We start from the raw sequence: 57671 nt of genomic DNA on the forward strand, positions 1-57671 counted from the left end.
TCGATCCTGAACAAATGAAGCTGATGAAGATGGGTGTTTCCGGCGTTCCGACTATACTTGAATATCTCACAGAGCATCTCAGTGAGGGCGATGTCCTCAGCTTAAACGGCCGTATGATCAATACCGCTTACGGAAGAAAACTGTCCAGGCTGGCCGCTTCAAAAAAAGCAGTCCTGGAAACAAATCATACTCTCGCAGAGGATCTCTGGACCGGCCGCCCGGATGCCGCAGCATCCCCGATTTTTATCCATGAAGATATTTATGCCGGGGAATCTGTGCCGTCGAAGCTCAAAAGAATCCGCAGCTGTATGGAGACAGTTTCCGCAAGGGCCCATTTTATCGCCTCCCTGCTTGATATCGCATGGATCTTCAATCTGCGCGGCAATGACATGCCCTGCACGCCTCTGTTTTACAGCTATGCGTGGATCACACAGGAAAGCTGCTGCCTATTTGTGAGGGAAACCTGTCTTTCAGAAGAAGTAAGACGCCGTCTGGAACAGGATAAGATAACGATTCTGCCTTATGAACAGATCGATTCTTTCTTAAAAAAACAGGAGGGAAGCATACTGATAGATCCGGATACCGTAAACTACAAGCTTTACCTGGAACTCGAAAAAAACCAGATCATTTTTGGCGAAAACCCTTCTTCCGGCATGAAAGCGGTGAAAAATGAGACACAGATCAAGGGGCTTAAAGAATGTCACTTGTCTGACGGCATTGCCATGACCAGGTTCATGTTTTGGCTGAAGCAAAACATCGGTTCTGTTCCTATGACTGAACGTTCCGTCCAGGACCGTCTGGAAGAGGAGCGCAGAAAGCTGCCTCTGTATCAGGGACCAAGCTTTGATACCATCTGCGCCTACAAAGACCACGCGGCTATGATGCACTACTCTTCCACTGAAGAATCCGATGTCTGCCTGGAACCGGAAGGAATGCTTCTGATCGACTCGGGCGGCCAGTATCTGACCGGAACGACGGATGTCACCCGCACTTTTATCTTAGGTGATATCTCCGAAGAAGAGAGACGGAACTTTACGCTCGTATTAAAAAGTATGCTGTCCCTCTCCGATGCCAAATTTCTTCTTGGATGCCGGGGAAGCAGCCTGGACATCTTGGCCAGAGGCCCCCTCTGGGAAGAAGGAATCGACTACCGGTGCGGAACCGGACACGGTGTCGGACATTTTCTCGGAGTCCACGAAGGCCCCAACGCCTTCCGCTGGCAGGTCAGAGATAATCAGCTGGATGCAGTCCTGGTGCCCGGCATGGTTACAACCGATGAGCCGGGAGTGTATATCCCGGGAAAATACGGAATCCGTACAGAAAACATGCTCCTGTGCAGAAAGCAGCGGCAGAATGAATACGGCAGCTTTTTAGAATTCGAGCACCTGACGTTGGTTCCTATTGATATGGACGGGGTTGATGAGGCGCTGCTCAATGATAAAGAAATCCGTCTCCTCTATGCCTATCACCGGCTTGTCTTCGACAGTCTCTCTCCTCATCTCACTGATGAAGAGGCCAGCTGGCTGTATCATTTTCTGAAAATCCAAAACAGCTGATTTTTATGCCGAATTCAAAAATCCCATGGTTCTTTTGACAGAATGAACCATGGGATTTTCTATTTTAAGGGGTTAGGGAGATGAGGTGTGGGCTTGCCCACTTTGTCCTTTATGAAAAGAATTTTTCTCCGAGGGAGATCATGAACGGCAGCGTGGCAACCGCTGCGATGGTGGAAACTGCAAATAATTCTGCCGCGTAACCCACATCCTTCTTAAACTTCACCGCAAACATGGTCGTGATCGCCGCAGTCGATGCGGATGAGGCAAGCAGCGACAATATTTTAAGATCCTTGGATACCGGTACGAAAAGAAGGATCAAAAACATGACCATAGGCACGAGAAGGAGCCTCAATGCCGTCATAACATAAATCCTCGGTCTTGTCAGTGTCTTCAAAAGATTTGTCTGCGCGATGGCAGTTCCGGATATGATCATCGCCAGGGGTGTATTCATATCAGCGATAGCCTTCAGCGGATTGTAGACCAGAACAGGGAATTGAATCTGAAGAAGGTAACAGAAAAGTCCTGCAAATGTTGCGATCATAACAGGTGCTTTGAATAATTCTTTGACCGATCCCAGGTTAAATGTCCCCTGCATACTGGCAGCTCCGTGGGACCAGATAAACAGATTCTGTGCGGCAATAAACGCTGTTATGTAAATAACCCCCTTCGGACCCAGCACCGCCTGGGCCAGAGGTATCCCCATAAAACCACAGTTCGGGTACACAATGCTGAACCGTTCCAGAACTGTCCGATCATTATCCTTTCCTCGGATCAGCAGATAGGACAAAACGATCGCTGCCGCATGTGCCGCAATTCCTAAAACAAAGGTAACCAGAATTCCATGAAATATGTCTGCATCAAACTCAATCTGAAAAGAAGTGAGCACCACAAATGGAATGACTAAGTAAAGGGTGATATTGGAAAGATCCGTGCTTCCCCGTTCGGTTATGAGGCCCGCCTTATAGGCGGCTGCCCCCACAGCCATCATACAAAACATCATGACGATCTGTCCGAATACAATTGAAACAATATTCATGAATTTCCCTCTTAATCTTCGTCTTCCGATCCAATCCACTCGTTCTTAATGTTTTGGTAGGTGCCCTCTGTGTTCAATACCTGAAGCGTCACATTAAACTTGCCGATAGAAGGATCTTTCTTCCGGAACATAATCCCATAGTTGCTCTCTGCTGAGTTAAGCTTCTCATCGAGGGCGGAGATTTTGTCTCCTTTATAATTTGCCATAAAATAATCCACGCCTGTTGCATCATAGACCGTAGCATCGATCTTTCCTTTTTCAAGATCTTTGAATACCTTGTCCATGGATGGATAAACCTTAATCTTATTCTCCTCAGAAAGGTTAGTCTGTGCATATTCTTCGTTAGAGGTTCCCTCCTCCACCCCTATGGCTTTTCCGACCAGTTCTTTTCTGTCTGTTATATTTTTATCTGTATTGACCATAACTTTTAATGTATTTTCAAAATAGACATCGGAGAACTGAAACTCCTTTTGGCGGCTGTCCGTAATACAAATGCCGGAGATAGCAAGATCGATCTTCTTCTCCCTGAGCAGATCCGTAAGCTTCCTCATCGGAGCGACGCGAAGCTTGTACTCAAAGCCCAGATACTGGCTGATCCCCTTTATCAGATCGATGTCAAAACCTTTCATCTCCCTGGTTTTTTCATCTCTTACTGAAAACGGCGCCATACCGTCGGACACACCGATAATCAGCTGTCTTCCCTTCATGGAATCTTTTACTTCTGATGCTGTTATGTTTTCTTTTTTGACATTTTTATCTTCTGTCTTTTCCTTGTCCCAGGGAAAATTGCAGCCCCCCAAACAAAAAACAAGACATATCATCATACAAATTAGCAGTAATTTTTTCATGATATGATTCCTCATTTCTATATTTTCTTCTTATCATAATATCATTGGTAAATATGGGTGTCAAACGGTCTGGCAATTTTTTCATCGTATAAATCCATTTTGATTGGTGAATGATTTTAATATATCGTTCGCAAGAACAATTTACAAATGGAGGAATTATCATGGCACTTAATAAAGTTGAAATCTGCGGAGTCAATACTGCTTCTCTTCCTTTACTCACCAATGAAGAAAAAGAAGAACTGTTCATAAGGATCGAACAGGGTGACCAGGAAGCAAGGGAACAATACATCAAGGGCAATTTAAGGTTAGTTTTAAGTGTCATTCAACGTTTTTCCGGCAGCAATGAGAATGCCGACGATCTGTTTCAAGTTGGATGTATCGGGCTTATGAAAGCCATCGACAATTTTGACCGCTCCCTGAACGTTAAATTTTCCACCTATGCGGTTCCGATGATCATCGGAGAAGTGCGGCGTTACCTGCGTGATAATAATTCCATGAGAGTCAGTCGTTCACTCAGGGATATTGCCTACAAAGCCATCACGGCAAAGGAGGCCCTCACGAAAAAATTCAACAAAGAGCCTACCATCGAAGCCATTGCTGAGGAAATCGAAATGAAAAAAGAGGATGTACTCTTCGCCCTGGATGCCATCGCCACACCTCTTTCTCTTTATGAGCCGGTGTATCAGGACGGCGGAGATACTCTGTTTTTAATGGATCAGGTAAAAGACAAGAAAAACAAAGAAGAATTGTGGGTAGAATCCATCGCATTAAAAGATGCCATGGAACATCTCCCTGAACGGGAATACAACATCATCAAGCTCCGCTTCTTTGACGGCAAGACGCAGACCGAAGTAGCCGATGAGATCAGTATCTCACAGGCTCAGGTCAGCCGGCTGGAAAAGAATGCGCTGAAACATATGAAGCACTATCTGGATTAAAACAGCACAGGGACATTTCTCAATCAAACGAAATGTCCCCCTTTCTTCCCCATATTTTGCAAAATCATAACGGCTGTGCTCATTTTTTCCCCTGAAAATAAATACAGCATATCGGCCCGGCGGCAGTTCAAAGAATGGCTTGTTAAAAACCAATGTCGTGATGTCTGTATGGAATCTGCCGGAAAATATTAGATTCCTGTATTTAACCTTTTATATTCCCTGTAAACCGATACGTATCCTGCGTAAATTTACAAGATACATCTGCTGCTTTTTGATACAGATCAGCATTGACGATTACAGTTTCCTATCACAAATAGCTACCACGATTGAATGAGCCTTGATATGACAATAAAACCGATAAGGGAGATAGCACATGAAAGCTGTGTATCTCCCTTTAGTTCTTCATCAACTTGCATATGTAATTTCTTTAGTCCTCTATCCCGTCTGCTATTGATAGCTGAACGTGATACATGATACAGTTCTGAAATTTCTCTGTCGTTCATGACTTGAAAAGATACAAATTCATGCAAATACTTATCATTCATACTATGTTCAATCTGTTTCATTTCAGACAATTCACAAAACAGTACTTCCTGTTTAGAACGCCTAGCAATTTGAATTGTATCTGCTGTTTTTGTGGTATTTTATCATAAAAGATTGATAGACAGCCCCATTGTCACGAAACACAAAGTTGCAGAATTCCTGAAGCTGTTCCTTGGAATAGAGGTCAAACGGAAGTTCAAATAGTTTCTTTTCTACTGTTTCTCTGATGTAGGGCAAATCTTAAATATATGCACATTCCGTTTCAATTTTCATGTCCTCAAAAATATCTCTTTCCATAAAATTTCTCACAGTCTTTATCTGCTTTTGCGTAATTTCCTTACTGTGAATATGCCAGCCAACAGACCAAGAGATACGAACATGAGTGCAAGCCATGTTGTCATATTTGTGCTGTCGCCAGTTTTAGGGCTGTTAGACGTTGTCTGTTTATCTGTACTAATTGGTTTCTTATCTGTATCCGTTGCAGACGGTTTCTCGTTATCGTCTGTCGTTGGCTTCTGCGTGTCTTTTGCCTTGACAGTAACGGTAATCGTCTTTGTTGCGGAAGCGCCCATACTATCCATTACTTTGTAAGTAACTTGGTATGTTCCTGCTTTTGATGTATCTACATTACTGCGCAATACCTCAATTTTCGCTGTAAGATCGCCATCTTCGGTATCTGAAGCAGTAACATCTTTCAGAGGGTCAAAGGTATCGCCTACAGTCAAAGTCTTATCCTCTGCCATGATTGCAGGAACTGCATTCAAAGGCTCCATCTTCTTCAACCATTTTGCATACAGTGTTATGTGTCTTGTAACAGGAGCGGAAAAATCATACTCGCTTTCATCGCTGTAATTACTGTCTGTGTACCAGCCGCCAAATACATATCCTTCCTTTTCAGGAGCACTCGGTTCATTGGCCTTTTCACGCAAAGGTACATTTTCTATATATTTTCCATCCTGCTCAGAATAAATGTCCCTTGTTTCTGTCCACTCTCCCTCCTGCAGTTCATAGGTAACGACAAGCATGCCGGGAACTCTGTAGGATGCAACCAGCGCTAGCCCACTAGTTGTATTGTCAGTATCTGCCGTTTCTCCATCTTCGCTTGGAGTGTAACGCGAATCTGCTGCATCCCAATACCAACCATCAATTCTAAAGTTTTGATTGTCTGCCAAATATTCTTTGTCCATATCCTTGGCGTTCGGCAATGTTATTATAGAGTCTTTCGTTAAATAAACATCTGCTGCATAACCGCCTGCGGTATTGTTGCAGATAATATTGCCTTTGCTGTCGGTGGATACCGTACTTGCACTGCTGACATACAGTCCGCCGCCACTACCGGTGTATGCTTTATTGCCGCTGACTTCGCTGTTTTCAAAAGTGATCGTACTTTTCGAAGCTAATATGCCTCCGCCATTGTGAGCCTCATTGCTATTGATCGTGCTGTCAGACAACCTTACATCTTTACTGTATGAGGCATAAACTCCGCCGCCACGCGACGCAATATTATTTTGAATGTTGGACTTTGATATAGTTATTTTTCCAGGATACTTCGTACTATAATTGATAGCATAGGCATATATTCCACCGCCATAAAGCGCGTAGTTCCCTTCAATCACTGCGTTTTTAATCGTCGTTGTGCCGTAATAGCTATAAATACCTCCGCCGGAACCATATGTTGTTCCTATCACTGAATCACAGGTATTGTTTCGGATTGCTCCGCCTTCAATGTTTACGGCACCCAAACAACTATAGATACCACCGCCACAATGGACCGCTTTGTTCCCCTCAATCAAACCGTCATACATATTAAAAGTCGCGGTTGTTTTTAATACTGCGACGCCACCGCCGCCATACATATTTGATCCTGTATAAGGTGTTATTGCCTCATTGCCAGTAATGGACCCACCATACATATTGAAGGTAGCTTTAAGTCCATTAGCATCATCAACTCCAACTACACTGACTCCGCCACCCGTGCCGCGTTGATTCTTGCATTCTGTGATCACACCACCATACATATTGAAAGTACTATCACCATATTCAGCAAAGCTAGCGCTTTCAACATTAACTCCTCCTCCCATGGTGCTCTTCTGTGCGTTGTCGTTTCCTTTTATAGTAACGTGGTCGTACATATTGACAGTTCCGCCGAAAATCTCGATCACAGCTTCTCTGCGATTTATTCCAGTTGCGTCAAGTGTTAATTTATTGGCACTTTCATTGCCAAGATTTAATGTGCCGCCGTTTGTCTGCAATGACCCATATTTATTTTTAAAATAAATGGTATGTCCATTACCAAGTAATGTTACCTCACGACCTTTTTTGAGGCTGACCGAATATGACTCGCCTTCTACAGTAATGTCCTCCTTCAATGAAATGGTATAAGTGCCTTCAGTATTCTCAATCTTTTTGAATGCCTCTTTCAATTCAACCGAATCGCCAACTTCAAAGGATGTACCGGAATCATTCCCCTGCGCAAAAACTACCGTGGGAAGCATTGTCGTCAGCAGTATTGTGAACGCCAGCAAAAATGTCAGCAGTTTTATTCGTTTCATTTCTGTTTTCACCTTTTTTCAAAATAATTATTTATTCGATAAAAGGCACATCCCTCCCGTAAAACTCTGGGCAGAATATGTCTTTACATTCTAAATAATTTAATTTTGGGTATGCCAAAAATAGAGGTTACCTTTGTCTGTCTGAGCGTAGCAATTCATGAGCATGGCTGTTCCCCTTTTTTTTGGTATTTTCAAGATAGCTCTTCTATATTCCTTATTATATTGGAATATCAAGTGAAACACAAGATATTTCAGCCGTCCACATCAGAAAAAGTGTGAATTCTCTACTACTGAATGATTTTCCAATTCCTATCCTTATATAGCACCAATTCAAACTGTGTGATACCTGCGTTGCCTTTGTCTGATTGTCTATGAATTTCACGGCAACCTTGACTTTCATATTGTCCTCATGACTGATATGGTATAAAACCGGGAAGCCAGTATACCAGCCAGATATACCGGGATGCGGTTTGCAAATATGAAATAGAGCAGAGTATGAATAGAGCAGGAGGGAGATGTCACGACAATGCCCGCTGTGAGAGCATGTGGGCCAGAATGAAAACCGAGCTGCTGTATGGCCGTTATGGTACAGAAAAAATGAGTACCGGGGAACTCAAGCCAGTCATCTGGAGATATTTCATCAGCTACTGGAATAATCGGAGGATTTGTTCCGCTAATGGAGGACTCCCTCCTATGATCAAACGACAGCAATACTATAATGCCCGGAAAGAATCTGCATAAGATATAAAATCCTTGTGAAAAATGTGTCAACTAAACTTAACAAAATCATGTCTAGTCCAAAGAATTTATCAGGGTATTTCACTCCCAATAATCTACATTGATTATATCCTCCATGTTTCTTTCCTCTACAAGAAAAGTTTACTCTCAACCTTTGTCTTATATATCCATCTAATTCATTGACCTTGTATATGACACGCCCATGAAATTCATATCCTTTTTGCTTTAAGACTACTTCTATTCCTTAACAGGCTTTATTTATATAAAAACATTTATCGCCTATATTACTAAGTCTTACAGCAGGTAATCTTTTTATATTTATTTATTATATCTTTTCTTATAGTTTCTAATATGCATATAAATTGTATTCTTAGAAATACCCATAATACTTTCGACTTTCAAGATAGAATCTTTTAAATTAAATATGCCTTTATCATATAATCTTTCCACAATTGCTTTATTGCGGTTAGAAGGTAAAATTGAAGCATTAGCTATAACACTTCTAGTTTCTTCATCAATAGCGTTTTTAATTAAATCATCTGTATCATTAAAATAGCTTTCATTAACACTTAATCCATTCATAAAACTAGCAGCTGATGGCATAAACGAAGATAAAACATCGAAAAAGGAAGTATTTAAATACATATTTATGCATATTAAACCAATAATTCTATTTTCTTCTCCTCTTATTGCAATGGTAGCTGATTTTAATGGCTCTCCATTTTTATTTTTACTATTATATACAATGTAGTCAGCTTCACCTTTTTTGATGTTGTCATACATTTGTAGAGCTAGATCAGTAATTGGAGCTCCAACTTTTCTTCCTGTGTGTTCGCCATTAATAATATGAATAACTGATGATTCTAGATTACCAAGAGAATGAAGAACTATTTCATAAGAGTTACTTAAATAAGCCGATAGTCCATTGACAAAGTATTTATAAGACTCTAGGATTTGTTTGTCAATTTTAGTCAAATTAATATTTTCCATTACATTTCTTCTTTCATTAAAATTATTTACACTAAAATATTAACATACTTCATCACATAATTAAATAGTTTGATACTCAATTAGCGCCTTTTTGATACGTTCAAGCGCATCAACTACTCTTTGATTATCTTTATAAACACCCAATACAATTCTAAGATGTCCTTCGCCTCCCGCACCATAGTTCACACCATCATTACAAGATACTGCAGCCTCTTTGACAAGATAAGAAACAATATCGCTAGATTTACCAATTCTAGAAACATCTACCCATAACAAGAAACCGGATTCAGGTAATAAACAACTTACATTAGGAATAGAGTTAATTATTTCAAAAGCCTTATGTCTTCTATAGTCAAAGGCTTCTTTAAATACATTCATAAATTCTGGATGTTTGATTGCTTCTATTAAGGCCTTTTGTGCTGATGTAGAAGTTGCACCAATAACTCCAACAGCATTAGCGAACATTGTATCCATGATGACATCACTACATACAACATAACCAACTCTAAGACCGCTTAATCCCATTCCTTTAGAAAAAGAGAATACTGTTACCGTTCTTTCAAACATTCCATCCATTGAAGATGGAGTAATCATTTCATTCTCATATGTAAAATCTTCAAATGCTTGGTCACACACAAGAATTAAATCATTTTTAATACATACTTCTCTAATCGCTTCTAAAGATTGTTTATTATAAACAACGGTTGTAGGGTTGTTTGGATGAGTTAAAATGATCATTTTAGTTTTAGAAGTAACTAGTTTTTCTAAATCTTCTTTAACTATTTGATAAGCATTTTCTACTTTAACTTCCATTGGTACAACCTTACCGCCCATAATATCAACAGTAAGATAATTGTTCGGATAAGATGGTGAAGGAATAATTACTTCATCACCATCGTTTATAAAAGGAAGTATACTGAAAAATAGACCGCTATCAGATCCTGGTGTAATTAAAATATTACGATTTGGATCTACTTTAAGGTTGTTTTGTATTAGTATTTTTTCTGCAATCAAATTCTTTAATTCTTGATTACCAATCGGAGCAGTATAGTGAGGCGCTGATTCATCTTTAACAGCTTGAATCCAAGCTTCTTCAATAAATTTTGGCATTGAGCAATCTGGCATAAACGGATCTGCCCATCCCATAAGAGCAATTCCTTGTTTTTCCATTTCTTGATAAGAACTACCTACATCAGCTTTTTCAACGTTTGAGAATAATCCACCACTAGCCGCTTTAAATGCGTGTATCATTTTTTCTTTCATTTTTTTTACCATTCCTTTCGCTTCGCTCAAGGCACAAACAGGTTAATGAAAAAAGTTGTGCCCCTCCATTTTCCGTTATATAATCTTCCTATGGAATAGCAATACACTACAGAGCCCGGACTCTTATCATTGGTAATAAACCATGTTTATTTAGTCGCAGGATGACAGTCAATGCTGCTATTCCTTTTTTAGTTAAGGTGGTGATACTTATGATGAAGCTAAAATACTCCATCTGCTGTGGGCTTGATGTCCACAAAAATGTTATCGTTGCAACCATCGTAACCACCGGCAAGAACGGAATTTTCGAGTATAATCAAAAATCTTTTTCCACCATTAACTCGGATATCCAAAGTTTTCACAACTGGCTTATCAAGAATAATTGCTAATATGGACGTATCAAAAAGTGTTGTGGTCACAAGAAAGCCATTATCGCCATTGCACGTATGATGATGGTCTGTATTTTCCACATGGTTTCCGAAAAGAAGCCTTTTACCCCGACTGACTATGAGGAATTGATGAATCCTCAAAATCTACTTTATTTTTCACTCTTATCTCCATATACTAATTAGAGAGTAATATATTACTCTCTAACATTAATTCTATTTTATATTTTTTGAGTTTTATTTAGCAGGTTTCCAGCACACAATAGTTAAAGCTGCTGCCACAACGAATGCTACACAGAAACATACCATTACAAGACCCATGTTCATAAATGCATTTGAACCACCCATAAACATACCAAAACTAAGGAATGATGGACCACCCATTGCATAAGCTTTTAGTCCTAGAAGTCCAGCAACTCCACCACCAACAGCTCCACCGATGCAACCAAAGAAGAATGGTTTACCACTTGGAACAGTTACACCATATAACACTGGTTCTGTAATACCCGTACAAGCAGCGATACATGCAGAAAATGCATTAGCTTTTTGTTTCTTATCTTTAGATTTAAACCAAATACCAAATGCCGCACCAGCTTGACCAATATTTGCGCTACCAGATGTTGGAGATACTAAGTTGAAACCTTGATTTGAAATCATTTGCGTTAATACTGGAACCATACCATGATGAATACCAAGTATAACCATCATAGAATAAATGCCTCCATAAACAAGTCCGGCAATAGGACCTCCATTAGCAAATAACCAGTTAACACCAGCTGCGATTTGTTCACCAATCCAATATGATGCAGGTCCAATTGTCCATAAAGTTACAACAGTTGACACCAAAATTGTAATAGCAGGAACTAAAATAATCTTTAAAGGACCTTTAATAAATTTATCACTGTATTTTTCTACATATGAAGCCAAGATAATTGCGAAGACAATAGGTAATACGCTCCCGCCATAATTAATAACTTTAAAAGGAATACCTAAAATGCTTGAAGTAGATTGACCATTCGCAATCATAGTTGACCAAGCCGGTGCCATCATAGCTGCACAAATTGTAAGTGCAACATATTGATTCATCTTAAATACTTTAGCAGTAGATGAAGCAAGCAAAAATGGTAAGAATGTAAATACTGCCATAGCAATAGTTACGAAATTTGCAAATGTAGGATCTTTCATTGATGCTCCACAAGCCATGAAAATCATTACAAGAGCACTTAAGAAACCACAACCAGCTAAAGATGGTACGATTGGGTTAAATATTTGTGCTACTGTATCAAAAAATTTTGTCATAATAGAACCTTTTGAGTTCTTTAAATCATCTTTTAGCACTTTTTCTTCGTCTAAGTTTTCATCAGCAGGCGCTTCTTCACTTACTCCTGTTAATTCAATAAATTCACGATAAACACTTGATACTTCAGGTCCAATTACGATTTGGGTTTGAGTAGCACCTTCAACCAAACCTAAAACTCCGTCTAATGCTTTAATTTCTTCTTTATCTACTTTTGTCTTGTCTTTTAGGGTGACTCTAAGACGTGTAGCACAATGGGTAGCGTTTACAATGTTGGGTTTACCACCAAGACCATCAACGATCTTGGCAACAGAAATCTTTGCCATACTTTCTATCCTCCTTATATTATTGTATTGCGATAACTTCTATCTCTATAAGAGCGTTCTTAGGAAGGCTCTTTACAGCCACACATGATCTTGCAGGTTTTGAGATAAAGTATTTTGCATACACTTCATTAAACGCTGCAAAATATTCCATATCACTGATGAAACAAGTGGTCTTTACAACGTTGTTAGCATCCATTCCTGCTTCTTTTAATATTGCATCAATATTTTTAATTACTTGATTTGCTTGTGTAGTGATATCACTTTCTACTAAAGAATTAGTTTCAGGGTTTATTGGCATTACTCCAGATAAATATAAAGTATCTTTTACTTTCACTGCTTGAGAATAAGGTCCAATAGCCTTAGGTGCATTTTCACTAAAAATGTATTCCATGTTAATCACCTCCAAATTAATAAAATCTTTTTTACTAATTCATCATAATACTAAAATATATTTTTGTCAATACATTTTAGTAAATTATTTTTTATCTAATAAAATTTTCAATAAAATATACTTTACTTTTAATTTTTTTTTGATATAATGAAAGCATAACTTCTCGGAATCCCACCGAATGAGATTCCAACCGAAAATTTACAACTGAATATCGTGCAGGGAAAGAAATTTACGAAAAATAGACATAAACATTAGATATAGTAGGTACTATGCTTTGCTGTCCCTTGGCGGTATGTTAAACAACCTTGGATTGTCATCCGTAAAGATGTGTACAGTCCGGCCGTATTTCGCTGGTGAACAGGGACGTTCACAGAAGCAGCCGCGTTTCCGGTTTGCTTTCGGACACCGGTACTTTGCCCGGTGTTTGGCAGCCTCATACCCATCTTTGTGCATACGTAAGCCCAGCTTACAGACAGGAACACCGTCATCGTCAATGGTGAAATGCCCGGTATGCCCGGGGTTCAAATCAATGAAAGGCTTGATGTTTTCCCGTCTGCAGTATTCATAAACAGCGTAAGCGTCATGTGCAGAATCCAGGAGGAGCTTCTCAATACGGAATTCCGGAAGGTATGCTTTCATGGTGAAAAAGGAATGGAGAAAGGAAAGCAAGTCATGGCGGGAAGCCCGTTCCAGAAGTGGGAATACTGGAAGATCACTATGGGAATCGGAAGTTACATACATGTAGAGGTGGGAACCGAAGAAATAGTACTCCCGGTGGGAATCCCATCCCCAGTTGCAGTCCGGCTGGGAATAATGACGCTTGCAGCCGCAGGAGGGACAGCCGTTTTCCCTGCATTTACAGGTCCGCTTTTTCCGCTGCTGAGCGGCAGTACGGACTGGAGTACCGTCACCGGGAGTAGGAATCGGTCTGGGAAAGATCCAGATACCAGAACTGCACGATATAATTCCAGGTGCTTTTAGGAATAGCAAAGGGATCGTGGTAAAATTTGAGGAACTCGGATACGAAAGTATCCTGAAAAGTGGGTGATTTTTTTGAAATAGGATCTGAAAGCCTTATAAAATCAGGGCTGAAGATTCCGAGAAGTTATCAAATATAAAAGGAGGAAACAGCGAATGAATACAAAATTTCCAAAAAATTTTTTATGGGGTGGCGCCACTGCTGCTAATCAAGTTGAAGGAGCTTGGGATTTAAATGGCAAAGGTCCAAACCTTGCTGATGCAATGGTTGCTGGTAGTCACAAAGTTGAAAGAAAAATTACACTTGATATTAATGAGGACAAATACTATTATCCAAGCCATGTTGCTATTGATCATTATCATTACTATAAAGAAGATATTAAATTAATGGCAGAGATGGGTTACAAAGTTTATCGTATGTCAATTGGTTGGGCAAGAATATTCCCAAATGGCGATGAAGAAAAACCAAATCAAGAAGGTTTAAAGTTTTATAAAGAAATATTTAAAGAATTAAAGAAATATAATATTGAACCTTTAGTTACAATTTATCATAATGAAATGCCTTTAAATTTAGTTAAAATTGGTGGTTGGTCTAATCGAAAAGTGATAGATTATTATGTTAATTTTGCAAAATTTGTTTTAAATGAATACAAGGATGATGTTACATATTGGATTCCATTTAATGAAATTAATGACTTAACAACTGGTGTTGGAAACTGGAATCATGGTGGTATATTAAACGAGGGTACGGAAACTTTCCAAAATCAAAAAGATGATCCTAACAAACGTTTTGCAGCATTGCACAATCAATTTGTGGCAAGTGCTAAAGCAGTAATTATTGGTAGAGAAATAAACAAGAATTTTAAGTTCGGTACTATGATTTGTCATATTACTGTTTATCCACTTACACCACATCCTGATGATGTATTGCTAACACAACAAGAAGATCAATTAAGAAATTGTTTCAGTGGAGATGTTCAAATCAAAGGCTACTATCCTTATTTTATGAAAAATTATTTTGAAAAGAATAATATTAAATTTGAATGCACTGATGAAGATATTAAATTAATTAAAGAGGGTGTTTGTGATTTCTATACATTTAGTTACTATATGACAAATTGCATCACTATAAACAAAGAGGTTACCCAAGTATCTGGTAATATAATGGGTGGTGCTAAGAATCCTTACTTAAAAGCAACAGAATGGAATTGGCAAATTGATCCAGTAGGACTTAGATATACTTTAAATCATGTTTATGATCGTTATGGTGTTCCTATTATGATTACAGAAAATGGAATTGGTGCTAAAGATGTTTTTGAAAACGGAGAAATTCACGACGATTACCGCATTGACTATTATCGTGAACATATTAAACAAATGGCTTTAGCAATTGAAGATGGCGTTGATCTTGTTGGTTATACACCTTGGACTGCAATTGATGTTGTTAGTTGTTCAACTGGTGAAATGGCTAAACGTTATGGCTTTATTTATGTAGATGTAGATGATAAAGGCAAAGGAACACTCAAGCGCTATAAGAAAGATTCTTTCTATTGGTATAAAGATGTAATTTCATCTAATGGAGAAAAACTATAATGGGACTTTTTGATAAATTTAAGAAAAAAGAATTTGGTATAAATGATGTTATAACTCCATGTTCTGGCGAAATGATTCCAGCAAAGAGTATTAATGACCCAATTTTCAGTCAAGAGATGCTTGGAAAAACAATAGGTATCATCCCAACAGACGGAAATATTTATGCTCCAGTAAGTGGCAAACTTGAAGTTATGTATCCAACTGGTCATGCTTTTGGCATTAGTAGAGAAGATGGAACTAGCCTTTTAGTTCATATTGGAATTGACACAGTCAATTTAAAAGGGCAGGGCTTCAAAGTATTTCATAAACAAGGCGATGATGTAAAAATCGGTGATAAAATTGTTAGTGTTGACTTAAATCTTGTTAAAGAAAAAGGCTATGATACTACTACAATGCTTATTATTACGGAGATTGGCACAAACCAAATAAGTTATATAGATTATCAACAAGTAAATAAATTAAGCGTAATTAACAATTAGTATAAGCGAACACCTCGATTCTTTAAATCTGTAAGTACTGATAACCAAAATTTAGCTGTCTCATTTTCTCCAACCCATATACCTAGAACTTCTTTATAGCCCTCTTCAGTTACTCCTAAAACAATATAGGCTGCTTTTTTTACAACCATGTTTTCTGTTTTTACATATTAAGCTGTTTTTTAGTCACATTGCCTGTCATTTGAAAACAAAGTGCAAATGCCGGTATTAATCCAAGTAAGAATATTATCCTTTCTTTTCTATCGACTCTTCCGTTCATACCTCTTATCACCTGGCCTTTTCTTAAAAGTTTAAAAGGGAATTATCCACTCAAGATAATTCCCTCCGAATTTTTAGAATTAATAAGCCCAAAAATACTATTTACAATAGAGACCGTGTCCAAATTATTATAGCAGATTCTTCTTTTTCAAAATCAGCACCGCGATCACACAAACAGCAACAGAAAACGCACTTATGATAAAAAACCCCATCGTACTTCCCGAAAACGGCATTCCTACGGGATTCACGTTCATTCCATAGAGTCCTGAGATCATCGTCGGAAGCTCCAGCACGATGGTGATGGCTGCAAGAAACTTCATGACCTGGTTTAGATTGTTATCGATAATGGAACCAAACAGCGACATGGTGCTTCTTAATATATTGTGATAAATATAGGTCATCTCCATCGCCTGCTTATTCTCAATGATAACGTCTTCCAGCAGCTCCTGGTCTTCTTCGTAGTGTTTAAGTCCTATATGTTTTCTGAGTTTCTCCAGTACCACCTCATTTGACTTCAGGGAAGTGGTAAAATACACAAGACATTTCTCTAAATCGTAGAGTTGGATTAAGTCCTTATTCCTGGATGTCTCATGCAGAATCTCTTCCACCTGGTTGGCTCTTTTGTCGATCATTCGCAGATAAACCAGAAACAGAGCCGCATTGTTATAAAGGATCTGATATACAAATCTCGTCTTCATATATGTATAGAAATTCGGCACCAGCCCGTCCGTAAACTGCTTTAAAATATTGGTCTCTTCCAGACAGACCGTGAACACGACCTTTTCCGTAATGAAGATGCCGAGAGGAATCGTCTCATAAAGCCGCTTGCCCTCTTCTGCACGTACCACCGGAATGTTGGCCAGTATCATCGTATAATTCTCTTCGTGTTCCAGACGCGAACGTTCTTCCTCATCCAGAGGCGCCCTCAGATCGTCCAGATCGATCTGGTATTTTTCTGCCACCATCTGAAGTTCTGTCCCGTTCGGATCCGTCATCATGACCCAGGATTCGCGTTCGATCTCTGTAATCTCTCTTAATTCTTTTGATCCCTCATAAGTTTTAAATATCCTGATCATGATTCCCCTCCTTTTGACAATACTATCATTATAGCAATTGAAAAAGGAAACGGCAACCATTATTCAAACGGATACTTCATTCCCCACTGTGTTCTCACACTGCTCAGGATCTTCATGACGTCTCTTGAAATCTCCAGATTGTTATCGGAAAACGTACCGCTGACGGTTCCTTCCATGGCTTCCACCTCATATACCAGAGCATCTTCTGTCCTGCCCGCCTCAATGGTTTCTGTAACGCCTGTCTCTGTATTTGTGATGGTTGCCTTTGAAGCCCGCGGATATTCGTATACCTCGATATATCCCTTGTCTCCGGTGACAACGCCCCTCTTCGGCTGTTTTGCGCGGATGGTAAGGCAGATCACCGCCATCTGATCAGACTCATTTTTCAAAATGATACCGGACTGTTCATCCACACCGGTCTCTAAGTACTGTACTGTGGTAAGTATCGTATTCGGAGCCTCATCCATAAAAGTTCTTGCAAATGTCGTGGCATACCCTCCGATATCGAGAAGTGCTCCTCCTGCTGCTTCCAGTGCAAAAAATCTGTTTGTGGAATCATATCCTTTGTTGCTTCCGAAGTTTACCTGCACCATCTTTACGGTTCCGATGGCTCCTTTGTCAATTCTGTTCTTCAGCTCTTTAAACAGCGGCATATGGCTGATGGTCATGGCTTCCCTTACTGTCAGATTCTTTTCCTCCGCCAGGGAAACGATCTCTTCCAGCTGATGGTCATTGACCGTGATCGCTTTCTCACATAAAATGTGTTTCCCCGCCGCAATCGCTTTTTTCATATTCTCATAGTGCTGGCTGTGGGGAGTTGCGATATAGATCACATCAATGTTTTTATCCTCAAGCATTTCTTCATATGATCCGTAGACATTTTCAACGCCGTATCTTTCCGCAAACGCTTCTGTCTTTGTCTGTGTCCGGCTGCTGACCCCATAGACCTTTCTTCCCATTTTTTCAAATGCCTGCGCCATTTCGTTGGCAATAACTCCGCACCCTAAAATACCCCATTTTAAATTGCTCATCTGATTCTCCTTTCCGAAATAAAATCATATTTCTTATCTAGATTTTATCATGAAACTTTATTTTGTCAAGCATTGCGTTGCTTTTTCCAATTTTTCATATTACAATGAGGATACCAGAAATGAGAAAGGAGCACGACACTATGGGTAAAATATTGAAAAAATTTGTGAAAGTTGTGACTGCCATCATCTCCATCGGCGGAATTTTATATATCGCCAGAGACCAGATCAAAGCAATCATAGACAAGCTGAAAGAATTAAAGGATCAGGAAAAGGATGAAGATCTCGATGACTGGGATCCAGATGCATTTGACGATGACGATGTTTTCCCGGATTCAGCGGAAGACTGCCGTGATTACTTCTCCATCCACATCACGGACGAAGAAGAAACATCTGAGGAAGAGACTCATTCCCAAGATAACATTTCTAAAGAGGATAAGACTTCTGACACACCAGAAGAAGATGATAAATAAAAAAACTCCTATGCTGATTTTTGGCATAGGAGTTTTTTTATTTACAAGTCCAGCTGCATGATGTAGTCATCCATGATAAATCCATTTCCGATATCGGTTTTTACGGAATCAATCGCTGCAAAGCCTTTTGCTTTGTAAATATCCAGGCTGTTCCGATTATATTTATTGCATGTCAGATAAATAGCTTTTTTGTCCAGTTTCTCTGCAAACTCTATGGCCTTTCTCAATAAAATGCTGGAAAGCCCTTTTCCACGGCTCTTCTCGTGCAGATACAACTTACTCAGAAACAGACGGTTCCCATCCGGCTTCACGCCGCAGAACCCGACTAATTTTCCTTCGTCATATCCGAGAAAATAGGTATAGTGTTCTTCTGCGATCGCTTTTTTTAATGCCTCATAGCTCTGAAACTTTTCTACCATATAGTCGATCTGCTCTTTTGAGATGATCGATACAAAATATTCGTGCCAGATCTCAGAGGCCAATTCCGCCAATGACCGCACCTGTTCTTCCGTCTCACATACTTTAATTTCCATATTGTCACCCGTCCTGTTCTTATTTTATCTTTACTTTCTTTGACTTGGAATAGCCTCCAAAATACTTTTTGCCGTTGATGATCTTATAAGCCCTTACCTTTACATAGTAAGTCTTCTTTCTCTTGAGTTTCTTGCTCGTATAGGAAACTTTTTTGCCGCTTGTATACTGCTTCACTCTCTTGTACTTGCCTTTTTTTCCGGTTCTTATGTAAATTCTGTAGCCGCTGGCCCCGGAGATCTTTTTATATTTGATCTTCAGCCGCCGTCCGCTTCTTTTTACCGTGACTTTCGGTTTCGCCGGCCTTGTCCCTGATTTTAACGGCGCAGAGTATGCCCCGTAATATCTGTCACCGAACACATCACTGTATGCCCTCACTTTATAATAGTAGGTCTTTCCGGATTTCAGCTTCTTATTTGTATATGAAGTTGATTCTGATGAAAGCTGTTTCAGATATTTGTAACCGGAGTTTTTCTTTGTGGAGCGGTAAATTCTGTAGCCGGACACACCGTTTAATTTATTCCATGAAACTTTGATGGAAGTTGTCTTCCTGGAAGATGTCTTTGTCTTGATCGTCCCGGGAGGTTTCAGGGACACATAATAAGAAAGGGGTATCGTTGAGATCTGTCCCCCTTCGATGCAGCCGCCATGAGAATCAAGAGCCACACCCGGCACCCGGTTTCCATTGGCATCATATGCATCATTATATACGACCAGGAGCTCTGACAGCATTAATGCTATGCGCTTATTTTTAATATCATAACTGCCTGTTACGGCAATATCAGCAAAGTCACTTTTTAATTTACTTTTGGCAACTAAATTCAAGGTATTGGTTCCTCCAACCTTATTGGCTGAACTTGAACCGTAATATTCATATTTGCCGTTAGAAAACGTGAAATAGCCGCTTGGATCAAGAGTAAATTTGAGTACAGGTGCTGTTCCTGCATTTTTGTATGTCACTTTTAATGTTTTTTTGCTCTGGCAATAATCAATGGTCCCTATATTCTTCACTGTCCCGATTCCAAAAAAATAATCATAGCTTCCGCTCCACTGAGACACTGAAATATTGTGTTCATCTCTATACCCGGCTGTATCATATGAAAATGGAATTCTTTTGACAACATCATTTCCTTCTTTTAATAAAACCGCAGTCCTGTTAAGACACGGTGCTATATTTTTATTCGCAAAATTTATGGTAATGCTGACTGTTTTGTTCCTGCTCAGCTCTTTTGAAGAAAGTATGAGCTTTACATCACCGTTATAATTTGTGCTGCTGTCTTCCTCTAATACAGCGCTGAGATTTGTGTAATCTTTCTCTCCTGAATTGTGCAGGACCATCACTTTATCTGACGGCATCACAATGGTCTGATCCAGATTTCTTTCTGCCGATGAAAGTGCATACCAATCTTCTGCATTAGACCCTTCCCCTGCTTCATATTTTCCGCCGCTGTAACTTTTCACGATAATATTCTCATCCAGATTTGGATATGCCTCTGCAGCCTTTGCCATGCTGATCTGCGAAATGATCAGACACAACGACAGTAACATTACAACTGCTTTTTTTATCTTCATCTTTCGCCCTCCTTTCTTTTTATCATACCTTATTGTACGAAGCACGTCTACCCGCAGGGTATGAAACATGGGATGCCTTGTGGGTATACCATTTTTAAGCAAAAAAGCCACGGTCTCCCATGGCTTTTCATTATCTTCCTGCTTCGATTTTTTCCACCATCTGTTTCAGTTCATCTACACTGAATGTATAGTGTGTATTACAGAAATGACAGTTTACTTCTATATCTTTTCCATCTTTGATCATATCATTAATCTCGTCTTTTCCCACACTGATGACCGCTTTCTCCACCCGCTCTTTGGAACAGTTGCATGAAAACTTCGTCGGCACAGTCTCATAGAACTTGACCCCGAACTCACCCAGCAATTCATTCATCATATCTTCCGGAGTTTTCCCCTCATCCAGATGAGAAGTAACAGGCTGAAAATCTGCAATCTTTTTCTCCAGTGAAGAAATCACTTCCTCAGAAGCATACGGCATCATCTGAATAATAAAACCCCCGGCATGGCGGACGGTATTATCCTTATTCATCAAAACACCAAGCGCCACAGAAGTCGGTATCTGTTCACTTGCGGCAAAGTAGTAGGTCAGATCCTCTGCAATCTCCCCGGATACAAGATGGGTCTGTCCCGAATACGGTTCTTTCATGCCGATATCCTTAATGACCGTCAGCACCCCTAAGTCCAGGGCCTTTCCGACATCCAGCTTGCCTTCTTTGCTCGGCGGCAGCATTACGTCCGGATGTACCACATATCCTTTTACATCCGCTTTTGAATCGGCAGTCACCGTAAGACCTCCGATCGGACCGCTGCACTTTATCTGGAGCGTGATCATATCCTGTTCATTCTTGCACATGCTCCCCATCATGGCACCTGCGGTCAGAAGCCGGCCCAGGGCAGCCGTGGCCACCGGGCTTGTATTATGCCTCTGTCTGGCCTCCTCCACAACATCTTTCGTATAGGCAGCAAAAAAACGAACCTGCTCGTCTGCCGCCGTACCTCTTACAATATAATCTTTCATTTGTCCACCTCATGATTTATCGTTGAAATAAAATACAGCCGTTCACTCTCTGTCTCCGGCTCTTTTAAAGTATCTGCATCCATAACATCCCGGACCTCAAATCCGGCCAGACGCAGTGCCTCTTTTATCTCTTCTGTTCCATATGCCTTCTGAAAATGCATTTCCTCAAACTTATGATAAAGCCCGGACTCACTGCGGATAAAGAGTGTCAGGTCATATTCATTGATGCCGTCTTCCGGATCATAGAAATTCTGCCAGATAAAACTGCACTCCTCCCGGTCTTCCGCAAACGTATTTTCAGCAAGCAGTGTTTCATATTTATAAAGCGTGTTCATGTCAAACAGAAAGACCCCGTTTTCTTTAAGGTTCTCCCGCACACGCACAAATACCTGTATCAGATCTTCCGGCTCTAATATATAATTCAGGCTGTCACAAGTCGATATGACCGCATCCGCAGGATGCAGAAGAGCTAGTTCTCTCATATCCTGACAGATATAGAGGATTTCAGAATCCCCGGAACCGGCAGCAATCTCAAGCATCTCCGGAGAAATGTCCAGCCCGGTCATCCGGTAGCCAAAGCCTTTCAGCAGATTCGTCATCCTGCCGGTGCCGCAGCCCAGGTCCAGGACATCTGCTCCGTCCTTAACTTTGTATTTTCTCAGATACTGTCTTATATTTTCTCCCCACTGTCTGTAAGGGGTCTGATCCATAAATTCATCATAAACCTGTGCAAAACTCTGGTAACTAGTAAACTCGTCCATTTTGTCCTACTCCTTAAAGAAGCGGCGCCAGGACACGGAGCACACTCTGCATCAGCCGCTTCACCATATTGCCCTGACAGTGATCTTTTGTGATCAGCTCACACTGCTTAAACGTCTTCAGCATATCGATCTTGACTTCCGTCACCGCCAGGCAGTGATACATAAAGACTCCGTTTTCAAAATGCAGGTAAAGGCTCCGGTAATCCATGTTGATCGTTCCTACGGTAGCAATGACGTCATCACTGACAAAACATTTTGCATGGATGAATCCGGGAGTATACTGATACACTTTTACCCCTGCTTCCACCAGCTGGGCATAGTATGACTGTGTCAGCAAAAAGACGGTCGGTTTATCCGGTATTCCCGGTGTGACAATCCGCACATCGACTCCTCTTTTGGAAGCCAGGCAAAGCGCTGTCATCATTTCATTATCAATGATCAGATACGGCGTATAGATATATACGTAATCTGTGGCCGCATTGATGATGTTGAGGTACACATTCTCCCCGACTGTCTCCGTATCCAGAGGATTATCCGCGTAGGGCTGGATAAAACCGTCGTCAACAAACCGTCCCTTATGGTGGCCGTGGGGTACGAACATGCCGTAGCCCTCATCGGTCTTCCGGATCGCATTCCAGACCTGGAGAAACATCACGGTAAAGTTCCACACCGCATCTCCGATGACTTTCAATCCCGCGTCTTTCCAATAACCGAAACGTTCCTTCCGGTTGATATACTCATCTGCCAGATTGAGGCCTCCGGTATATGCCGTATGCCCGTCAATGACCACTACTTTGCGATGGTCCCTGTTGTTCCATGCGGTGGACACCAGAGGAATAATCGGATTAAATGCCACGCAGGAAATGCCGCAGCGTTCCAGTTCTTTATAATACTTATACGGGAGCAGGTCCACACAGCCTACGTCGTCATACATAAACCGGACTTCCACACCGTCGTCCACCCGTTCTTTGAGGATCTCTAAGATCGTATTCCACATATATCCTTCTTCCACAATGAAGAATTCCATGAAAATATAATACTTTGCCTTTTTCAGGTCTTCGATCATCTCTTCAAACATAGACTCGCCGGACGGGTAATACTTTGCCGACGAATTCTGATAGATCGGATAGCCTCCTGACATATCGATATATTTTGCCTGTGCCGCCGCCTGAGGACTCCTCTGTCTCAAGTTATTCATGACGCTCTCGCTCTGAGACAGCAAAAAATCTGTCTCGCCAAGGGAACGCTCCAGTTCCAGCCTCAGCTTTCTGGCCATTTTTTTATTGCCCAGAGTAAGATATAAAAGACCGCCGAATACCGGGAAGATCAGGATGGGAATGGTCCACGCCAGCTTATAGGCCGGGTTCTCTTCTTTATTTACAATATATATCACCACTGCAACGCTGACCAGCTGAAGTCCCCATTCAATAAACTTAGATCGCTCTCCGATCACCTGGGCCATCCAGATCAGCCATGCTATCTGCAGCACAATGATAACGCCTACAATCACAAGGCGTCTCAGAAGGACCTTCAGCATCTTCGATATGCCCTTCTTCATTACTTTTAAAATTCTCATAATTCCTCCTGCTGCCAAATAGATTCCTGACAAGAACAAAGTGGGCAAGCCCTCAATCTTTGAGGGGGCCTGACAACTTTGCGTGCCAGATGCGATTTGACGTAGTCAAATGATTTCCTTACGCATCTGTGTACAACCCGCGGAGCATTTTTATTTCTTAGGAAAGACTTTCATGCATTAGCGTGACAAGGACTTTCCTAAGAAATGAAAAGAAGACCAGAAAATTCTGGTCTTACTATTCTATAATGATTTAAGGAATTGTGTCAAGAAGGCTTCTGTCCTTTTTAAATCCAGCCGAAATGCTCACATGCCTTTTTGATTCCGTCATTCACATTGGTGTCTGTCACGTAGTCTGCCTTATCTTTCAGGTCCTGGCAGCCGTTCCCCATGGCGATGGAAAACCACTCAGGGCTGAACATATCCAGATCGTTATAATCATCTCCAAATACAACCACATCTTCAAGAGGCCCATTTAAGTGCTCCATCATTTTTATGATCCCCTCTCTTTTATTGTCCGGCTGGAACATCAGGTACTCCGGTTCAAACCGCAGATGTCCGATGAGATCTTTTGTCGTCAGACGGTCTTCCTCTTCTTTCGGAATTGCTACATATATTTTATAGAAATCTTCGACCTTATGTATATCCAGGGTGTCATCAATAATATAGCGGGTCGGCTCTTTTCTCTTGCCCACCTGTCTTAAAAACAAATCGTCGGTCATATAGACATCTTTTGTATCGTCTACGGCAATACACCATCCATATCCGAGTTTCTCTGTCTCCTCAATAATTTTAATGCACCCTTCTCTGTCCAGAGGAATATTCTCCACGAACTGATTGTCAATGACAAACCCGTTTCCTCCATTGCAGACCATATTCTTAAAACCGTTGGCCTTTATAAACAGATCCGCTTTATAGTGGGCTCTTCCTGTTGCGATCGCCACAAAATGTCCGTTTTCCTCCAGCTTTTCAAGTGCCTCCAGCGCACTTGGAACTACCTGGTTGGTAGAGCGGTCCGTCAGTGTTCCGTCGATGTCAAAAAAGCAGTATTTCTTTTTCATAAGTACCCTCCATCTTGATATATTTCTCTTTCAAGTATGCCCCAGCACTCATGGCTTGTCAACGATTTTAGGCGACTTCATGAAACCCGACATCATACATCCTCCGGCGGCTCCTGTCTTTAAAACATCCTTTATATTATATGGAGTGATTCCTCCGATGGCATAGACAGGGATAGACACGGATCGTACAGTTTCTCTTAAAAACTCAAGCCCCCTTGGCGGAACGCCCTTTTTGCAGTCCGTCTGAAAAATATGTCCGGCAATCACAAACTCTGCACCCATCCGTTCTGCCTCCACTGCCTCTTCCGGGGCATGAATAGAGGTACTTACACGAAGGTGCTTTTCAATCTTCCCTGCATTTTCCCGAAATACAGGGTACGGCAGATGGATCTTGTCTGCTCCCAGCCTGCGGGCCGCACTAAAATAACTGTGGAGAGTCAGGGAAGCCCCAGCTTTCCTGCATATTTCCATACACCGGGCTGCCAGTACCCCGTACTCTTCTTCTGGAAGATCTTTTTCCCGCAGAATGATCGTCTTTAACCCTTGTCCCGCAAGGGTCTGCACCGTCTTTAAAAAATCACCGCCGCACAGTTTCCGGTCCGTGACAGCGATCCACTCCTGATTCATGTCAACCTCCGTTTCTAGACTCTCACGTAGTCAGTATAGATTCCCTGCATGCCTCTGCGGTCAAGCATGTTTACGACTTCATCCACACTTCTCGGATCTGAGATCACAAACTGGGCGTCTCCCTTCTCCTCTTCTTCATGGCCTCCGACTCCTGTGCTGACTCCCGCGGAAATTTTCGTCGCTGCCATGCCGACCACATGATCGCGGAATCCGGCCCGTTCCCTCGTGGAAATCGTAATTCCCGCAAACGGCATGAAAATGCGGTGTGCCAGCATCACCTGCAGAAGCTGCTTTTCATGGACGTCTTTTGCATCGTTGGTTTCATTGTTCTTATATGGTCTGAGCCGAGGCACAGAAAAAGAAACTTCCGCCTGGGGATATTTTTTCTGAAGAAGGGACGCATGAATTCCGGAAGCAAATGCGTCTTTTCTGAAATCATCAAGCCCCAACAGGGCTCCGCATCCCACTCCCCTCATACCGCCTTTTAACGCTCTTTCCTGGGCATTCAGACGATAGGAAAATACTTTTTTCGGACCGCTTAAGTGAACCTCATCATAGGTCTTTGTATTATATGTCTCCTGGTAGACACTGACAAAATCCGCACCTTTTTGGTGGATATATTCGTATTCATCCACATCCATTGGATAGACTTCAATGCCGATGGTGGAAAAATATTTCTTTGCCAGCTCTACTGCCTTCCCGATATATTCTACGCTTGACGCTTTTTTAGATTCACCTGTGAGAATCAGGATTTCCTTCAGTCCTGTCCCTGCGATAGCTTTGTATTCCTGTTCAATCTCTTCCATGGTGAGCTTTGCCCGGTGGATCTTATTGGTACAGTTAAAGCCGCAGTACACACAGTGATTGACACAGTAATTGGCAATATAAAGTGGTGTAAACAGACAGACCGTATTCCCGAAATGCTTCATTGTTTCCTTTTTTGCTCTTTTGGCCATTGGCTCCAGAAAATCCATGGCAGCCGGTGAGAGCAGAGCCTTGTAGTCCTCAGCACTCACCGTTTCTTTTGAAAGAGCTGTGATGACATCGTCTTTTGTGTAAACATTGTAGTCATATTCATCATATTCCTTTAACACTTCATCTAATATCTCCATCGCCCTAGTCCTCCAAAAATCCTGTCAGCGGAGATGAGGCATCTCCTCCATGGTCCAGGACCCGTCCCAGTCCGGCAAGGTATGCCTTTCTTCCTGCGTCAACTGCCATTTTAAAAGCCTTTGCCATGGATACCACATCTCCTGCCGTAGCTACAGCCGTATTTGCCAGTACGGCATCGGCTCCCATCTCCATTGCTGCACAGGCCTCGGACGGCTTCCCGATTCCGGCATCCACAATGACCGGAAGATCGGTATCATCAATCAGCATTTGGATAAAATCTTTCGTAAGGAGTCCTTTGTTGCTTCCGATGGGCGCTGCCAGAGGCATGACCGCGGCGGCGCCTGCACTTTCCAGGTCCCTTGCCGTATTCAAATCGGGGCTCACATAGGGAAGAACAGTGAAACCCTCTCTTGAAAGAATCTCCGTGGCTTTGATTGTCTCTGCGTTGTCGGGCATCAGATACTTTGTATCCCGTATCACTTCGATCTTGATAAAATCACCGCATCCCACTTCTCTTGCAAGCCTTGCAATGCGCACAGCCTCCTGGGCATTTCTTGCCCCGGAGGTGTTTGGAAGCAGTGTCACCGTATCCGGTATGTACTCTAAAATATTGCTGGAACCTGCCTCCTTTACCCGCCTGAGCGCCATAGTAACAATCTGGGCTTCGGCCGCATTTACAGCCTCCGCCGTCTTTTCCAGGCTGAACTTTCCGGTTCCAAGCAGAAACCTTGATGTAAATTCCTTTGTTCCGATTTTTAATGTATCACTCATCTTTATACCTCTTCTTCTCCTAAAATCAACCGTATCGCCATGTTCGCCTCGTGTCCCGCACAGATTGATACTCTGGCCGCAGTCAGTGATTCCTCTGTTGATATCCCATGTGTCCCGTCTCCGCACACATAAAGCCGTTTCATTTTCTTTGCCGTTTTTATCAGGTTTGAACTGTAAGATCCGGCCATCCCGCTGCCGGAAATAACGGTATTGTCAGGCAGCTGAGACAATACGCCGTTGACCAGCTCGGCTTTCGCCTTTGGCGAGTCAAATGCCTCGCAGATAATCGGATATGGCCGAAACAGCTCTGCCGCATTTTCCTGCGTCACCCTTCCGTCAAAAAATCCCAGTTCAATCCACGGGTTGACCTGGCGGATCAGTTCACTCATGGCTTCTGTTTTTTTCATGCCGATCTGGGAAATGGTGTATGCCTGCCGGTTTAGGTTGGATGGATCTACCCGGTCAAAATCTGCCAGAAACAGCTTCCTGATCCCCGTTCTTGCAAGCATCAGGGCTATATTGGAGCCAAGACCCCCAAGACCCGCAACGGCCACGGTTCCTTCCCTGAGCCTTTCCCTCACTTCCGGCGTCTGGCGTCTGTCCAGTTCCTGTTCAAATCGTTCTCTCGTCAGCATCTCATCCACCGCCTACGAAGCTGACGATCTCCAGTGTATCCGCCTCTGTCAGCATGATAGCTTCATACTCAGCCTTTGGGACGATCTTTCCGTTTCTCTCCACCGCAATGTGCTCAAGCCTGTAACCCTCTTTCAGAAGAAATTCCTTCAGAGTGATCCTGCTCTCGAGGAATCTTTTGTTTCCATTGACACGCATCATAACTCTCCTTTCGTTTCCCGGAGCCACAAACGAAAAAAAGATGAAGCGTAAGCTCCATCTCTGTGTTCTATCGATTGAAAACTCCCTACGCTAGTGCTAACTAACAGGTTCCATGAATCTTCGGGTTATACCCTCTTCTCAGCCGATAACATCGGTTCTCCAGTTTTACTTGTTTATGAAATTATATGGCAGACAACATTCCTCTGTCTTACCAAAAAATATTATAATCCTGTTATCTGAAAAATTCAAGTATATTTTTTGTCGTTTGCGCCGGCTTTTCTATCGTTTGCGTTTTTTCAGCACAGCCACGGTTCCGTATGGTACAAGTAATACATCAGAACATTTGCTTTTATTTCAACCTATTACTGCAGAACTATGCATATTAAAAACGCTTTTTCATTTGATCCGAAATGAACATAGTATATATGATAAATGAAGTTGAATCTCCTCCATCTTTATTGGAAAATCAAATGTAATGATAATCGAGTCATCCAAAGGGACTTCCTCTCAATCGGTCCCCGGAGGATGACTTTTTTGGTCGGATCATATCCGTCGCATATTTCAGCGCTCAAAGACCTTTCTTGCGCCCACATATTTCGCTGTGATCACTTCCGTGAAGCATCATTTAAGACAACAGCGTCAAACTCATATCCCTCCTCGAAACTTCCAACCTGCCCGAAAAAGCTTCCGCCTCCCTTGGTTCCAAGATAAAGCGCTTCCGAGTTTTCTGAGAGATGAGACTGCACATACAGACCGGTCTCTCTCTGAAATTTCCCAAGCTGCTCCATCAGTTCATCGGAGCAGGAAGGCAGAAGCCGCGGCGTCAGGATCATCTGCATCATCGTCCTGTCTTTCACAGTCTCATACCACTTTCTTGTCTCCTCGGCGGATGTCCGGGCATCCTCTTGCCTGTAATCATCGGGACAGTTCCGGTCCATGCATACCTTTCCCGCAAACCCGCAGATTCCTGCTTTCTCAAGCAGATCCATCAGCAAAACCGTGGCATCTCTGTGGATCGTCGCAAACACATTGACTCTGGATGTTTCACTTCACCTTTCCGTCTCCACAGACCAGATAAGAATCCTCGTGGCTCCGGAACTTCCCTGGTTCAGGCGTATAAATAATTTCTCCTTTTAAAGCAAAGCTATCCATTATCATATCCTCCTGAATCTATCTTCAGATCTTTAAGTGTGACTATAGTATCATAAAAATTGTTCAAACATACAAAAATCTGAAAATCTCCATTTCTACAGATAGGATACGCAAATAATACAATATATTATTATTTAATTTTCACTTTCAAAGTTTTCCTTACGCAACCTGACCTTATATAAACCGTGATAGTCCCTTTTCTACTTTTTGTCGTAAGCTTTCCGCCTTTTGAAATAGAAGCATATTTTTTGCTCTTTGATGAAAGAGACCACTTGACGGACTTGGAGGTTCCATAGGCTTTTGCTCTAAACCGGTAACTTTTTCTGCGTTTCACTGTCTTTCTATAGGAGGTGATTTTCAGGTAAGGTTTTTTAATCGTCAACTTCACTGTTTTGCTGTAATTTTTTAATTTTGCTGTTACTGTGATCTTTCCTGCCTTTTTAGCTGTCAGTTTACCAGAAGAAGAAATGTATGCACAGGACGCATTATCTACCTTCCATACAATATTTCCCGAAACTCCTGTTGCCTTTGCTGAGATGTTGGCACTCTGTCCCTCATACATCGATGACGGAGCAGAAGTGATGCTGACATACGGTGTTTTCACTGTGATTTTTGTTTTCAGATATACGGTTCGGCCATAATAGGTTACTTTTGTTGTAAGTTCTGCAGTCCCTGACCGTTTTGCTGTAACCTTCCCATCATCGTCAACTGATGCCACAGAAGGATCAGAAGATTCATAGTAGGCAGCTGCATAATCATCCTCGCCTAAATCTGCGGCAAGCTGAATGCTCTGTCCGCTGTACAGTTCCATCTTTTCCCGAACAGAAGGGTTCCCTACTACCAGCGGCGTCACTTTAATGTTTTGATAGGAAGCCTGAATATTTTTATCAGACTCTCCGGTTCCACTGAAAGCATAAAGCCCCACATAATCCCCTTCTGCATAATTCTTTTTAATATTCCGGTCTGTTACATTCAGCTTCAGAGAATCATTAATATAAAACTTGAATTTATTCCCTCTTACCTCCAGCTTCAGATGGTATGTTGCCCCAGGGGTCAGTGTATACTTAACACGGCTACCGATATCTCCGGTTCCGCCTCCGAAGGTAAAGATCCTTGTGCTTCCGTTACCTTTATGCTCAGGATCGTCAATGTTAACCACATATCCTTTGCTGGAATTCGGACTTTGTCCACGAAAGAAAAGACCAACCGCATTTCCCTCCTGATAGGTGACATCTGCTTCATAAATATAATCAGAGCCTGTTTTCGTGGAAGAAATCAGAAATCCATTGTCTTTATGGTTTGAATTATAGCCGTTGGCGTCAAGCGTCCACTGTCCTCCTACAGAATTCCATCCAGACAGGTTGCTGTTTAATTTTTCATCCTCACCGTTTACCTGAATTTCCATCGTTCTGGCAATCCCATTGGAAGTTTTCGCCTTAACGATAACCGTTCCCTGCTTTTCTCCTTTCAGGGTAATACTGCCGGCATCCTGTTTTACGATGGAAACCTTTTTCCCGCTGTTCCCTGCAATGGACCAGGAAACTTTCTGCTCCGCTTTCTGAGGAGTGACCGTCGAATTTAAAGTTGTTGTTTCTCCCAGTTTTACGGAAGAACTTGCTGTTTCCGTATTTAAATATACATTTGCCGGATCTGTACTTCCAGACATTTTATCTGACCAGATACTTTTTAACGGATAAATGGTAATATCAGCTTCTGTCTGTCCGCCCTCTGAAAAAACTTCTGCCCCGGTACTTTTTGCATCTGGGAAAACAGCAAGGCTTCCCACGGTCTCTCCCTCATTTCCATAAACCTCTACAATAGAATCATCTACAAAAATATGAAGTTTAATTTTTCCGTCAGCACTCTTTGATATCTTTGACTTTATATCTCCTTTTATCTGCCCTTGTGGAAAAACTCCGGCTTTATCTCCGTTGATGATCAACGTCTCATCTTGGACATTATATTTTACAACGGTCTCCTGCTTTCCATTTTTACCGGTCCGCAGTTTAAATCCGACTTCTCTGGTTCCGGTCTTCGGTGTAAATTCTGCAATTATTTCATATTCCCCGCCCTGGAATCCTGAGAGAAGATTTTCACTGGAATCTGTTTTTTCCGGGATTACAGCATTCTTAAGTTCCGTTTTTGCCTGTTGCATCCGAAGGGATTCATACTCTTTTACAGGCTTCTGCACTAAACGTACTTTCCCGTCGATTTGTTTCAGCGTTAACTCATTCTGCAGATTAAAAAAGCCATTAAATCCGTACTGCCCGGTTACTTCGCTTACGTTGTTGCAGTATCCGTTTTCCCAGGTACTTGCCCAGTTGATCATAACTGTCCTGCTGTCCGGCATATTGCTGTAAGTCTGTGCCGCATAGGATTGAGGTCCAAAATTCATTTTATAAGTATCATCATTTTTGTAACTGCTAGGATCACTGATATTGTCATTTGTATTGCTATAACCAGAATCCGGCACAAAGGTCCAGTGTTCATTTTGCTGCTTTAAATCACCGATTCTGTAATATCTGCCTCCCTCACTCATCACCCATTTTGTCTGATCGGTATTGTCTACCTTAAGCGGATACAGATCCGGGCACTCTGTATAAATCCTCGCGCTGTCAGCCGGCTGATCCGCGATTCCTTCATTTGTTTTCTTTCCATAGGTACTTTCCAGTTTCCAGCTTTTTAAGTTTTTTGAAGAATAGATACGCAGCGGTCCTCCTGCCACAACCATCATCCACTGATCGGATTCTTCATGCCAGAATACTTTAGGATCCCGGAAGGCTTTATCCAAAAGCCGATCATCCTCCCACCTAAGTACCGGATTCCCCTGATATTTTGTCCAGGTTCTGCCCTTGTCTTTGCTGTATGCCAGACACTGTTCCTGCCCCTTATCTCCATTGTCCTGCGTATAAATGGCTACCAGGCCCTCTTTTCCCTGTCCAAAAAATCCTGTGGTGTTATCTTTGTCTACAACACAGCATCCGGAAAACATAGCTCCTCCGTCTGATTCCGGATATAAGGCTATAGGAAGTTCCTCCCAGTGAACCAGATCCTTTGATACAGCATGGCCCCAGTGCATTGGCCCCCAGATCATATCGTCAGGATAGTACTGGTAAAACAAATGGTATTCGCCTTTATAATAAACCATGCCATTTGGATCATTGCACCATGCTCTCTGAGGTGAAAAATGATATTGAGAACGGTACGGCACACTGTAGACATCATCCGGGTCAGAATTTCTCAAAACATTGACTGCCGTAGTCTCTGTTTTTCCATTAGCGCCCTTGACAACGATATTAAACACATTGGAACCTGTTTTCACATTGACTGTCACAGCCTGTCCGGAACCTGCTGCCTTTCCGTCCACAGTAACTGCTGCGTTTCCGTCAATTTTAGGAATTATAGTAAGACTGTCTGTCTTGTGGCCTACCACCACACTGTAACTACTGAATTCCCGGGAAAATGGCTTGTCCAGACTTCCTCCTTTAATTTCCAGTCCGCTAAGGTACGCATCGCTTTTCACTACTTCTGTTTTTTCTGTTACCGCTGTTTGATCATTATTGTCTGCTGCTTTAAATGTCCAGTCAGACACTTTCTGACTGCTTTCCCTTCGTATTCCTTCTGACGCATAAACCTGCGGGGGGGCTGCTGTCTGTAATATCATGCCGAAAGATAGCAAACTGGATATTGCCGCTGCCAGGACTCTGGATTTTTTATGATTCATAACCTGTCTCCTTTCTCAATACTTTATTCGGGTTTAAAACAAAAAGGACAGCCGTTTATCATTCTGCGCTGTCCTTTCCTGCAAGAGATTCACTATTACATTTGTCTGATGATTTTATCAACATTGCTCTTTCCGTTTTTGAAGGCAAATCCTATGACGCCGCTTAAAACAACACTGAGAACAATAAAAATAACGCCGATCACACCGACTGCTGTAAACAATGGTCCTTCCTGGATTTTCAGTGCCCAGTAGGCAACTGCAACTCCAATTGAAGAGAAAATCAACAAATTCCGTATCCAGTTCTTTAAGTTTTTTAACATCCTTGTCTGGTATTCAATTTCTTTTATTTTCTGCTGTTTTGTCTGTGGTGTCATAATAGACTCTCCTTCTAATATTTCAATCCAGGATTAAAGAATCCAACCACTACTCCTGCAAATGCTACGACAACTAAAATCAGCATTGTCACAACCGGAGACACTCTCTTTTTGGACATGAGCCACCAGCAGAAAATAACAAATGCTGCTGTCAGGACATTGGGATATACGGAATCAAGCTGATTCTGAAGATTCAAAAATTCTTTTCCGGCATCATTTACCAGATGGAACGATGTTTTTACACTTACCCAGGTAGCTGCTACGGCTCCAACAACCATAGTTCCAAGCATTACAATTGATTCGCGGATCGCGGTCGCCTGTTCACCTACCAGGATATCGACGGCTTTTCCACCCAGTTCATATCCCTTAAAGTAAAGAAATCTCATGCCAAAGGTAATTAACAGATTCCATACAACGATATAGAAGATTGGTCCCACGACAGATCCGCCGCTGGATAATCCAAGGGCAATTCCAAGAAGGATCGGAATTAAAGTACCTACGACCAGAGAATCTCCGATCCCTGCCAAAGGTCCCATCAAACCTGCACGGATACCATTGATGGTTTCTGCATCCACATCCTGGTTTCCATTGGCTTTTGCCTCTTCCAAACCTGCCGTAACTCCGACGATAACAGATCCTACCTGCGGTTCTGTATTAAAGAATGCCGTGTATGTTTCCATAGCCTCTTTCTGTTCTTCTTTTGTATCATATAATTCTTCCACCAGCGGAAGCATTGCACATAAATAACCAAACGTCTGCATGTGCTCCTGCGAAAAGCAGGTTAAGTGTCCATAATACCAGTTACGAAATGATTTTTTTAATGCTTTTTTAGAAAGCTTTTTTTCCGCTGCCATATTATATCTCCTCCTCATCGTCATCGATGGAACCGCCGGCGGCTGCCGCCTTTTTTGCACGGATCCCAACCATTTTTATGTTGTAGTAAATAATTGCAAACATTCCCGCCACTACGGTTACTGATACAAGGTTTAATCCCATTCCTGCTGCCAGAGTAAATCCAAAGAAAAACGGAACAAAATCAACTGCTTTATCTACGACCTGTTTTAACAAAATGGCAATTCCGACACAAGGCAGCATACTTCCTACTGTAAACAAGGTTTTCATTGCAATTCCGTCCATCGGAAGTGCTGTTTTAATTGATTCAACTACCGGTACTCCGAGCTTACACATGATCACTGCCGGGATAAAACTGCAGATAATATGTGAAATCCATGGAAGCACCATATCTACTATGTATAACTTTTTAAATTCTCCTTTTTCTACAGCTTTCCATCCCATATGCTGCCACACCAGGTTAATGGTCGCTGTTCCGTAAAATAATACAGTTCCAAGAGTTCCTACCATAGCTCCGAATGATGTTGCCATGGCGATCCCTTTTGCTGATGCAGGGTCCAGCCCATAAGAATTCAGTGCGAGCATTGCCAGAGGCACTCCTATGTAAGATACGGCACGGACATCTGCGGATACTGTTCCCCCCGGTGTGACCAGTGCGATATAAACAACCTGCATTGCGGCACCGACCAGAACTCCTGCCTGAACATCTCCCAATACAATTCCGCATACAAGACCTGCTACTAACGGACGCCCCAGAGTATAGTTACCGATGGAAGTACCTCCCATACCAGGCATACTTGATAAGCAGGCAAAAATACCTAAAATGACTGCTTGTATCCAATTAATCGTCATGTTTTTTCTCCTCTCTGATTTTACTCAAATCCAAACTGACCTCTAAATTTTTTCCAGGTTCCTATGGATGCTTCTTTGATCAGGGCAAATTCAATCTCATACCCTTTTTGATAAATTGCTTCCAGCGCTTCTGCTTCTTCCTGTGTAATGGACTGGTTATTTCCCAGCTTCGTGGCACCTTCCCGGTCATTACACGGACCGATGATCACTTTTTTCACATCACTAGGTACAAATCCGTCATCCACAAGAATACTTTTCATCTGAATCGGATCTTTTGTAATGAGGAAATACTGATCTTTGCTGTCTAAAACTTTCTGGCATTTCTTTTTCCAGTCCTCATATGTCCAAATGAAAGTTTTCTTTCCCGCCGCACTTTTATAAGCTGCTTTTAATGCGGGTGTATTTGCCGCTTTGTCATTGACCGCTATCAATCCGTCGCACGGATATTCCAGTGCCCATCTTGTAACCGTCTGTCCGTGGATCATCCGGTCATCTACCCTCACAAATGATACTGACATAATAAAACTCCTCCTTAGATATCGTCTTCCTCTTCACTCTCTTCAATTTCAAATTCTTTAATTGCATTTTTGGCTTCTGACAACAGATTTTCTTTCAGCATGTCTGTTTCCATATCGTCTTTCATCATTACCGCAGTCAATGCCATACCAAGGTTCATTCCTCCGAAGACGATGGTATTCTTTAAAAGCCCTGCCTCAGATAATTCATTTACCGCATTGGTGAGAGGTGATCCTCCGATCAGGTCGCCAAGCAGGATCACTTCATCATCCTCTCCGAACGGCTGAATCATCAACCTGAATTTTTGAGCGAACTCATCTGCATCCATGCCGTCAATGAGACCGATGCTTAAGACATCCTCCCGCTCCCCTCCGGCCAGCATAGAAAGAACACTTTGAAGTCCTGGTGCAAATGTTCCATGACTGACTAATACTACGTATTTCATCCTCTGCTCCTTTCTTCTTTTTGTATCTCTTATTAACAAGCACATTTTACCAATTGGGTAAAAAAAGGACATCTGTAAATTGTCATGAATAACAATCTACAAATGTCACAAATCCGTATGACAATTGTCACACGTGCCGATTTTTCTGTTTTTACTGCAGAAATTTCTGTTCTACTTCTTTTTTCAGCGTCAACAAACTATCATCCAAATCCTCTGTCGAGCTAAGAATCCGTTCCAGCTCATTGCTGATATATTTCTCTGCAGTAAAATAATTTCTGAATTTTGGTTTCTGCACAGCCTGATTCATCACTTCATTCAAAAGTTCCCGCTTTACTACAGTATCATCGTCCGTAGCTTTTTTCAAAATTTTCTGGCTTTCTTTAGAATTGGTTACTTTCTTTAAGGCAGACACTCCCTGAGAGTTTTTAAAGATTTCCATCTGTGTTTTCTGATCATAGGTGAACATTTTTAATAGTTCCCAGGAAAGCTGTTCATGCCTTGTTCCCGACCCAATTCCCATCATCAGGCTGTCCACATTGGATACATTGTTTCCCTGAGGTCCTGCCGGCAGTTTGATGCAATCCCAGTCAAAATTAAAATATTTATTGATTCTCCATGGATACGGCTTATAAGTTCGGTATTCTGCAAAACTCATTGGCCGGAATGCTACTTTTCCGGTATCAAAGTCATTGGAGGATGCCTTTTGGTAACCTGATAAATCTCCAATCTTTTTGGCAAAAAAAATCGCCTCTTTTACGTGCTCCTCTGTAAGATAACTTTCTGTTCCTGCCTCATTAAATAATTTACATCCATTGGTATCCATAAAATTCTTCCAACTGTAAGCATAAACTCCAAACTGGTCAATCTTGCCGTCTCCATCTGTGTCTTTCGTCAGTCTTTTGCAAATATTATAAAATTCATCCCAGGTCCAGTTATTATCAGGAATCCGGATCCCCTCTTTATTTAACAGCGTTTTATTGACGAACATGAGCGTTGGGACACTTTCATACGGCAGGGCATACTGGGATTCCTCATACCTTCCTGCGGCATACGGACTTTGATAATAATCACTCTGATGGAAAGTCTGGTCGGCTTTCATATGACTGTCCAGTTTTTCCAGAACTCCTGTGGAAGAAAAAGTTGCAACGTCTTCCGGAAGCACCATAAACACGTCTGGAGTATTTCCCTCCAACACTCTTTCAGAAATCCATTCTGAATAATCTTCTTTTAAAATTCCACTGACATATTGAACTCTTACCCCCGGATGTTCTTTTTCAAAACGTTTGATCGTATCATCGATGATCTGATAGCAGTCATCATTAGGCACATCCCACTGGCTGCCTGCAAACATTCCAAAGGTAAGAACTACATCATCTTCCCCCTGGTAAGAAAAAATGCAGATTGAAGAAATGCTCAGGATCAGTCCTGCCAGAACAATTCTCTTCCACCACTTTACTGTTCTATTCATTATCTTCTCTTTGGAATTTCCTTCCGATCCCATTTTGTACCTCCCAGATTGCAAGCTGTGTGCGGTCTCTCAAATCCAGTTTATTTAAAATACTGCTCAGGTAATTCCGTATAGTTCCCTCCGAGAGACTTAATTTCCCTGAAATTTCTTTATTGGACATTCCGCATCCAACCAGATGGGTAACTTTCCTTTCCGTCTCGTTAAGATCCTCTACATTTTTGGCATCGATCATCATATCAAAATTGCTCTGTGCCATTTTTGAAAACAATTCCACAACCTTAGTTGCCACATCCGGATTGATCATGGAGCCTCCCTGAACCACTGTTTTTATCGCCTCCTCCAGATCATCCATGGAGATCCCTTTCAGCAGATATCCGCTGGCACCGTGTTTCAGTGCACTGAATACGAACTCATCATCATCAAACGTGGTCAGAATAATAATTTTGATCTGGGGATAATTTTCCTTAATTATTTCTGTGCACTGTACCCCATCCATTTCCGGCATCCGCACGTCCATCAGAATAACATCCGGTTTTTCTTTCCGAATGCAGCGGATCACTTCTCTGCCGTCTTTTGCAGTTCCCGTCACCTCAATCCCTTCTTTTGTACTTAACACAATCTCCAAACTCTGTCTGATCAGCTCCTGATCATCTGCAATCAACACTTTAATCATAATTCTCACCCCACCTGATCGGTATTTTTGCCGTAATTGTAAAACCATCGCTGCCATCGTAGGCAACGGTACCATGAAGCAAGCCGATCCGCTCTTCAATATGGATCAGTCCAAACCCGGTTTCAATCTTTTCACACCCTTTTCCATTATCCTGGATTAAAAGAGTCAGCCATTTTTCTTTTTTTGTTATGTAAATACTGATCTTTGTTGCTGCTCCGTGTCTGACCGCATTTGTAATTCCCTCCTGTACAACTCTGTAAATAATATCTTCTTCATCACTGTTAAACTTTAATTTCTCTACGGAGGAAATCAGTGAAATATTTACGTTGGACACCGCCATCGTATCCTGAATCATCTTAAACAGTGCATCCTCCAGGGTCAGATGCTCCAGGGCATCCGGTCTTAACTTATTTACAGAACGCCGGATATCTTTAATTCCCTGTCTGGCAACTTCAGAAATCACAGAAAGCTGTTTTTTTGTCTGTTCCACAGAATGATCGATCATAGCAATGCAGGCATCAATACCTGCAGAAAGCCCCGTCATCGTATGCCCCAGAGTATCGTGGATTTCCCTTGCCACACGGTTTCTTTCTTTTGCTTCCCCCATTTTTTCCTGCATCACGGCATAATCCTTCAGCTGTGCATTCATATCTTTTAATTTCTCATTCGCTGTCCGAAGCTGCAGGTTCAACAGTTCGATTCTTGCATTTTCCTTCATTTGATTCTGCATCAAAATGATCATATACATAACAAACGCAATAATATTTACAGCCGCAAGTACATTCTTTATCCCCATCAGAAATGTGGATATGCCCGAAGGATAAATATCCAGATATTCCTGCAGGGATATCATCGGTATCTGCCCTGATACCAGATTGTAATCTGCAAAAATATAAATAACACTCATAACCACAAGAAAAGTCAGGCGGTTATATTTCTCCTTGATTGAAGTTACGATATCTGCGATCACCAGCAAAATAATTCCATTATAGCTGATATACACATACTGTATGATCGTCAGGCAAAGAAAGATCTCCAGCAGATAAACCAGCACACTTAGCCAATGTTTTGTATAGATTTTTTTTCTTGCCTCAATAATCACCAGCAAAGAAAAAAACGCTATGAATACAATAATCGTTGACTGAACAGGCTCCCTTGGAATATGCGGGATATTCTCCAGAAAATTTCTCGCCATACTCTGATCCTTAATATTTACCGTTGTCTTAAGCACAATGGCAGACAAAAACACCAGAATTATGAAATTCACAGAGCTCATAAATACTTTTAGATAATATAAGTTTTTATTTTTTCTATCCATGACGCTTCCCTACTGCCAGTTATTCACATCGAATCTGTTAATATTTTTATAAGTAATGATTTGGACCGGAATGATAATTTTTTTTGATACTTTTTTCCTGTCCAGAAGCCGATATGCTGAACAGATTGCCTCTTTCCCTATTTGTTTTGGAGACTGTGCAGATGTAGCTGTCATCATATTTTCCTTGATCAGTCCTTTCCCATCCGGAGAGCCGTCAATTCCATAGACCAATACCTGCTCCCGGATCCCCTTCTGATCCAGAGCCGCCAAAGCCCCGATGGCAGTCGGATCATTCAGCGCCATAACAATATCAAACATCTTTCCATTTTTTATCACTTGATTCACTTTGGGAAGAGTTCTCTCCGTCTGCCCCTCTGTATCTGCCCGCGCCACAACCTGATATTCCTGCCTCCCATGTATGGTGTCCAAAAATCCCCGGATGCGGTCCTGAGCCGATTTTGCTTTCTTATGTTCCAAAAGAAGAATTCTCGCACTTTTTCTGCGTTTCATCAGATCTTTGGCACATAAAACACCTGCATTATAATTATCTGAAACAACGGTACAGGAAACCAGATCCTCATCATAGACAGGTGTATCCACAACGATAACCGGAATCTCTGCCTTCTTTGCAGCCCTTAAAGCCCCTCTGATCCCTTTCCAGTCCACCGGGTTGATGAAGATGGCGTCCACCTTCTGCTGAATCAGATAGTAGATCTGTTCCGTCTGCTTTTTCTGATCCAGTGCAGGATCCAGAGTCATCAGACGGTCGCCTTTCTTTTCCACTGCAGAACGTATCTCGTTATTCAGCACCGGATAAAAGTTATTGTTCATTGTCATGTAGGTAGCTCCAAACGTTCTTGTTTTATTTTTTCCATAAGTTTTTTCATAGGAATAAAAAACTTTAGCATAGAGCAGAACAATAATTCCGATCAATATAAGTATACTGGCGGCATCCAGTCTTTTTCTTGTATCCCGGACTGATTTTTTCTGTTTTTCCTGGTGCATATTTCTCTCCTTACTGCTTTGTCACTGTCCTGTCATCATTCCCGTAGACGATTAATATATCTTAGAAAATTATATCATATAACAGAACGAAAAAACAGTTTTCCCCATTCATTGTATATTTTAAAAACATTCGTCCAGAACTTTCTTCAGCCCCTCCTGGTCATTGGTATCTGCTACGATATCCGCCGAATTTCTGACCTCCTCTGACGCATTTCCCATGGCAGCTCCCAATCCTGCATAGAGAAGCATATCTATATCGTTGTATCCGTCACCAAAAGCTATAATTTCCTGTCTGGAAATGCCGAAATACTCGTCCAGAAGAGAAACTGCACTGGATTTTGATGCCTGTATAGACATAATCTCTAAATATGTATCTTTAGACCGATATGCCCTGAGTTTAGGAAATTGTTCCTTCAGCATTGTTTCCAGGCAAAGGATCTTTTCCGGCTCTCCCATACAGAGGATTTTATGAACATTCTGAAATACTGCCAGGTCGGTAAAATCTCCTGTTTCCGGATACACTCCCGTTATAACGCTCTCCTGTCTGACCCACGGATCACACTGGTCGGGCACAATCCACCGGTCACCGCTGTAAAGGTTAAAGGAAATATGCATATTTTCTTTTTGAATACTCCTGTAAACCATTTCCGCCATATGAGACTCAATGTTCCTGCCAAACATTGTCTCTCCTTTTTCATCCACAACCAGTGCTCCGCTGTAGCAAACTATCGGCCTCCGGATGCCAAGTTCATCCCGGATTCCAATCATTCCCTTCGGCATTCTGGCTGAAACTAAGATAAAAGGAATTCCTTCCCTGTCAATCTCCTGGATTTTTTGTTTTGTAGCCGGCGAAATGGTGTGTTTTGAATCTAGTAAAGTTCCGTCAATGTCACTGAATACTGCTTTATATTTTCCCATATGCTTTCCTTTCTCTGCTATTTTCCTGCTTTGATGATTCTTGTTTCATTCTCCAAAAGCCTTTGTCTCCAAAAAGAATCCGGATCTCTATCCGTAATTAAAATGTCAATCTTTTTTAGAGGTAATGCCTGATATCTGCTCTTTTTCTGAAATTTTGTGCTGTCTGCCAGAACAATGACTCTCTCTGCTCTGGATGCCGCGATCCGTTTTACATCTGCATCTTCTTTTTCCTCGAAATAAATACCGTCTTCAGAAATGGCTGCGGCTCCCAAAAACGCTGCATCAAAACGGATTTTCATCAGCTGTTCTCTGGCCTCTCCTCCATAGGAAAAACGGTTTTTGCGGTTAATGTTTCCTCCCACCGCACAGACTTCGATATTTTCCTTTTCCACAAGTATGCTTAGATTATCCATAGAATTTGTATAAATGACAGAAGGTTTTATAAGGTTTGCACACAGAAAACAGACAGTGGTGGAGACGTCAAAAAAGCACACCTGTCCTTGCTTTATAAGCTCCGCTGCCGCTTTTCCGATCCTTTTTTTTGAGGCTACATTCAGCTGCTGCCTTCCTTTATATTCCTCAATGATATTATTGATTTGCGGCAGCGCAATTCCTCCATGCGTCCTGATCACCGCGCCCTTTTCTGACAATTTTACAATATCTCTCCTTGCAGTATCCCTGGAAATTCGAAATGCCTCCATGATTTCCTGGCTGGAAAGTACTTCTTTTTCTTCTAGAAGCTTCATGATTTTTGAAAGCCGTTCTTGCTGGTACATTTGGTCCTCCTTTCCTGTACTCAAGCAATTATAAGCGTTTTTTTAAGTATTTTCAAGTATTTTCAAGTATTTCTATTAAATTTTAAAAATACCGCCTGTATTTTATCCCCATATCAGATCAAATACAGACGGTATTATATTTTTTCTTAATCTTCTGCTTCCTGTGCTTTTTGTTTTTTCCTCTTGGTCATCAGGCCGCCGATCCTTCCGGTCTCGCTGGCAGAAAGAGCTTTCCAGCCCTCCTCCTTTACTTTGTCAGCCAGTCCAAGTTCCACAGCGATCTCGTACTTTAACCGCTCATCTTCTGTCATCTCTTCAAATGACTTTTCTATAAAATCTTTTTCTTTGGACATCATGTACTCCTTTCTCTTATCCCCCGGCTTTTGCCGGTCATATATAGGATAACCAAAGAAAGGCCTAGTCATTCATCTGTTCTATGACAATATGTCCTGTCTCGTTCTCACTTACTTTAATCTTATCCTTCACTTTTGAGATGTTTGATGTGCCTGCCAGCAGTGTTGCGGCCAGGGCAAATGTTAAACTCTTTTTCATCAATTCTTCTACTGAAAGCGTTGCTTTCTCTGACATGGTCATCACTCCTTTGCTTCATGTCTGATTCGTTCTTTGCTTTCCATGTTTTATGATAGCAGAGAATTGTGATTTCCCTATGCCCAGTTTCTTAAATTTATCTGATAGGATGTTAAATAATTATAAACTGATGGCTTTCCTAAGAGGAACCGAGTAAATGTAACATTCTTTTACCTTTTTTTTCTCCATCTGTTCCAGCGCTTTTTTGTAGTACTGAAGCTGCGGCCTGTACCTTGAGACAAGGACCTCCTCTTCCCCGGGACTTATGCGGTCTGTCTTATAATCCACCAGGACAAGTTCCCCTTCTTCTTCAAAATACAGGTCGATGATCCCCTGGACGACCACATAATCCCGGCTTTTAGCTTCCGGTTCCATCTCACTGAACTTTATTCCCATGACAAACTGAGCTTCCTTGTACTGTTCTTTTCGTCCTGCAGCTTTCTTGATCCGCAGTCCCAGATCTGAGTTAAGAAAAGCCAGGATATCTTCCCGCGGAATCAGCTTTTCCATCCCTTTCTCAATCTTTCCTTGACTGCTCCACCGACTGATTTGTTCTTCCAAAAGCTTCGGTGTATAGTCCAAAGAAAAATCCATAAGTTCCAGTACTTTGTGGACTGCGGTGCCTCTGGAGGCCGGAGAAGCTTCTTTCTTCTCCCCCAAAAACTTTGGATACAGCGGCTCTTTTTGCGGTTCCGGCTTGTATGACTCCTCAGGTTCTGCCGCCTGAGACATTCTTTTGATCTCTGAGACAGAATATTTAAGCCTGCCGTCCCTTTCTTTGTCATACGGATACCGGTATGCAAAGGCCTCTCTCATGTCCTGTGCCTCTTTTGACCCTGCCATGGATTCCAGCTCATCCGTTAATAACCCCCTGTCTCTGTAAGATGTAAAAACTTCCTCTGCGCTTGAGAGCGCTACATCCTCCTCCGAGAGAAAACGGATCTCAAACGGACTTTCCTCCATATTTCCGGCAGCCATGAGAAGCCACTCCAGATAAGACCTGGCGCTCAGCAGATCCACATAGGAGACCGTCCCTTTGCTGCCAGGCTGATGGCGGTTTCCCTGTACTCCCGTCATGATAAGTTTTTCTTTCGCCCTTGTGAGTGCCACATATAAAACGCGCAGTTCTTCCCCAAGCGAATCCTTCACCAGCTGTCTTGAGACCATCCCCTTCATGATAGTCCGCTCCTTTGTTCTCTGCCTGATATTCACAAGGTCCGGTCCTATAAAATAATCCGGATGAAACAAAAGGCTCCCGCTCGTATCTCTTAAATTAAATTTTTTATGTGTTTTGGCAAGAAAAACGATCGGATATTCCAGTCCCTTGCTCTTATGGATACTTGTAATCGTAACCAGATTTTCATTTCCGCCCAGTGTATTTGCCTCACCGAAATCCATTTGATATTCTCTGCACTGTTCCATATACCGGATAAAATGGAATACCCCTTTATAGCGGCTGGCCTCATAGGTTTTCGCCTGCTCTGCCAGCATCAGAAGATTTCCCTGGCGTTTCGCACCCTGAGGCATAGCCCCGACATAATGATAATATCCCGTAAGGTCAAATGCCAGCCAGAGCAGTTCGTGAAGGGACAGAAAGGTTTTCGCTTCCCTGAGCCTTTTTAGCACCGACAGTGCAGTGTCCACTTTCTCATCTTTTCCTTCTGTCTCACTAAGGCAGTCATACATATACTTTTTCTTTCCGCCAAGTTTCAGTTTCGCCAAGTCCTCCCCCGTCATGCCGATCATGGGAGACCGGAGAAAAGCAGCCATCTCGATGTCTGCATACAGATTATCCACCACAGTCAGAAGGCTTAGGACAGTGCGAACTTCCACCGTGTCAAAATATCCGCTCTGGCTGCTTGATATGGCCGGGATGCCGGCATCCATTAACACCTCCTGGATCTTCTCGGCATTTCCTTTCACAGACCTCAGGAGAATGACAATATCTCTGTATTCTGCCTTCCGGTAAACTTCATTGCCTTCCTCATCATAATCCAGCACCATCTGAGGTTCAGGCCCGTCCACCATCTTTCGTATCCGGTCTGCGATCATTCTGGCCTCCAGCACGTCTTTGTCCTCCTCAGAGGCATCGTTCCAATCTCTGCTGACTAACAGAAGTTCCGCATTTCCGCCTGCACCGTTTGTCTCCTTATAGGGGAAACTTGGTACCAGAGCCACATCCTTTGTATATTCGATATTCCCAAGGGATGCGTGCATGATCTGATAAAAAATATCGTTGACTGTAAAAAGCACTTCCCTGCGGCTGCGGAAATTATTTCTCAGTTCGATGAGCTTTGAATTTTTCCCGTCCTTTTTAAATCCGTGATATTTCTCTATGAACAGCTCCGGCCTCGCAAGACGAAAACTGTAAATGCTCTGTTTGACATCCCCCACCATAAAAATATTGTGTTCTCCCAGGCTCTGTCCGGACACACTCCTTAAAATCGCATCCTGGAGAAAGTTGCTGTCCTGATACTCATCGATATAGATCTCATGGAAATATTCTGCCTTTTCTTTGGCGATCTCGCTGACGATTGGAGTCCCGTCCTCCGAAAAGCCCTCGGTTAAAAGTTCCAGCGCCAGATGTTCCAGATCGCTGAAATCTAAAAGGTTGTCCAGCTTTTTGCGCTCCATGAAGTGGTGATAAAACTTCTCTGTCAGGCCGATGAATCCTTCCATAGGCTGCCGCACTCTGCGGATCTGCCGGAGGATCTCGCTTTCCGGCTTGTAAAAATAGCTGCTTCTGATGGAGTCGATCAGGTCATATGCCTTTTTTCTCAAATCCTTGCAGTACTCCTGAAGGTCTTTGTCAATGATATCGTCCTTTTTCTTTCTTCCGTTTAGACGCGGCTTTGTGAAGGTCAAAAACAGTTCTCCGAAGTCCTTATATGTCTCTGCGCTGCGGATCTTTTCCATGGCTTCCAGATCTGCCTTGAGGGTCGGCAGGTAAAAATACGGTCCCCGCGTCTCAGACGCCGCCTCTTTTGCCTTCCTCATCATAGAACAGGCGGATTCCGCCACCGCCTTCGCATCTTTCAGGATCTCCTTCATCCAGACTGCCCGGTGAAGTTCTTTCTTCGTGCGAATCTGAAATCCCTGTCTTGCATGTGAAAGCCAGCCCAGAGGATCAATATGACTCCTGGAACTCTCATAGAGCCCGAGGACGTAGTCTCTGATGCGCTCATCGTTTTTTCCCGGGATGTAGCTTTCAATGAATTCCACGAAAGCATCACTCTGTTCGGTGTATGCCTCCTCCAGAACATCGTCCAGCACTTCCAGCTTCATAAGGTCCATCTGCCCCTGGTCTCCGATTGCAAAATTCGGATCCAGATCGAGTTTGTAGTAGTAATCTCTGATAAGATTGAGACAAAAGCTGTGGATCGTCGTGATCTGTGCCTTGTGGATCAGGGAGAGCTGCCGGATGAGATGTTCATTTGCCGGGTCCTCCTCCACTTTCTTTTCTATGGCTCTGCGGATCCTCTCCTTCATTTCATTGGCCGCCGCGTGAGTGTAGGTCACCACCAACAGCCGGTCCACATCCACCGGTTCCTCTTTTGACGATATCTTTTCGATGATCCGTTCCACAAGCACAGCCGTCTTTCCGGAGCCTGCCGCGGCAGACACCAAAAGGCTGCAGTCTCTCTCCGCTATGACCTGCTGCTGTTCTTCAGTCCAAGGCATCGTCTGCCCCCTTTCCCTCTGCTAATAGCTGCTTTGCCTCAGTAAGGCCGATCTTCTCAAGTTTCCTGAATTTCGTCAGCTTTGGCTCATACGCACATATACTTTTGAATGCACAGTAATCGCACGGCATTGACTGATATTCATACGGACGGATGGAAATGTCCCCGTCCATCATAGCCTCTCCGAGCTGCTTCATTTTTTCTTCCACCTTCTGGCCCAGATTTTTAAATTCATTTGTAGAGAGCAGAGCGGACCCTTTTTTGTACCCTGTTTTCGTCCTTGTGACCGGAAGGGTTACAATCCCGTACTCATCCTCCTGCTCCAGATGCTCCACAAGTCCGAAGTCTTCATTGACAACTCCCCTGAGCTGAAGATTTTTGAGAACTTCCATCTCAGGCTCCCCGTCTGTTTTCGGTGCTATGACCGGATCGTCCACGTGAAAATAAAACATGCCTGCCGGGATCATCCGCTTTTCCGGATGCTTTTTCCCTTCCAGTTCTAAAATGGCATTCATATAAACGACCAGCTGTACCTGCAGACCATTTAAGATTTTAGTAAAATCAAACTGCATATTGCCGGATTTATAATCAATGATCTTTAAATAAAGATTTTCCTCATCCTCATAGCAGTCCACCCGGTCGATCACCCCGGTAAACTTCATCTTCGTCCCATCCTTCAGGGAAAGATTTGCACAGGAGAGGCCGTCTTCCGCGGAAAATCCCAGTTCATATTCATACGGGGTGAATTCTCCCCTTTTTATCTGCTGTTCCACGGCCCAGACAGCCCGTTTTGCCATCCTCTTGATCCGCTCCTTTGTATATTGATTCCGGCTGCTGCTCTCAAAAATCTCCTTCTTATCCGGATCTTCATCCAAAGCACGCTCTACCATGGAATCCACAAATTGGTCCCGTTCCCGGTCATCTTCCCAGTCCCAGCTTCCTTCCTGCCCGACAAACTGCAGGGTCCGGTGAAATACCTGTCCCATATCCATAGGCAGGATCTCATGTACCAGCCGTTCCCGAAGCCGCAGTCCGTACTGAAGAAAATGGGCAAAGGCACAGCCTGAAAACTTTTCTACACGGGTCACGCTGTTTTCCAGTTCCTTACCGTAGAGAAGCGTTGTCAGATGTCTGTCCAGGTTCTTTTCCTCATTGTTGTAGAAATATGCATCCAGATACAAGGAAGCCAGCTTCAGTTCATTTAAGACTTCATATAATGCGGCCATCTCCTGATCCGGCTTTTCCTCACCGAGTTCCTGAAGTTTTTCAACAAACCATTCTTTTGCCTCGCTGACCGAATAAACGGCTGTCTCTTCCAAATCGCGGTCTCTTTTCAGCCCTGGAAACAGCTTTTCGATCCTTCCGATCAGATAAGAAGGGGCTTTGCTCTCCCCGGAGGAATTCATAGAAGCATAAGTCAGATACAGCTTTTCATTCGGCTTTGCCATGGCCAGATACAAATAGTACTGCTCCATATATGCCTGGTTTGCCGCCCCGGGGGCAAGGGAAATCCCGGCTTTTAAAAGTTCTTCTCTCTGAGAATCCGTCACGAGGCCTCCGCCCTTCGACGGTTTCGGCACTACTCCCTCATTGATGCCGGCAAAGAACAGGACTTTAACGCCTTCCACCCTCGTCCGCTCGATATCTCCGACGATCACCTGATCCAGTCCCGGCGGAATCACACCCACCGTCATCTCTGAGAGCCCGGTCTCCAAGACCGCACAAAATTCATCAAAAGAAAGCGCTTCCTCTCCGAGAATCTCCGCCATCTGGTCCATGATGTTTAAAACTTCTCCGTAGATCTGATCGTAGGTTTTGGCCATAGCCAGGGCTCCGGCCGCTTCAAATTCCTCTTTTTTTCTCTCCATCTGTCCCTGGATATCCAGAGTGAGAAAGAACCCGTGAAGGTGCGTAAGTCTCTCCAAAACAGTGATTCCGCGCTTCTTGATCCCTTCCTTGAACGGACCGGTCTCTCTCATAAATGTTTCTCTAGATTGGTTGATCTGTTTCATCTCTTCCTTCGTAAACGCCCGGCTTTTAAAAGGCCTGTTCCACCGGGCATATCCCCGGATGCCGGAAGCGATCACAAAATTCTCAAGGAGATCAGTCTCCTCCGGCTCAAGGGCAGAAAACCCTGATTTTAAATACCGGAATACCATATCATAAGAAAAATCCATCTGGATCATTTTCAGCGCAGAAAGAATGGTCTCCACGCATGGATTATTCCTGAGCGCTCTGTTCCCGTCAATAAAATAGGGGATGCCGGAATCCTCAAAGCATTTTTCAAGTTCCGGCTGATAAGTCTCTATGTCTCCGGTCAGCACGACCAGATCTTTGTACCGGTATCCTTCCTTCCTGACCAGATGTTCGATACGGCCCAGTATGTACCGGCTCTCCTCCTTTGGATTCTTAAGACAGCAGACTTTGATGTCCTTTGTCTCACCCCTGTACACATGAAAAGGATACCGAAACAGGTTCTGCTCCAGATGGCGCAGTTCCTCCGATCCCGCAGTATTCGGGTGCAGGATCACATCCGGCAGTATAGGGACTCCCTGCCTTACCGCCATCTCTTTTAATTGGGAAATTTCTTTTTTGGGCATGGCAAACAGCTCATAATCCCTGTATGGCCCTCCGGCACGTTTCTCGTCAATGGTAAACGCCGCCACGATTTTTTTGGCATACGGCAGCAGTTTCTTGAGTACCTTATTTTGTATGGGTGTAAATCCGGTAAACCCGTCAATATAGATCGTGGCACCTTTTAGCTTTTCGGATTCCGTGATCTTTTGAGCCAGTACGTCCAACAGCTGTTCCGATACCAGATAACGGTCCTTCATGTACTCTTCAAACTTTTCCAGGACCAGGACGATATCTTTCATCTTCAATGTCAGGCTGTCCCTGTTCTCAAAAGACTCCACAGCCTCCTTAAGCTTTTCCAGGGATACATCATATTGATAGGTTTCCGCAAAGAAAGACTTCATCTCATCGATAAAGCCCTGCTTTTCCATACCGGAGCCGAACACGAGAAGATCCTTTCGGCACTCCCCCATGACCTTTCTTATGACCATGGATTTTCCCTCGTCATTGAGCAGTTCTTTGGGAATATAGGAAAGCTCCTCAAACACTCTGTAAGAGAGACGGTAGAATCCAACCACGTCGATGTTCATAGTCCCGTGGTTCGGATGCCTGGTGATCAGCTCCCGCTGGGCATTCAGCGTCGACTGGTCCGGGACGAGAAAAAAGAAATTTTCATCCCGGTTCTCCATAGACTCTTTTATCATCTGTTCATATATATAATCCGTTTTTCCTGTGCGGCCTGCGCCCAGGACACACTGTAATGCCATCGGCTTCCTCCTGTCATGTCATTTTCTTTTTCGGCTTCTATTATACATGAAAACCACCGGCCGCTCTACATGGAAAAAATTTTTTCCGTACAGTTCTATTCTGCCTGTCCGGGCCATATACTATAATAGAATCTTTTTAGGAGGACCCTATGTCAGCAAAAACGAAAATCGTCGTATTTAAGGCGAAAGAACTAATCTACACCGGCATCTTTGTCTTGCTTGGAATCTTGCTTATCCTGCTTTTGATTTTTATGTTTGCTCCATCCAAGGAACATAAGAAAAGCACGGAGACTATGGAGTACATAGAAGGGGTATATTCCTCTCCTCTCACACTGGGAGAAAATGAGCTGGAAGTGGAAGTCACTGTTAAGGACAACAAAGTCAATCATGTTGCTTTAAAGCATTTAGATAAAAGTGTAAAAACCATGTACCCTCTGATCGAACCGGCTTTGGGTGAGATCAACAAACAGCTTCCAAAAGTAAAATCTGTAGACGACATCCAGTTTAATGATGAAAGCCAGTATACCAACACCATCTTGAAACAGTCCATCAAAAATGCCCTGAAACAGGCACAGAAATAAAATTTTGTATAAAAAAGCACAGCCATCGGAACCTTAAAAACTCTTTTGGCTGTGTTTTTCAGTGCCGGAACTTTATCATCTACAGTTCTTCGGCTTTAAAAGTTGTATATCCTTCATAGCAGTAGCTGTAATCAATGCCTTTCATATAGACTTCACGGGCAAGATCAGCAGAATTATCAATTCCTGATTTATTTTCAAGTGCCATACTGCACCTCCAAAAGTTAATGACTTCAGCTACTTAATTATAGCACTTCATCAAAAAGAAACAACTCTATTTGTCAGCCCTTTAAATACCGGCCCTTTTCCTGCCATTGCTGTGTTCCCTCGACAAGGTCAAATACAATGATACCCTCTTCCCCCGCTTCTGATGCCTCATTAGGGTCCTCCCCGGAACCCAGGCGGATCTCTTCGATCTGGACAGCTGCCGCAAAAAGACCGTTGCAGTCAAGCAGCTGAGCCTCTTTTCCTGTCTCATGCTGTCCTTTTACGAAGGATACAGACATCAGAAACCGGCCGTTTTCTTTATAGATTCCCTCCACATAGGACAGGCTTTCTGCCTCTTCGTGAAGCCGGAAGACTCTCACTTTCCCTTCTTCGTATTCTCTGGTTGTATGAACTTTGAATCTGTCTAAAAATCCCATCTCAGTCCCCTGTCTTTTTTAAGTTGATTATAATACAACCAGGAAAAAACTCAACGTCCGATTTGATTTATTTCAAGAAATTCTTCAAACTCTTCCATATTGCCTCCCAACTCCTGAATCAGCGGGATTATAAATGCAAGCCCCGTCTTTCTTCCATGCAGAGCTTCTGAGATCCTCGGATAGGCGATCCCCATTTTCTCCGCAAGCTTCCTCTGTGTCAATTCCTGACGGATCATCTCAATCTTTACCCATTTTTCAAATTCCTTATACGACTTTATCATTAGCCTCTCCTTTCCCTCATCCGACTGTAAGAAACTTACATAAATTATATCTCTATACGTAGAGATAGTCAAGAAAACGGTACAATTTTCCACAGTATTTTCGTTACAACTTCGTTTACACTAAATTTCATCTATGCTACAATAGACGAGTAAATTTGTTACACGCCAGAGAGGGAAAATACATGAAGTTTGCAGAAAATTTAAATGAATATCTGGACAGCCATGATATTTCCAACTATCGTATTTATAAAGACACAGGTCTGTCTGACAGTCTGATCGGATACTGGAGAAAAGGCCAAAAGCAGCCAACTCTGGAGAATCTGGTCATTCTCTGTGATTATCTGAACGTTTCTATTGATTACCTTGTCGGCAACATCTCTACCAAAGAAGAAAAACTGCTCCACTACTACCGCTGCCTGTCCCCGGAAAAGAAGGACGAAATAGATACCTACATGAATAATTCTGCCATTGACACATAGAATGAAGTGTGGTAGATTATCATTATTAATAATCCAAATGCTTTGATGAGGAATAGTAGGATATAGAAGGCATTCAGAGAGCCGCTGGCTGGTGAAAAGCGGCTGCCCGGTATATGTGAACTCGCCTCTGAGCAGCATGCTGAACAGCTAGTAGGCATCGCCGGTTCCAACCGTTATATTGGGAAGATATCAGTTGTTTCAACTCGTATCGGTAGTGAGTGCACGCGGTTATGGCGTGAATTAGAGTGGTACCACGGAGTGTCTATGACCCTTCGTCTCTATCCAGAAATGGACGGAGACGAAGGTTTTTTTTCGCCGTATCGCACGAGTGCAGTCTTATTTTTATTCTCAATAATGAAAGGAGATTTAATATCTATGAATTCAGAAAAATATAAACGCCAATACTTTATGCCTCCAAAAGAGTGTCTTGACTGGGCCAGAAAAGAGTACATAACAAAAGCTCCGGACTGGTGCAGCGTGGATCTTAGGGATGGAAACCAGGCACTGATCATCCCGATGAGCCTGGATGAAAAAGTAGAGTTTTTCAAATACCTGGTAAAGGTCGGATTCAAAGAGATCGAGGTAGGATTCCCCGCCGCATCCGAGACAGAATATACTTTCCTGCGCACCCTGATCGAACAGGACCTGATCCCTGATGACGTCACGATCCAGGTGCTGACACAGGCCCGGGAACATATTATCAAACGCACCTTTGAAGCTTTAAAAGGAGCGAAGCGTGCGATCGTTCACGTATATAATTCTACTTCTCTTGCCCAGAGGGAACAGGTTTTCAAAAAATCCAAGGAAGAGATTTTAAAAATTGCCACAGACGGCGCCAAACTCCTGAAAAAGCTGGCAGACGAGACAGAAGGGAACTTCCAGTTCGAATACTCTCCGGAGAGTTTCACCGGAACCGAAGTAGAATATGCATTGGAAGTGTGCAATGCGGTCCTGGATATCTGGAAGCCGTCTCCGGACTGGAAGGTTATCATAAATCTTCCGGTCACCGTTCAGCTTTCCATGCCGCACGTATACGCCAGCCAGATTGAATATATGAGCAAACACATAAAATACCGTGACAGTGTAGTACTGTCCATTCACCCTCACAATGACCGCGGATGCGGTGTGGCGGATACGGAACTTGCCCTCCTGGCAGGAGCGGACCGGGTGGAGGGAACGCTGTTTGGAAATGGTGAGAGGACTGGAAATGTCGATATTGTAACCGTCGCTCTCAATATGTACTCTCACGGCGTGGACCCTAACCTGGACTTTTCCAACCTTCCTGAGCTTACAAAAAATTATGAGTGCCTGACCCGCATGAATGTCTATGAGCGCCAGCCCTATTCCGGAAAACTGGTATTCGCAGCATTCTCAGGCTCTCATCAGGACGCCATCGCCAAAGGAATGCACTGGATCGACGACCACCATCCGGATTACTGGTCTGTTCCTTATCTTCCGATCGACCCGAAAGATATCGGCAGGGAATACGAAAGCGATGTGATCCGCATCAACAGCCAGTCAGGAAAAGGCGGTATCGGCTATGTGCTGGAAGAAAACTTTGGTTTCCATATCCCGGGCAAGATGAGGGAGGACGTGGGCTATACGGTCAAAGACGTATCCGACAAGCAGCACAGGGAACTGGTTCCGAAAGATATTCTGGATGTATTTAAGACAGTGTATGTAAACATATCATCCCCTATCGCTTTAAAAGAATGTCACTTTATCCAGAAAGACGGGGGTATTGAGGCCGAAATCTCACTTGAAAAATCCGGTGTGGATAAACTTTACCACGGCAGGGGAAATGGACGTCTGGATGCAGTGAGCAACGCGCTTCAGCGTCACAGTGATCTGGATTACTCTATTGTCAGCTACCAGGAACACGCACTAAACGTAGGTTCTAATTCAAAGGCTTGCTCTTATGTAGCCATTCAGCAGCCAAACGGCACTGTGGTATGGGGTGCGGGAATCCATGAGGATATCATTACGGCTTCTGTTCTCGCATTGATCAGCGCTGTAAACAGAATACAATAAGATGTCTGTAAAATAAATATTGAGCCGCGGGCAAACACCCGCGGCTCTTTTTCACTTCTTTTCATTGGCCACAATGATTCATTGTTTTAAAGTTTCTTTTTATCTGTCACCGTATATTCGGTGCCTGTGTCTTGTGTCTCTGCCATGCCGCCTGACAGGTCATTAAGCTTCTTCTCAATCTGTCCGCATCTGGCTTCCGGTACCAAGTACTCCAAAGTTACTTTTTCTGTGTAATCCGTTTTTATGATTGGAATGTCTTCGGTCTCAAGGAAATACTGGATCTTTCCTGCAGCTGAATAATCACACCCGGTCCTGAACCTGCGCCCAAGACCCATGGTCACGATCCCTGCGTCCTCCACGGCTTCCTGGGCAGCCTTCGTATATGCCCTCACGAGTCCCCCGGTTCCGAGCAGTGTACCTCCAAAATACCTGGTTACAACGATGACAATATTCAGAAGCTGATTGCCGGTAATCACTTCGAGAATCGGTTTTCCCGCCGTGCCGCTGGGCTCACCGTCGTCATTGGCTCTCTCAAGAGGTCTCTCAATGCCTGCACAAAATGCACTGCAGTGATGCCTGGCGTCCCTGTATCTGCGCTTTTCATCCTCTATCACTGCCAGAGCCTCTTCCTCCGAGGAAACCGGCACGGCGATCCCGATGAACCTTGACTTTTTTTCTATCACCAAAGACTGTCCTGTTTTCTGGATCGTATCATAGTATTCCTTCAATTTTCTCCTCCAACTCCATCACCGCATCCAAACTCTCAAAAAAAGAAATCGGTGTCACTTCATATTTGATCAGCAGCCGAATGACATGTTCTGCTTCCTGCCTGTTCAAAAAGGCCTCTCTTACCTCTTCTGTCTCAAGCACATCCGGCTCCCCGGTCGTTCTCTCCAGCGCAGCGCCGTAGCTTCCTCTGGCAGAATCATTCAGCATATAATAGGATACTACAAATTCGCCCCCATTTCCATCTTTCAAATAATTCGTTCCTAATTTCTCCTTCTTCATCTTTTGTTCCTCCTCATTTGTAAAAAAATCTATAACTCTCCTTAAACGTGATTTCAATAAGATACCCTTCATACGGGTGTGTTATTTACTTGTTATTTCTTATTTGTTATAATGCTAAACATAGGAGGGCTTACATGAACTTTAACAAGCAAAAAACAAAGCAAAAAAAGGATATCCTTTCTTCACCGAAATTACGGCGCAGTTCACACCTTACGCTTTTTTTCTATAAATATGCACTGGTTGTCATCATCGCACTGATCGTCACGGCCGCTGGTCTGTCCATAGGTTTCATCCGCGGAATTTTAAACAATACCCCGAATGTTTCTTTGGACTCGATCCACTCCAAAGGTTTTATCACGATGATTTACGATAAAGACGGCAATGTGACAAGAAAGTTATCTACCAGTGATTCAAACCGTGTCTATGTATCACTGGACAAGATCCCGGCAAATCTTCAAAATGCTTTTATCTCCATAGAGGATGTGCGGTTTTATAATCACAACGGTATCGACATGCGGGGCATTGCCAGATCCTTCTTCCTGGGCCTCAAAGAAAAGTCTCTGGACCAGGGCGGGAGTACCATCACTCAGCAGCTTGTAAAAAACAATATCCTCGGAATACAGCCTGAAAAAACTACGATCGAACGCATAGAGCGCAAGATCAAAGAACAGTCCCTGGCTCTGGAATTAGAAAAAATCACTTCGAAACAAAAGATCCTGGAAGAATATTTAAATGCGATCAATCTGGGGGAAGGCACATTAGGAGTGCAGACTGCATCCCAAAAATATTTTAATAAAGATGTATCAGATTTGACTTTATCAGAGTGCACCGTACTGGCCGGCATCACAAAGAACCCAACAAGGATGAACCCGATCACACACCCTAACAGCAATGCTGCCCGGAGAATGACGATTCTGAAAATCATGCTGGAAGAACATTATATCACAAAAAGTGAATATTCGGAAGCGGTGAATGATAATGTTTATGAAAGAATCCAAAAGATCAATGCAAGGCAGCAGAAAAATTATACTGCCAACTCTTATTTCGATGATGCACTGATCCTTCAGGTGGTCCGTGATCTGAAAGAAAAACTTGGATATGATGAGACAAAAGCCTACAATGCCATTTACAGCGGAGGTTTAAAAATATATTCTACTCAGGACTCCAAGATCCAGAGGATCGCAGATAAAGTGACCAATGACCCGGATAATTATCCGGCGGGTACAAAAGTGGCTCTGTCTTATTCACTGACAGGCACAGACAAAAATGGTAAGGAAGTCAGTTATTCGGAGAACGATGTGCTGAGTTATATGAAAAAGCATAAGCTTGGCACCAGTCTCATATTCGCAGATAAATCATCTGCCGAGAATATGGCCCGTAAATTCACCAAATCCTTAAAAAAGAACGGGGTCAGCGTGATCAACGAGCAGGTTTCCACAGTGATCCAGCCCCAGATTTCCATGACCATCATAGACCAGCGCACCGGACAGGTGGAAGCCCTTGTGGGCGGCCGCGGAGTCAAATCCGAAAACCTGTCTTTAAACCGCGCTACCGGTACAACAAGACAGCCCGGATCGACGTTCAAAGTACTTTCCACATTTCTTCCGGCGCTGGATACGAAAAATATGACATTAGCTACTGTTTACGATGATGCGCCGTATGAATATCTCGATACGGGGCGCCCGGTCCGCAATTATTACAAAGGCTACCGCGGTTTTTCCACAATAAGGGAAGCAGTCACCAATTCTATGAATATTGTGTCTGCCAAAACCATGGCTGATGTAACACCTGAAGTCGCCTATGAGTATTTACAGAAGCTTGGCTTTACCACCTTAGTTGATAATAAAACTACGGCAGACGGCAAAACCTTTTCCGATGTCAACCAGTCCATGGCCCTGGGCGGCCTGACTTACGGAGTGACCAACCTGGAGCTCACCGGTGCTTTTTCTGCCGTGGCCAACGGAGGCACATACCACCGGCCTTCTTTATACACGAAAGTTGTGGATCAGTCCGGAAAAGTACTCTTAAACTCATCTTCTTCCGGCACCCTCGTTATGAAGGAATCGACTGCTTTCCTTCTCACCGACGCCATGAAGGATGTCATCAAGAAAGGAACCGGTAAACCCGCCGCACTTTCCTCAGGAATGCCTGCAGCAGGAAAGACCGGTACTACGACCAGCGATTACGACTACTGGTTCTCCGGATATACCCCATATCACACTGCCTCTGTGTGGATGGGATATGACAGGAATACATCATTTTCTTCTGGCAGCCAGCACGAAAAAATTTGGAAACTTGTCATGGACCAGATTGTAAAAGAGAAAAACGAACCGATCAAAGAGT

54 protein-coding genes, 3 pseudogenes, 1 riboswitch and 1 other annotated feature (2 of these 59 running past the window's edge) are annotated in these 57671 nt (G+C 42.8%); of the genes and pseudogenes, 12 read left to right on the forward strand and 45 right to left on the reverse strand.

Features of this window, described 5'->3' with window-relative positions:
• On the forward strand, positions 1 to 1556 hold the 3' portion of the coding sequence (locus tag QGT46_RS07275; RefSeq protein WP_148459852.1) for an aminopeptidase P family protein. Its footprint begins 226 nt before the window's first position; only the last 1556 of its 1782 coding nucleotides appear in the window; the start codon falls outside the window, past its left edge; the stop codon is at positions 1554 to 1556.
• A 109-nt stretch (positions 1557 to 1665) separates the two neighbouring features.
• On the opposite strand, the gene QGT46_RS07280 is transcribed toward QGT46_RS07275, so the two are convergent.
• Both QGT46_RS07280 and QGT46_RS07285 read right to left on the reverse strand, forming a co-directional pair.
• Positions 1666 to 2592: an AEC family transporter gene (locus tag QGT46_RS07280; RefSeq protein WP_024728001.1), complete on the reverse strand. Its 927-nt coding sequence runs from the start codon at positions 2590 to 2592 to the stop codon at positions 1666 to 1668.
• A gap of 11 nt (positions 2593 to 2603) precedes the next feature.
• Positions 2604 to 3440, reverse strand: coding sequence for a substrate-binding periplasmic protein (locus QGT46_RS07285; protein WP_301590158.1), 837 nt, complete (start codon positions 3438 to 3440; stop codon positions 2604 to 2606).
• Positions 3441 to 3601: 161 nt separating this feature from the next.
• On the opposite strand from QGT46_RS07285, the gene sigG reads away from it, so the two are divergent.
• On the forward strand, positions 3602 to 4378 hold the full coding sequence (gene sigG / locus QGT46_RS07290; RefSeq protein ID WP_024728003.1) for an RNA polymerase sporulation sigma factor SigG: 777 nt from the start codon (positions 3602 to 3604) through the stop codon (positions 4376 to 4378).
• Positions 4379 to 5235: 857 nt separating this feature from the next.
• On the opposite strand, the gene QGT46_RS07300 is transcribed toward sigG, so the two are convergent.
• On the reverse strand, positions 5236 to 7473 hold the full coding sequence (locus QGT46_RS07300; protein WP_301590160.1) for an immunoglobulin-like domain-containing protein: 2238 nt from the start codon (positions 7471 to 7473) through the stop codon (positions 5236 to 5238).
• Positions 7474 to 7760: 287 nt separating this feature from the next.
• Positions 7761 to 7879: pseudogene (locus QGT46_RS07305) on the reverse strand (conjugal transfer protein); the annotation flags it as partial.
• A gap of 26 nt (positions 7880 to 7905) precedes the next feature.
• On the opposite strand from QGT46_RS07305, the pseudogene QGT46_RS07310 reads away from it, so the two are divergent.
• Positions 7906 to 8214 (forward strand): annotated as a pseudogene (locus tag QGT46_RS07310) (integrase core domain-containing protein); the annotation flags it as partial.
• Positions 8215 to 8529: 315 nt separating this feature from the next.
• Here the strand turns inward: QGT46_RS07310 and QGT46_RS07315 are convergent.
• Together QGT46_RS07315 and QGT46_RS07320 are read right to left on the reverse strand one after the other, a co-directional pair.
• Positions 8530 to 9201, reverse strand: a complete 672-nt coding sequence (locus QGT46_RS07315; RefSeq protein WP_024728007.1) for a helix-turn-helix transcriptional regulator — start codon at positions 9199 to 9201, stop codon at positions 8530 to 8532.
• 60 nt (positions 9202 to 9261) lie between these two features.
• Positions 9262 to 10464: a pyridoxal phosphate-dependent aminotransferase gene (locus QGT46_RS07320; RefSeq protein ID WP_034549798.1), complete on the reverse strand. Its 1203-nt coding sequence runs from the start codon at positions 10462 to 10464 to the stop codon at positions 9262 to 9264.
• Between the two features lie 209 nt (positions 10465 to 10673).
• On the opposite strand from QGT46_RS07320, the gene QGT46_RS07325 reads away from it, so the two are divergent.
• Positions 10674 to 10850, forward strand: a complete 177-nt coding sequence (locus QGT46_RS07325; protein WP_301590162.1) for a hypothetical protein — start codon at positions 10674 to 10676, stop codon at positions 10848 to 10850.
• Between the two features lie 234 nt (positions 10851 to 11084).
• On the opposite strand, the gene QGT46_RS07330 is transcribed toward QGT46_RS07325, so the two are convergent.
• The 3 genes from QGT46_RS07330 to QGT46_RS07340 form a co-directional block, all read right to left on the reverse strand.
• Complete coding sequence (locus tag QGT46_RS07330; RefSeq protein ID WP_148459850.1) at positions 11085 to 12470, reverse strand: PTS transporter subunit EIIC; 1386 nt, start codon at positions 12468 to 12470, stop codon at positions 11085 to 11087.
• 19 nt (positions 12471 to 12489) lie between these two features.
• Positions 12490 to 12861, reverse strand: coding sequence for a RidA family protein (locus tag QGT46_RS07335; RefSeq protein WP_148459849.1), 372 nt, complete (start codon positions 12859 to 12861; stop codon positions 12490 to 12492).
• A gap of 267 nt (positions 12862 to 13128) precedes the next feature.
• Positions 13129 to 13500: a hypothetical protein gene (locus QGT46_RS07340; protein WP_148459848.1), complete on the reverse strand. Its 372-nt coding sequence runs from the start codon at positions 13498 to 13500 to the stop codon at positions 13129 to 13131.
• 12 nt (positions 13501 to 13512) lie between these two features.
• Here QGT46_RS07340 and QGT46_RS07345 point away from each other — a divergent pair, with 12 nt between their 5' ends.
• The 3 genes from QGT46_RS07345 (at position 13513) to QGT46_RS07355 (ending at position 15911) form a co-directional block, all read left to right on the forward strand.
• Entirely contained in the window at positions 13513 to 13842 is a 330-nt protein-coding gene (locus QGT46_RS07345; protein ID WP_186992389.1) for a hypothetical protein, read from the forward strand.
• 153 nt (positions 13843 to 13995) lie between these two features.
• On the forward strand, positions 13996 to 15432 hold the full coding sequence (locus QGT46_RS07350) for a glycoside hydrolase family 1 protein (RefSeq protein WP_024728013.1): 1437 nt from the start codon (positions 13996 to 13998) through the stop codon (positions 15430 to 15432).
• A complete protein-coding gene (locus QGT46_RS07355) occupies positions 15432 to 15911 on the forward strand; it encodes a PTS sugar transporter subunit IIA (protein WP_024728014.1) in 480 nt (159 codons plus the stop codon). Before QGT46_RS07350 ends, QGT46_RS07355 begins: the two co-directional genes overlap by 1 nt.
• A 5-nt stretch (positions 15912 to 15916) precedes the next feature.
• Here the strand turns inward: QGT46_RS07355 and QGT46_RS07360 are convergent.
• From QGT46_RS07360 to QGT46_RS07370, 3 genes and pseudogenes are all read right to left on the reverse strand, one after another.
• A pseudogene (locus tag QGT46_RS07360) lies at positions 15917 to 16057 on the reverse strand (transposase); the annotation flags it as partial.
• Between the two features lie 258 nt (positions 16058 to 16315).
• Positions 16316 to 17263 (reverse strand): magnesium transporter CorA family protein, encoded by a 948-nt coding sequence (locus tag QGT46_RS07365; protein ID WP_024728015.1) that lies wholly within the window; start codon positions 17261 to 17263, stop codon positions 16316 to 16318.
• Positions 17264 to 17322: 59 nt separating this feature from the next.
• A complete protein-coding gene (locus QGT46_RS07370; protein WP_148459847.1) occupies positions 17323 to 18294 on the reverse strand; it encodes a Gfo/Idh/MocA family protein in 972 nt (323 codons plus the stop codon).
• Between the two features lie 140 nt (positions 18295 to 18434).
• Here QGT46_RS07370 and QGT46_RS07375 point away from each other — a divergent pair, with 140 nt between their 5' ends.
• The gene (locus QGT46_RS07375; protein WP_235824534.1) at positions 18435 to 18764 is read left to right on the forward strand and encodes a DNA-directed RNA polymerase subunit delta; all 330 of its coding nucleotides are present in this window, start codon (positions 18435 to 18437) and stop codon (positions 18762 to 18764) included.
• Between the two features lie 41 nt (positions 18765 to 18805).
• Here QGT46_RS07375 and QGT46_RS07380 read toward each other — a convergent pair whose 3' ends face one another.
• The 28 genes from QGT46_RS07380 to QGT46_RS07515 all read right to left on the reverse strand — a co-directional run bounded on the left by QGT46_RS07380 (position 18806) and on the right by QGT46_RS07515 (position 50307).
• Positions 18806 to 19297 carry a GNAT family N-acetyltransferase gene (locus QGT46_RS07380; protein WP_148459846.1) on the reverse strand — a complete coding sequence of 164 codons (492 nt, stop codon included), beginning with the start codon at positions 19295 to 19297 and terminating at the stop codon, positions 18806 to 18808.
• 19 nt (positions 19298 to 19316) lie between these two features.
• Positions 19317 to 20867, reverse strand: a complete 1551-nt coding sequence (locus QGT46_RS07385; protein ID WP_301590172.1) for a fibronectin type III domain-containing protein — start codon at positions 20865 to 20867, stop codon at positions 19317 to 19319.
• A gap of 130 nt (positions 20868 to 20997) precedes the next feature.
• Entirely contained in the window at positions 20998 to 21885 is an 888-nt protein-coding gene (hslO, locus tag QGT46_RS07390) for an Hsp33 family molecular chaperone HslO (RefSeq protein ID WP_148459844.1), read from the reverse strand.
• Entirely contained in the window at positions 21882 to 22646 is a 765-nt protein-coding gene (locus QGT46_RS07395; protein ID WP_148459843.1) for a class I SAM-dependent DNA methyltransferase, read from the reverse strand. The genes hslO and QGT46_RS07395 overlap by 4 nt, the downstream gene beginning before the upstream one ends.
• Positions 22647 to 22659: 13 nt before the next feature.
• Positions 22660 to 24222, reverse strand: coding sequence for a cardiolipin synthase (gene cls, locus QGT46_RS07400; RefSeq protein ID WP_034549622.1), 1563 nt, complete (start codon positions 24220 to 24222; stop codon positions 22660 to 22662).
• A gap of 284 nt (positions 24223 to 24506) precedes the next feature.
• On the reverse strand, positions 24507 to 25280 hold the full coding sequence (locus tag QGT46_RS07405) for an HAD hydrolase family protein (RefSeq protein WP_024728023.1): 774 nt from the start codon (positions 25278 to 25280) through the stop codon (positions 24507 to 24509).
• 48 nt (positions 25281 to 25328) lie between these two features.
• A complete protein-coding gene (locus QGT46_RS07410; RefSeq protein ID WP_024728024.1) occupies positions 25329 to 25907 on the reverse strand; it encodes a thiamine phosphate synthase in 579 nt (192 codons plus the stop codon).
• Positions 25908 to 25921: 14 nt separating this feature from the next.
• A complete protein-coding gene (thiH, locus tag QGT46_RS07415) occupies positions 25922 to 27019 on the reverse strand; it encodes a 2-iminoacetate synthase ThiH (RefSeq protein ID WP_024728025.1) in 1098 nt (365 codons plus the stop codon).
• 4 nt (positions 27020 to 27023) lie between these two features.
• Positions 27024 to 27791, reverse strand: a complete 768-nt coding sequence (locus QGT46_RS07420) for a thiazole synthase (RefSeq protein ID WP_034549625.1) — start codon at positions 27789 to 27791, stop codon at positions 27024 to 27026.
• 2 nt (positions 27792 to 27793) lie between these two features.
• On the reverse strand, positions 27794 to 28435 hold the full coding sequence (gene thiF, locus QGT46_RS07425) for a sulfur carrier protein ThiS adenylyltransferase ThiF (protein WP_148459842.1): 642 nt from the start codon (positions 28433 to 28435) through the stop codon (positions 27794 to 27796).
• A complete protein-coding gene (thiS, locus tag QGT46_RS07430; RefSeq protein WP_148459841.1) occupies positions 28428 to 28625 on the reverse strand; it encodes a sulfur carrier protein ThiS in 198 nt (65 codons plus the stop codon). Before thiS ends, thiF begins: the two co-directional genes overlap by 8 nt.
• A 65-nt stretch (positions 28626 to 28690) precedes the next feature.
• Positions 28691 to 28797, reverse strand: a riboswitch (TPP riboswitch).
• 433 nt (positions 28798 to 29230) lie between these two features.
• Positions 29231 to 29653, reverse strand: coding sequence for an amidohydrolase family protein (locus QGT46_RS07435; RefSeq protein ID WP_301590182.1), 423 nt, complete (start codon positions 29651 to 29653; stop codon positions 29231 to 29233).
• Positions 29654 to 29907: 254 nt separating this feature from the next.
• Positions 29908 to 33501 carry a GH32 C-terminal domain-containing protein gene (locus tag QGT46_RS07440; RefSeq protein WP_148459840.1) on the reverse strand — a complete coding sequence of 1198 codons (3594 nt, stop codon included), beginning with the start codon at positions 33499 to 33501 and terminating at the stop codon, positions 29908 to 29910.
• Between the two features lie 95 nt (positions 33502 to 33596).
• Positions 33597 to 33875 carry a hypothetical protein gene (locus QGT46_RS07445; protein ID WP_148459839.1) on the reverse strand — a complete coding sequence of 93 codons (279 nt, stop codon included), beginning with the start codon at positions 33873 to 33875 and terminating at the stop codon, positions 33597 to 33599.
• Positions 33876 to 33889: 14 nt separating this feature from the next.
• Positions 33890 to 34729, reverse strand: a complete 840-nt coding sequence (locus QGT46_RS07450; protein ID WP_024728032.1) for a PTS system mannose/fructose/sorbose family transporter subunit IID — start codon at positions 34727 to 34729, stop codon at positions 33890 to 33892.
• 1 nt (position 34730) lies between these two features.
• Positions 34731 to 35579, reverse strand: coding sequence for a PTS mannose/fructose/sorbose/N-acetylgalactosamine transporter subunit IIC (locus QGT46_RS07455; RefSeq protein WP_024728033.1), 849 nt, complete (start codon positions 35577 to 35579; stop codon positions 34731 to 34733).
• A 20-nt stretch (positions 35580 to 35599) separates the two neighbouring features.
• A complete protein-coding gene (locus tag QGT46_RS07460) occupies positions 35600 to 36097 on the reverse strand; it encodes a PTS system mannose/fructose/N-acetylgalactosamine-transporter subunit IIB (RefSeq protein ID WP_024728034.1) in 498 nt (165 codons plus the stop codon).
• A 14-nt stretch (positions 36098 to 36111) separates the two neighbouring features.
• Complete coding sequence (locus QGT46_RS07465; RefSeq protein WP_024728035.1) at positions 36112 to 36540, reverse strand: PTS sugar transporter subunit IIA; 429 nt, start codon at positions 36538 to 36540, stop codon at positions 36112 to 36114.
• Positions 36541 to 36691: 151 nt separating this feature from the next.
• Complete coding sequence (locus QGT46_RS07470) at positions 36692 to 38008, reverse strand: extracellular solute-binding protein (protein ID WP_148459838.1); 1317 nt, start codon at positions 38006 to 38008, stop codon at positions 36692 to 36694.
• On the reverse strand, positions 38001 to 38681 hold the full coding sequence (locus QGT46_RS07475) for a response regulator transcription factor (RefSeq protein WP_024728037.1): 681 nt from the start codon (positions 38679 to 38681) through the stop codon (positions 38001 to 38003). Before QGT46_RS07475 ends, QGT46_RS07470 begins: the two co-directional genes overlap by 8 nt.
• Positions 38674 to 39999, reverse strand: coding sequence for a sensor histidine kinase (locus QGT46_RS07480; protein ID WP_024728038.1), 1326 nt, complete (start codon positions 39997 to 39999; stop codon positions 38674 to 38676). Before QGT46_RS07480 ends, QGT46_RS07475 begins: the two co-directional genes overlap by 8 nt.
• 9 nt (positions 40000 to 40008) lie before the next feature.
• Positions 40009 to 41004: a sugar ABC transporter substrate-binding protein gene (locus QGT46_RS07485; protein ID WP_148459837.1), complete on the reverse strand. Its 996-nt coding sequence runs from the start codon at positions 41002 to 41004 to the stop codon at positions 40009 to 40011.
• A gap of 120 nt (positions 41005 to 41124) precedes the next feature.
• On the reverse strand, positions 41125 to 41922 hold the full coding sequence (locus QGT46_RS07490; protein ID WP_148459836.1) for a Cof-type HAD-IIB family hydrolase: 798 nt from the start codon (positions 41920 to 41922) through the stop codon (positions 41125 to 41127).
• Positions 41923 to 41939: 17 nt separating this feature from the next.
• Positions 41940 to 42698 (reverse strand): DeoR/GlpR family DNA-binding transcription regulator, encoded by a 759-nt coding sequence (locus QGT46_RS07495; RefSeq protein WP_024728041.1) that lies wholly within the window; start codon positions 42696 to 42698, stop codon positions 41940 to 41942.
• A gap of 146 nt (positions 42699 to 42844) precedes the next feature.
• The gene (locus QGT46_RS07500) at positions 42845 to 43051 is read right to left on the reverse strand and encodes a small, acid-soluble spore protein, alpha/beta type (protein ID WP_024728042.1); all 207 of its coding nucleotides are present in this window, start codon (positions 43049 to 43051) and stop codon (positions 42845 to 42847) included.
• Positions 43052 to 43115: 64 nt separating this feature from the next.
• Positions 43116 to 43286, reverse strand: coding sequence for a hypothetical protein (locus QGT46_RS07505; protein ID WP_009288762.1), 171 nt, complete (start codon positions 43284 to 43286; stop codon positions 43116 to 43118).
• A 120-nt stretch (positions 43287 to 43406) separates the two neighbouring features.
• Entirely contained in the window at positions 43407 to 46967 is a 3561-nt protein-coding gene (gene addA, locus QGT46_RS07510; RefSeq protein ID WP_148459835.1) for a helicase-exonuclease AddAB subunit AddA, read from the reverse strand.
• Complete coding sequence (locus QGT46_RS07515) at positions 46954 to 50307, reverse strand: PD-(D/E)XK nuclease family protein (RefSeq protein WP_148459834.1); 3354 nt, start codon at positions 50305 to 50307, stop codon at positions 46954 to 46956. Before QGT46_RS07515 ends, addA begins: the two co-directional genes overlap by 14 nt.
• Positions 50308 to 50456: 149 nt before the next feature.
• On the opposite strand from QGT46_RS07515, the gene QGT46_RS07520 reads away from it, so the two are divergent.
• Positions 50457 to 50888: a hypothetical protein gene (locus QGT46_RS07520; RefSeq protein ID WP_024728045.1), complete on the forward strand. Its 432-nt coding sequence runs from the start codon at positions 50457 to 50459 to the stop codon at positions 50886 to 50888.
• Between the two features lie 79 nt (positions 50889 to 50967).
• Here the strand turns inward: QGT46_RS07520 and QGT46_RS16940 are convergent, their stop codons facing one another.
• The 3 genes from QGT46_RS16940 to QGT46_RS07535 all read right to left on the reverse strand — a co-directional run bounded on the left by QGT46_RS16940 (position 50968) and on the right by QGT46_RS07535 (position 51810).
• Positions 50968 to 51093, reverse strand: a complete 126-nt coding sequence (locus tag QGT46_RS16940; RefSeq protein ID WP_330606957.1) for a hypothetical protein — start codon at positions 51091 to 51093, stop codon at positions 50968 to 50970.
• Between the two features lie 73 nt (positions 51094 to 51166).
• Positions 51167 to 51529, reverse strand: a complete 363-nt coding sequence (locus QGT46_RS07530) for a hypothetical protein (RefSeq protein WP_024728046.1) — start codon at positions 51527 to 51529, stop codon at positions 51167 to 51169.
• A gap of 50 nt (positions 51530 to 51579) precedes the next feature.
• Positions 51580 to 51810: a helix-turn-helix domain-containing protein gene (locus QGT46_RS07535; RefSeq protein ID WP_024728047.1), complete on the reverse strand. Its 231-nt coding sequence runs from the start codon at positions 51808 to 51810 to the stop codon at positions 51580 to 51582.
• A 182-nt stretch (positions 51811 to 51992) separates the two neighbouring features.
• Between QGT46_RS07535 and QGT46_RS07540 the strand changes: the two genes are divergently transcribed.
• Together QGT46_RS07540 and QGT46_RS07545 are read left to right on the forward strand one after the other, a co-directional pair.
• Complete coding sequence (locus tag QGT46_RS07540; protein WP_024728048.1) at positions 51993 to 52289, forward strand: helix-turn-helix domain-containing protein; 297 nt, start codon at positions 51993 to 51995, stop codon at positions 52287 to 52289.
• 33 nt (positions 52290 to 52322) lie between these two features.
• Positions 52323 to 52572, forward strand: a binding site (T-box leader).
• A 92-nt stretch (positions 52573 to 52664) separates the two neighbouring features.
• Positions 52665 to 54320 (forward strand): 2-isopropylmalate synthase, encoded by a 1656-nt coding sequence (locus QGT46_RS07545; protein ID WP_024728049.1) that lies wholly within the window; start codon positions 52665 to 52667, stop codon positions 54318 to 54320.
• Between the two features lie 86 nt (positions 54321 to 54406).
• Here QGT46_RS07545 and QGT46_RS07550 read toward each other — a convergent pair whose 3' ends face one another.
• Complete coding sequence (locus tag QGT46_RS07550; protein WP_024728050.1) at positions 54407 to 55048, reverse strand: YigZ family protein; 642 nt, start codon at positions 55046 to 55048, stop codon at positions 54407 to 54409.
• Positions 55032 to 55328 (reverse strand): DUF6514 family protein, encoded by a 297-nt coding sequence (locus QGT46_RS07555; protein WP_024728051.1) that lies wholly within the window; start codon positions 55326 to 55328, stop codon positions 55032 to 55034. The genes QGT46_RS07550 and QGT46_RS07555 overlap by 17 nt, the downstream gene beginning before the upstream one ends.
• A 134-nt stretch (positions 55329 to 55462) precedes the next feature.
• Between QGT46_RS07555 and QGT46_RS07560 the strand changes: the two genes are divergently transcribed.
• Positions 55463 to 57671: the 5' portion of a transglycosylase domain-containing protein gene (locus tag QGT46_RS07560; RefSeq protein WP_024728052.1), read on the forward strand. The gene runs 338 nt beyond the window's last position; the window shows 2209 of its 2547 coding nt (coding positions 1-2209); it begins with the start codon at positions 55463 to 55465; its stop codon lies beyond the right edge, outside the window.

It is taken from the genome of Anaerostipes faecis, assembly GCF_910574135.1.
Taxonomy (GTDB): domain Bacteria; phylum Bacillota; class Clostridia; order Lachnospirales; family Lachnospiraceae; genus Anaerostipes; species Anaerostipes hominis.

Coding starts and splice junctions, on each gene's coding strand:
- QGT46_RS07280 (WP_024728001.1), bottom strand. CDS start 2,592: ATGAATATTGTTTCAATTGTATTCGGACAGATCGTCATGATGTTTTGT.
- QGT46_RS07285 (WP_301590158.1), bottom strand. CDS start 3,440: ATGAAAAAATTACTGCTAATTTGTATGATGATATGTCTTGTTTTTTGT.
- sigG (WP_024728003.1), top strand. CDS start 3,602: ATGGCACTTAATAAAGTTGAAATCTGCGGAGTCAATACTGCTTCTCTT.
- QGT46_RS07300 (WP_301590160.1), bottom strand. CDS start 7,473: ATGAAACGAATAAAACTGCTGACATTTTTGCTGGCGTTCACAATACTG.
- QGT46_RS07315 (WP_024728007.1), bottom strand. CDS start 9,201: ATGGAAAATATTAATTTGACTAAAATTGACAAACAAATCCTAGAGTCT.
- QGT46_RS07320 (WP_034549798.1), bottom strand. CDS start 10,464: ATGAAAGAAAAAATGATACACGCATTTAAAGCGGCTAGTGGTGGATTA.
- QGT46_RS07325 (WP_301590162.1), top strand. CDS start 10,674: ATGATGAAGCTAAAATACTCCATCTGCTGTGGGCTTGATGTCCACAAA.
- QGT46_RS07330 (WP_148459850.1), bottom strand. CDS start 12,470: ATGGCAAAGATTTCTGTTGCCAAGATCGTTGATGGTCTTGGTGGTAAA.
- QGT46_RS07335 (WP_148459849.1), bottom strand. CDS start 12,861: ATGGAATACATTTTTAGTGAAAATGCACCTAAGGCTATTGGACCTTAT.
- QGT46_RS07340 (WP_148459848.1), bottom strand. CDS start 13,500: ATGAAAGCATACCTTCCGGAATTCCGTATTGAGAAGCTCCTCCTGGAT.
- QGT46_RS07345 (WP_186992389.1), top strand. CDS start 13,513: ATGGAGAAAGGAAAGCAAGTCATGGCGGGAAGCCCGTTCCAGAAGTGG.
- QGT46_RS07350 (WP_024728013.1), top strand. CDS start 13,996: ATGAATACAAAATTTCCAAAAAATTTTTTATGGGGTGGCGCCACTGCT.
- QGT46_RS07355 (WP_024728014.1), top strand. CDS start 15,432: ATGGGACTTTTTGATAAATTTAAGAAAAAAGAATTTGGTATAAATGAT.
- QGT46_RS07365 (WP_024728015.1), bottom strand. CDS start 17,263: ATGATCAGGATATTTAAAACTTATGAGGGATCAAAAGAATTAAGAGAG.
- QGT46_RS07370 (WP_148459847.1), bottom strand. CDS start 18,294: ATGAGCAATTTAAAATGGGGTATTTTAGGGTGCGGAGTTATTGCCAAC.
- QGT46_RS07375 (WP_235824534.1), top strand. CDS start 18,435: ATGGGTAAAATATTGAAAAAATTTGTGAAAGTTGTGACTGCCATCATC.
- QGT46_RS07380 (WP_148459846.1), bottom strand. CDS start 19,297: ATGGAAATTAAAGTATGTGAGACGGAAGAACAGGTGCGGTCATTGGCG.
- QGT46_RS07385 (WP_301590172.1), bottom strand. CDS start 20,867: ATGAAGATAAAAAAAGCAGTTGTAATGTTACTGTCGTTGTGTCTGATC.
- hslO (WP_148459844.1), bottom strand. CDS start 21,885: ATGAAAGATTATATTGTAAGAGGTACGGCGGCAGACGAGCAGGTTCGT.
- QGT46_RS07395 (WP_148459843.1), bottom strand. CDS start 22,646: ATGGACGAGTTTACTAGTTACCAGAGTTTTGCACAGGTTTATGATGAA.
- cls (WP_034549622.1), bottom strand. CDS start 24,222: ATGAGAATTTTAAAAGTAATGAAGAAGGGCATATCGAAGATGCTGAAG.
- QGT46_RS07405 (WP_024728023.1), bottom strand. CDS start 25,280: ATGAAAAAGAAATACTGCTTTTTTGACATCGACGGAACACTGACGGAC.
- QGT46_RS07410 (WP_024728024.1), bottom strand. CDS start 25,907: ATGAATCAGGAGTGGATCGCTGTCACGGACCGGAAACTGTGCGGCGGT.
- thiH (WP_024728025.1), bottom strand. CDS start 27,019: ATGGAGATATTAGATGAAGTGTTAAAGGAATATGATGAATATGACTAC.
- QGT46_RS07420 (WP_034549625.1), bottom strand. CDS start 27,791: ATGAGTGATACATTAAAAATCGGAACAAAGGAATTTACATCAAGGTTT.
- thiS (WP_148459841.1), bottom strand. CDS start 28,625: ATGATGCGTGTCAATGGAAACAAAAGATTCCTCGAGAGCAGGATCACT.
- QGT46_RS07440 (WP_148459840.1), bottom strand. CDS start 33,501: ATGAATCATAAAAAATCCAGAGTCCTGGCAGCGGCAATATCCAGTTTG.
- QGT46_RS07445 (WP_148459839.1), bottom strand. CDS start 33,875: ATGACACCACAGACAAAACAGCAGAAAATAAAAGAAATTGAATACCAG.
- QGT46_RS07450 (WP_024728032.1), bottom strand. CDS start 34,729: ATGGCAGCGGAAAAAAAGCTTTCTAAAAAAGCATTAAAAAAATCATTT.
- QGT46_RS07455 (WP_024728033.1), bottom strand. CDS start 35,579: ATGACGATTAATTGGATACAAGCAGTCATTTTAGGTATTTTTGCCTGC.
- QGT46_RS07460 (WP_024728034.1), bottom strand. CDS start 36,097: ATGTCAGTATCATTTGTGAGGGTAGATGACCGGATGATCCACGGACAG.
- QGT46_RS07465 (WP_024728035.1), bottom strand. CDS start 36,540: ATGAAATACGTAGTATTAGTCAGTCATGGAACATTTGCACCAGGACTT.
- QGT46_RS07470 (WP_148459838.1), bottom strand. CDS start 38,008: ATGAATAGAACAGTAAAGTGGTGGAAGAGAATTGTTCTGGCAGGACTG.
- QGT46_RS07475 (WP_024728037.1), bottom strand. CDS start 38,681: ATGATTAAAGTGTTGATTGCAGATGATCAGGAGCTGATCAGACAGAGT.
- QGT46_RS07480 (WP_024728038.1), bottom strand. CDS start 39,999: ATGGATAGAAAAAATAAAAACTTATATTATCTAAAAGTATTTATGAGC.
- QGT46_RS07485 (WP_148459837.1), bottom strand. CDS start 41,004: ATGCACCAGGAAAAACAGAAAAAATCAGTCCGGGATACAAGAAAAAGA.
- QGT46_RS07490 (WP_148459836.1), bottom strand. CDS start 41,922: ATGGGAAAATATAAAGCAGTATTCAGTGACATTGACGGAACTTTACTA.
- QGT46_RS07495 (WP_024728041.1), bottom strand. CDS start 42,698: ATGTACCAGCAAGAACGGCTTTCAAAAATCATGAAGCTTCTAGAAGAA.
- QGT46_RS07500 (WP_024728042.1), bottom strand. CDS start 43,051: ATGTCCAAAGAAAAAGATTTTATAGAAAAGTCATTTGAAGAGATGACA.
- QGT46_RS07505 (WP_009288762.1), bottom strand. CDS start 43,286: ATGTCAGAGAAAGCAACGCTTTCAGTAGAAGAATTGATGAAAAAGAGT.
- addA (WP_148459835.1), bottom strand. CDS start 46,967: ATGCCTTGGACTGAAGAACAGCAGCAGGTCATAGCGGAGAGAGACTGC.
- QGT46_RS07515 (WP_148459834.1), bottom strand. CDS start 50,307: ATGGCATTACAGTGTGTCCTGGGCGCAGGCCGCACAGGAAAAACGGAT.
- QGT46_RS07520 (WP_024728045.1), top strand. CDS start 50,457: ATGTCAGCAAAAACGAAAATCGTCGTATTTAAGGCGAAAGAACTAATC.
- QGT46_RS16940 (WP_330606957.1), bottom strand. CDS start 51,093: ATGGCACTTGAAAATAAATCAGGAATTGATAATTCTGCTGATCTTGCC.
- QGT46_RS07530 (WP_024728046.1), bottom strand. CDS start 51,529: ATGGGATTTTTAGACAGATTCAAAGTTCATACAACCAGAGAATACGAA.
- QGT46_RS07535 (WP_024728047.1), bottom strand. CDS start 51,810: ATGATAAAGTCGTATAAGGAATTTGAAAAATGGGTAAAGATTGAGATG.
- QGT46_RS07540 (WP_024728048.1), top strand. CDS start 51,993: ATGAAGTTTGCAGAAAATTTAAATGAATATCTGGACAGCCATGATATT.
- QGT46_RS07545 (WP_024728049.1), top strand. CDS start 52,665: ATGAATTCAGAAAAATATAAACGCCAATACTTTATGCCTCCAAAAGAG.
- QGT46_RS07555 (WP_024728051.1), bottom strand. CDS start 55,328: ATGAAGAAGGAGAAATTAGGAACGAATTATTTGAAAGATGGAAATGGG.